Origin of the sequence: Fangia hongkongensis FSC776 = DSM 21703 (assembly GCF_000379445.1) — a bacterium.
Lineage (GTDB): Bacteria > Pseudomonadota > Gammaproteobacteria > Francisellales > Francisellaceae > Fangia > Fangia hongkongensis.
The window spans coordinates 57,672-114,811 of sequence record NZ_KB902239.1; the positions used below are offsets into that span (position 1 = coordinate 57,672).

Sequence of the window (57,140 nt, forward strand, 5' to 3'; positions counted from 1 at the left end):
AAATCATCAGCGCCTTATTTTACTGATATGACTAATATAATTCAGCTTCTACCAGGCGGCGGCACAATCACTGAAATGTTTAATGGTGGCTATTCACTTTTTAGGATACTAACAGGGCAAAGTGTATCGCCGTTTAATAGTATCGTGACAAACTTGACTAATAAAATTAATGAAATTCTCAATGAGCGAGATTTAGCAACACAAAAAGCGAATGTACAGGCAAGCATAAATGGTAATAGAACAAAGCTTGATGCCCTAGAACGAGCAAGCACTGATATGCAAAAAGTTCATTTTCTAGTTAATGATAATGGCTATCTGGATTTTCTGAGTAATCAGTTAGATTTGACAGTATCAGGGACTTTAGAGAATGCAAATTCTCAAATTATTAAACTATGGAGTACACCATGGAGTGAAGGCAGATATTTAAAATCTATTTTAAAAGCACAAATTGCACTCGTTGCGCAGAAGCTCTTTTTATACAAAATGAAGATATTAAATTTGGCCTACGTTTCTAAATATTATAAAGCACAACATGACAGTACAAATCTTGAAACATATAGCTGTGATTATAAGAGTGCCGTTGACTCTCTTGATAGCTATATTGATGATACAACAAGTGGTTTAGCGTCCGTTATCAACCGAGTTAATGCATATATTGGGCATAGAACAGCCAATGGCACAATTTATGTGAATAGTACAGATGGTGGAGGCGATTTTACCGTTTCTTATGTTGACTGGGGTGCGAGTATAAGAGGTGCTCAAACTTTCTGGCTGTTTGGTGATACGTGGAAGTTGTATGATGCAATGGATAATGATAAGAAATTCTGGTCTACTGATTACTTTGCAAGCTACTCTCTTGCAGATAAACAGCAAGATGTCAGAAATAGAATGTCCCGTTTTCGAAGTGATAATCAGCAATATTGGGTGAGTGAGTTGCAGGAAATGAAGCGACAGTTGGAAAGCTACAAGCAGCTTGCTCAAGAACTGATTGATAAAACACGAGATAATATCCGTGGGAATAGATATTGTGGTGTAACACCGGTTACCTATAGTTGTACCTTCAGTCCCGGTATTGGAATTATGGGTGTCTATCAGAATGTCAGTTGTACCCCAGTGTATAATGGACAGTCTCTCTTTACAGAAGGCTCCGGATGTTTTTTCCATGACTGGAGTGAAATTGGAGCTAGTGGAAAAGACTTAGTATGCTTATATGCCAATAGTGGGCCTCTATATAAAAAATATGGGCAAACATTACAGTCTAATCTAGTGAATTGTTCAACCGATAGCGGTGCGCCAGTTTGTACTGTTGAACTGTAGTGCTATAGCGTTAAATCTGCATCTATATACTCATAATAGACTTTGCATCTTTATACAGGCGTTGTGATTATGCAAAGTCTTCAGATTGATCACCATGATAGAAATGTTTGAGATAAATGAATCATGGTGGTCATCTAAATGGAAAAAGAATAAAAGAGGGATAATGAACTTTCATAAACTAAAATCTATATTCAAAGATCAATCCGGTGCATACACAATTATGACGGCATTGATGCTGCCGGTTATTTTGTTATTTATGGGGCTTGCTATGGGGATGCTATCTCTTTTAAATAGCAAATCTCGCCTGTCTGATGCCAGTGAAGCTGCTGCATTTGCCATGGCGAAGGAAAATCATAAAGCTGATGATGATAAAAATCATGCCATTACGCAATCTGTCTATCAGTTTTACTTTCCTCACTTAAGTAATATTGGCGTAGATGAAGATGATAATACCCATACATTTAAAACAACGCATGTGGAAAAAAATCATACGACTCCACCCAATAGCGCCATTATAAAATATCCAGATAAAAACTACAGCTGTACATTAACAGAAGGCTATTATCAAGGCAGTGTTCATCACTATCGTGCTTCAGCTACAGATTTTAAAATAGCTTCGTTTGCTGGGAATTTGTTTGGCAATATTGGATTTAAAGCAATAGAGACAGTGGTTGGTACCGCTTTGGCGAAAACAGGTGGAAGCTATATTTCAGCAAGTGAAAGCTGTGTGTGTGATGTGGGGTTTATAGGTGTGCCACCTAATTGTATTCAAAAACCACATCCAGCATTAAGTAGTATCTCAGTTTCATTTGTTTTGGATTCAAGTAGTTCGGTGAGAAAAAGTTTTCCCTATGAAATTGACATGATTAAAACACTTGCAAATAGGCTTAGAAATACAATTGATCGAAATGCACGAATTAATTTTCATGTGTTAAGTTTTAATACACGGTTTAAAGACAGTGAGGGCACAGCTTATAGAACCTTAATTAAGAATATACAAAAAGTCATTGATAAAGAGCACTATTTAGAAGATGGTATTTTTACTTCAATGGGAATTTTGTCATGGCTTTCGCCTATGCCAAAAGCAAGTAAGGTGCGTAATATTTTAGATGATGGCGAATATCAGCAGTTTCTATCCTCACTTGATAATATTACCTATCATGGTGGTGACACAGGTATGTCAGCGCCTTATTTATACTCAATTCAAAAGCTGTATTATACAAAAGACACTAACCACAAAACGGTGAATAATCTATCCATTATCATGACAGATGGCTACCCAACCATCAGAAGGCCAGAAGATCATGACTATCAAATTAATACGTTAGATAAAGCATGGTTTTGTAATACAATTAGCGATCAGTTTCGACAAGATGGTAGAGAGTTCACTTCAATGCTATTTTTGATTCCAGGACAAAATGGTGCCAATGATTTTCCAAATAAGGATTTCATGAAAAACTGCTTTAGCAGTGATAGACGTTTTTATAATGAAACACTCAATCCAGAAGATATTGAAAGCTTTGTGAAAAGCATGTATCAAAGTATTCAAAAAGTGCTACAAAGTGAGTCTGGGACCGGGTTAACTGGAGGTGGAAACAATAACAAGCCAATAATAACGGGTGGCGTGAGAACAGCCAATAGCACACCGCGATTGATCTATCGTTGGGATACAAGCGAAATTGACCTGCCAAATTAAGCTTTATGGTTGTTATTTATCGCTTAACTCTCTAAAATCAACGGTATAACAAGCGATTTGAAGTGAGCATTATGCCAAAGAATGTTATCAAAGAAATCAAAGATGTTTTACAAGCATCAGACAAGTTAAGTTATTCTCAAACAGAAAAACTCTTAGGGCTTTTAGATCAATTACAACAAGAATTAGAGAAGTTGCCTGAAGATCAAAAAGTGCAGGCACTCGAGATTGCCAAGCTGACAAAAAGTAAAATTGAGTTAAGTCGTTTGCAAGATCCGCAAGATACCGAGTTTAATGATTTGCAACAAGCGGTTGTTGAATATGAAGTGACTCATCCAAGGCTGACTCATACAGTACGTTCAATTTGTAATTTTCTTATGAGCATTGGTGTATAAATTGTCACAAAGTACAAATATATTAGAGGCGCTTGGCATTGATGTTTGGCAATTATCTACAGCGCTTAAAGACAAATATCCACTAGATGATAATGACAAAAAGCGGCTTATTCACGTTATTTTAGCAAAGAATGAGGATCAAAATTGTATCAATCCGATGCTAAATGCCCTTTTTTTTGCCAGCGAGAAAAAAATATATTCACAAATCAGTACACTTGCACAAATAAACGTAGCATCTTCGGATATAGTCCTTTATGATAATCGATTATCTTATGAAATAAACCATGACAAAAGTTATGCAATACCCGTGTCAGAACTTAACAAAGCTAAGATTAAAAAACAGGTGATGATGGATGTCTATGCCGTATCAGATTTTGCCATTAAGTGAACATAATTTATCTAAAATTATGGAGATAGAGCGGGAGGTCTTTGAGTATCCATGGTCAGCATCACAAATGAAAGACAGCATTTTATCGGCACATACTGAAGGCTGGGGATTGTTTGATCAAAATCAGAAATTGGTTGCTTTTATGGTTATTTCAGTGTTGTTTGATGAGGCTGAAATTATTAACTTTGCAGTGAGAAAGTCTCAGCAGCACCAAGGGTTTGGTCAAAAGCTTTTGGCGTATTTATTAAATCATCTATCTTATAAAGGTATTGAAAAGTTATTCTTGGAAGTAAGAATCACCAACACCCCTGCAGTATCAATTTACCAGAAATATGGATTTCAACAAATTTCAGTGCGCAAAAATTACTACCGCGTCGGTGATAGTTATGAAGATGCTTTAGTGTTGCAGGCAGAGCTTCAACGAAAAGAAAGCTAACTTTACACTCTTTTACATTATTTTCACAAAAGTTAATATTTGAATCTTATCTTTCGGTAATAATATGAATTATCCAAACAGCTCTACCAAGAGAGATCTCTGGAGATGTTTGAGTGAAGTAAGACAATCGTGGGGGAAGCAAGGCACCGGTATTTCGATATTGGTGCCTTTGCTGTTATAATTTTGTGATGACTTCCCTGTAGATAAAATAATAATGGATGCAATCAAGGCTGCGAGAAAAGTTGAGCTTTTGCCACATGATGGAAATTGGAAGACTCTATTTGATCAAGAAGAAATTAGATTAAAAAAGATATTAGCAGATAACTTAATGGATTGTTATCACATTGGCAGTACAGCAATTAATAACATATATGCCAAGCCAATTATTGATATTTTATGTGTTGTTAAAACAATTGCTCTCTTGGATAAAATGGATGAAGCGTTTATTAAACATGCGTATACCCCTATGGGGGAGTTTGGTATCACAGGGAGACGTTTTTATATTAAATCAAAAGAAAAAAGAACCCATCATCTGCATATTTTTCAGGAAGGAAACAGTGAGATTAAGCGCCATTTAGCATTTAGAGATTTTTTGAACCAACACCAAGAATATGCCAGAGGCTACTCACTGATAAAACTTAAACTGGCCAAGATTTTCCCAAATGATATTGAAGGCTATATAAAAGGAAAAAATGCCTTTATTGAGTACATTGATTATCAAACGGGGAATGCGAAAAAGAGGCAACTGCAAGCAAGTGACACTATTAGTATTCAAGCGTATGATCTGAAATGGCGTCAGTTAGCTAATGCTGAAATAGAGATAATAAAAAGTTACTGTCAGAGTTTAGATTATTATCGTATTCTGCACATTGGTAGCACCGCAGTGCCAGATTTAGCCAGTAAGCCGGTAATTGATATTTTTATTGTGCTTTATAATCTTAATGAAGGTAGCAAGTGGGTGAAAGCTTTGGCACATTTAGGCTATGTATTTTGGGAAGATAATCCAGATAAGTCACATCTAAGACTATTTAAAGGGATGCCACCATTTGGCTCTGGCAGGACGCATCACTTACACATTGTGACAAAAGATAACGCTACTTGGGAACATCGAGTTGCCTTTAGAGATATTTTACGTAAAGATAAGCTGCAAATGAAAGCCTATCAAAAGCTAAAGCACCAGTTGGCTAAGCGATATAAGCACGATCGAGAACAGTACACTGAAAAGAAAGGTGAGTTTATCAAAGCGGTTTTAGCCGCTAATGGCTATGATAAGCCGGTGAATAGGTAGAAGGCTTTATTTATCAATAGCAAGAGGGATGTATATGGATCAAATCATTGAAACAAAAAGACTGATACTCAAAACTTGGGAAGCGCATGATATTGATCAAATGAGTAAAATTAATGCAGATCTACAAGTGATGGAGTATTATCCAAAAGCGCTTACAAAAGATGAGACAGCAGCCATGATAGCGCGATTTCATCAATATTATTTGCAATTTGGCTACACCTTCTATCCGGTTATTTTAAAGGAGAGAAAGGAGTTAATTGGTTTTACTGGTTTGTTAAAAGTGGATTATTTTAAGGCGCATTTCACTCCTTCGATTGAAATTGGCTGGAGAATAGCTTCAAAACACTGGGGCAATGGATATGCTCCTGAGGCAGCAAGTGCAGTATTTGAGCATGCTAAAGAGATGTTGCATATGAAGGGGCAGGAGATTGTGTCATTTACAGCAAAGGTCAATAAGAAATCGATACGCGTGATGGAAAAAATTGGTATGGAGCAGGATCTTAGTGGTGGATTCAATCATCCTAATGTTGATAAGCGTTCTTTTCTATCAGAGCATGTACTATATCGAAAGCAGCTCTAACATAGCATTACTTCCCAATGCAAAAACTGCCAAAAATCTCGCCTAAAAGATCATCAGAGCTAAATTCACCAGTAATAGCGCTAAGTGCTTTTTGGGCAAGATTGAGCTCTTCTGCTAGGAGCTCACCTATTTTATGATCAAGGTGCGCTTGCGCAAGTTCAAGGTGAGAGGACGCAAGATGAAGTGCATCTAAGTGGCGCTTTCTTGCAGTAAAAGCACCTTCTGTTGTTTGCTTAAAGCCAACGGTGTTGAGTATATGCTCTTTTAACTTGTCGATACCAAAATTATGCTTGGCAGAGATATACAGCTGATTCTCTGTATTTTGCTGTGCCACTTTGTCTAATAAATCAATCTTATTGTGGATATAGCTAATAGGAATATGCTTTGGAATGTCATCAAAAAACTCAGGCAAAAGGCTAGTGATATCATTATTTTGTAGTGTGTTGACATCAGCGACCAGCAAAATATGATCGGCATTTTCAATGGCCTTTATCGCGCGTTTTACCCCTTCAGTCTCAACGACATCATCACTTTGTCTCAGTCCTGCTGTATCGATAATATGTACCGGTAATCCATTGATATCAATATATTCACGCAGGACATCGCGTGTGGTGCCTTCAATGTTGGTGACAATGGCACTATCTTTGCCAGCTAGTGCATTTAGGAGGCTTGATTTTCCTGCATTGGGTTTACCTGCGATCACAATTTCAATACCTTCTTGTAACAGCGCACCTTGTTTTGAGGCACTAAGAACTTCATCAAGTTGCGTGTTTACTCTAGTCAGTTGATTTTGAATGGCTTGATCTTCCAGAAAATCAATTTCTTCTTCTGGGAAGTCAATCGCTGCTTCAACATGCACGCGTAAATGAATTAGCTTTTCAATCAGGGTGTTAATGTGTTTGGAAAACTCACCTTGTAAAGAGCGCGAGGCTGATTTGGCGGCCTGCTCAGAGGAGGCATTAATAATATCAGAGATGGCCTCTGCTTGAGCAAGGTCTATTTTATCATTTAAATAAGCGCGTTCAGTAAACTCGCCAGGTTTGGCAATTCGTGCACCATATTGTACGCTCAAAGCTAAAAGCATATTGAGAATCACAGGTCCACCATGAGCTTGAAGCTCTACAACATCCTCACCTGTATATGAGTGTGGCGCTTTAAAATAAATGGCAATGCCTTGGTCGATAATTTCTCCTGACTCTGAAATAAACGGAAGATAGTGTGCATGACGTGGCTTGAGTGTATATTCGGTAATTTTGTTCGCAATCTGATAAGCATTGTCTCCAGAGATGCGAATAATCCCGACACCTGCACGGCCGGGAGCTGTGGCAATAGCGGATATGGTATCTTTTGCGTTCAGCATAATGGATGGATTTTATGTCTTTTAATATGTTGTATTGTACCTGAGTGTACTGTTTATAACTACAGAAAAAGTGCGTGCAAGTGGATGCAATAACTGGCTATTTGTTGACTTTTAATGACATTATGTCATAATTTTAATATCAAATATAACAAATAGGTAATTCGGATGAAAAAGCCAAGACATAATCCAGTTGCAAAAAATTTGATGAAGCTAAATTATAATGCAGGCGTTCATCAAAAAACAAATAAAGCAAAGCGAGCAAATGATAAAAGGCGGCTTCTTAAGTCACTTTCTCATAGTGTGGATAGTTATTTATTCAGTATATTTTGTAATGAAGTAGGTTGAATAAATGACTATCTATTCTAATAACAGCTGCGAATCTCAGCAGTGAAAGAGTTTGTAAGAGATTTGTTGTGGGTATTAAGCTACTTTGGTATTGGTATCTATGATTGTCATTAACAAGGGCGTAATAGAAAAATTTTGTAAGAAGCATGCAAGGGCAAAAAAGAGTTTTGCTTCGCTACTTAAAATTCTAGAAACTAATACGTTTAGTCACTTTTCTGAGTTGACAGAAACGTTTAAAAGCGCAGATTATGTATATCATGTATTTACGATTTTTGATGTAGCAGGGAATAATTATAGGATGGTTACTGTCATTGATTATATATTCTCAGTCATTGATATTCGCTATATCTGGACACATGAAGAATATAATAAAAAACAGTCAGTATTAAAACGTGAGGCAAAAAAGTATGATCGCAATTAATGAGATTAATAAGTCATGGTCTTTGTTGATGCCGTATATCGAAGCATATAAAACTAAAAAACAATACGAGATGTCAAAAAAGCTATTACAAGAGCTGATGAAGCTGAACAAAGAAGCTAAAACTGAAGAAATAATCTCTTTTGCCAAAGCGTTAGCAAAACAAATTGCAAATTACGAAAGACGCAAACTAGATATAGCAGATGACGCCGATGCTAAAGAGGTTTTAGGGTATCTTATCAAAGTGCATAATTTGGCGCAGAAGGATTTGCCGGAGATAGGATCGCAGTCACTTGTCTCAAAGATTTTAAAAGGGGAGCGGAGCTTAACAACAGATCATATAAAAGCACTTTCTGCACGTTTTAACGTATCGATTGAAACTTGGTTTTAGTGTTACTTTGAAAATGCTTTGCGGGTGGTATATAGCTAATTTAATTGATTTAAATTCCAGTTATAGCTTTGATAAGAGAGCGAATTATTGGCATTAAGTAGTTTTGCTTTTAAGGTAGCGCTTTTGACAAAAAAAGCGATAAACTGGCGCATTTGCTGTTCATTGCCAAAATCACTGCCATACCAGTCAAATATCTTGGATAGATAAATACTATTGCCTTTGAGCTTAACACCTTTTGCGCTATTAACAAATGTGCTAAAGACTTCATTGAGTTGATGGTTTATTTTATCTCCCTCAAAGGCAAATGCAGCAAGATTCGGGCAGCTGATAGAGGCGCAGTTGACAGCCGCATGAATACGGGGGTCATTCCAGATAGGGCGCAAAATTCGGTGTTCAATATCATTTAAGGTGATTTTGGTGTTATCAATAATAATAACCGTCTTATCCCAAACTTTAGACTGTCCAAGCCAGTTGGTATCAATGTCGGTAATACTTTTAACTGTAGGATGAGTGAGGATCTCCTCTACAGTTAAAAGGTTATAAAGGTTAATCCAATAAGCCATCTGCTCATTACGATTATAATCCTCTATCGTGAGCTGCGAAAGTGTGTTGGAAAATTGCTTTAAAAGCGCTTTATCTTTTTGTGTAACCTTATGATAGTTCACATAGCTTTGTCCGTTTTTAATGATCAGATATTTATCAAGAAATTGTTGCCATGGAGAAAAATCAATTTGTCTACTTGAGGTTGGGTTAAACACTGCCCATTTTCCCCAATAATCTTTGCTAGGGGCTGAAAGTGCTAATGCACATAAAATGAAAAATAAGCCGGTAATTTGAGAGAGCTTTTTCATGATTGAACATCCTTATTGGTGATTTCCATTTCTTTTACATAACCAGAGAATTCATAAACGCGATAAAGGGTGGTCCAAAGGACAAGTACCGTAAAAATGACGCCCAATGTGAAACTCAGTAGGGGAAATAAAATCATTAAAATGAAGAAAATAAAAGCCTCAGCGCGCTCCATCAGCCCAGGAGAGTAGTAAAAGCTTTTCTGAGAGGACTTCTGTTGCGCTTCAGAGAATATGCCAACAAGCAAAAAACTACTGACACAAACGAGCATTGACATCATCATCAAAAGTGCAATAAATGCAAGCTCGGGCTCACGGACAACAAGTGCAATAACAATAAAGGACTCAACCATGCGATCAGATAAGATATCAAATATAGTGCCCATTTGGGAGCTTTGATTGTTAAGCCTTGCAACTGAGCCATCTAAAATATCCAAATAACCTGATAGCAAAAGAAATATAACAGCAAGAAAATTGTGCTCTAAAGAGAGAAAAATAGCAGCAATGAGTCCTGTAATAAAAGAGAAGAGGGTAATTGCATTAGGATGGGTGAAATTCGCAGCAATATTGGCCACAGGATTAATGCAAGTGCGTTGGAAAAAAGGGCGTAAGGTTGATTCAAGCATCATTAAAACCATTTCAGTAAAAATTGAACAAGTTTGCGTGTTTTGTTGCCATAGAGTATTGGCGTAAAATAGCTCCCAGCAATGCGTTTATTGATTTCGCTTAATGTTGGGTAAGGGATGATTAAACTTGCCATCGTTTTGATTTTAAGTTTGTTGGCAATCATCATCGTCCAAGGTGTAATCAAATCAGCTGCATTTTTACCAACAATACACGCACAATAAACATAGCCTTTTTTATTGACAGCAACCTTGATGAGTCCTCTGGTTTCAAGGCTTGCAACTGCTCGGTCATTCTCTTTATAGGGAAAGCTTAGTACTGTTGCGCCCATTTGAATTGCTTTATCAAAGGAGATACCAACATGGGCAATTTCAGGTGTGGTATATATTGCCCATGGAAAGCTATTGTAATTGACTTTTGCAGGCAGTTTAAAGAGGATGTTTTGAATAACAATGCCCGCATGATAAGCTGCCATGTGAGTGAATTGAAATGCTGAGGCAATATCCCCAATAGCATAAATACGCTTTTGATTGGTTTGCAGCTTTGCATTTATATTAATACCCTTAGCATGATATTGTATTTTGGCATTCTCTAAGTGAAGTTTATCTAAATTAGCCGTTCGTCCTGTGGCAACAAGAAGGTGTGATGCGGTTAGTAACTGTTCACTATCATCTTGCTGATAATAGATATTAAGCGCCTGATCATTATCAGAGTTTATTGCAATCTCATCGATAGTAAGATTGGTTTTAATCTCTATTCCCGCGGCTTTCATGGCGCTTATTGCCACTTCTCTACATTCTTTTTCAACAGGTGCCAAGATATGCTTTGTGCTTTCAAGCAAAGTGACTTTTGTGCCTAAAAGCGCATAACTTTGAGCAATCTCACAACCAATAGGGCCGCCACCAATAACAGCAAGATGCTCAGGTTTTTCAGTTAAATCAAAGATACTCTCATTGGTGAGAAAAGGAACATCACTGAGTCCTTTAATTGGCGGAATAAACGCTGAAGAGCCTGTGGCAATAACAATATATTTGGCTTTTATCCGATAGCTTCCGGCTTGAATGGTCTTTTGATCGATAAAACTTGCATAGTTTGGTATAACCTTAACGCCCAGTGATTCAAAGCGTTCAATTGAGTCATGTGGCTCAATGGTTTCAATGACTTTTTGAATATGTTGATGTATTTGAGAGAAGTTAATCTCAAGCTGATTGGCATGAATGCCAAATTTTGCCGATTTTCTTAAATGATAGATATTGCGCGATGCTTCTATTAATGCTTTAGAAGGAACACAGCCGTAATTTAAGCAATCACCGCCCATTTTGCCACCTTCACATAAAATAACTTTTGCGCCCATTTGGCTCGCGCCAGCGGCAACAGACAGTCCACCAGAGCCGCCACCAATCACACAAATATCAGCTGTTAATATTTCCATATTAGCGCTCCTTTGAGGGGGATTTATTGGTATTTTTTGCTTTTAGTTTTTTATATACAATAGGAATAATAGATAAGATAGCAAGTCCAATAATAGGTAAGAGTATTTGAGGGGCAAAAATAATCTTCATATTGATAGACTCACCTTGAGATAGGGCAAATCCAAGTCCACTTCCGACCCAAGCATAGATAAAAGAGCCTGGAATAATGCCTAACAGTGTGCCGATAAAAAAAGCTCGTAAGCTAACACCTAACACACCTGCTGCAATGTTAATAATGAAAAAGGGGAAAATGGGGAGTAGGCGTAGGAAAATAAGATAATTAAACTCATTTTCCCTAAAACCATCACGCATTTTTTGAATGCTGCCGTGCGCTTTTTCTTTCAGCGCTTCGGCAAATGCGGTTTTAACAGCCAAGTAGGTAATTGTGGCGCCAATGGTTGCAGAGAGCACCACCCATATTCCGCCGAATATAACACCAAATAAAAAGCCTCCAAGGAGTGTCATCAAGGTTGCCCCTGGGATGGAAAACGCAACGATAAGAATATAGGCAAGCATAAAAATGACAACGCTTATAAAATAATGTTGTTGCGTAAACCCTTGCAAGTTTTGATAATTATCAGCCAGCATTTGAAAGGATAAATATTGCTGCCCCCCTAGGGAGAAAAATAGAATAAGCCCAATGATTAAAACAAGAATAAGCCAGTATTTTTTAAGTGCGCGCAATGATCTATTCCTTTCTCTTCCATAGTTTTCACTATATAAGATTGCATTTTAAATGCAAGGCAGGTCATACTTTATCAGGTACTGTTAAAACTTCTTTAAGATAATGCTCTCCCCAGCTTTCAAGGTGGTTTAATACCGGTTGCAAAGAAAAGCCAATGTCAGTTAATGTGTATTCAACCTTAGGTGGGATAACAGGAAAGACTTTGCGATGAATTATCTTTAATGCTTCAAGCTCTCTTAGCTGCATGGTAAGCATTCTTTGTGTAATATCAGGGATACATTTTTGCAATTCAGAAAATCGTTTTTTCCCAGTTGTGAGATGCGTTAATATGAGCAATTTCCACTTGCCACTTAAAATTGCTAGTGTGGCACCCATTGGGCAGTGAGGCTGAATATCTTTTGAATGCTTCATGCTGTAATGGTGTTTTAAGAGACTTTAGTATATAAATGTATAGTATACAACATTTTTGTGTGTACTTATAATCATTTTTCTATGTGCTATAATGTGCGTCTTGATCGAAATAATGGAATATTCCAAGAATGAAAAAATCATTGTTCTCTCTTTTGTTAGTTGTGTTTATTGATGCCGCAGGTATTGGTATTTTATTTCCAATACTCAACAGTATTATCATGGATCCAACGGTTAATTTCTTGCCGCATGGTTTATCCTCATATTACCGTCATCTCTATTATGGTGCCGTCATAGCGGTGTTTTTTCTTTGCTGGTTTGTCGGAGCAACCTTTATATCAAAAGCATCTGATGATCTGGGGAGAAAAAAGGCATTATTAATCTGCCTTTATGGCATATTTGTAGGTTATGCATTAACCATATTAGCAATTTATTTGAAAAGCATGAGTCTTTTAATTTTAGGGCGCGTTATTGGTGGGCTCACAGCCGCAAGTCAGCCTGTGGCTCAGGCAGCGATTATCGATATCAGTAGTGAAAAGGACAGAACAAAAAACTTAGGACTTATTATGTTTGCCTTTTCTTTGGGTTTGGTGGCAGGTCCCTTATTGGGAGGCATGTTATCTGATAACAGGATTAATATAAACTTTACCCCAGCAACGCCTTTTTATGTGATATTGATTATAACAATTGTCAATCTCTATTGCTTGATTCGCTATTTTAAAAACAAAGATGAGCGCGCATCTTCTTTTCAGTTTAAACCGTTGGAGTTAATCACTCAATTTCTCCCTGTTTTTCGTTTAAAGCAAGTTCGTAATTTAAGCTTAATCTTCTTTATCATGCAGTTTGCATTTAATACTTTTTATGTTTTTATTCCAGCTTTTTTATACCAAAAATATGGCTTTAAAACACTGGAAAATAGCATGGTGATGCTGGCGCTTGGCTTATCAATGGCAATTAGCTCAGGGTTTTTAGTCCCAAGAGTTCATAAGCACCTAAACAATAAACAAATGGTGAAAGTAGGCCTATTTGTAATGCTTGTTATGGTCGTTTTATTGCTTGCCATTAACAGTGCGATTGCGCCGTATATTTTGGCGATACCTTATATGCTGGCATTTGGTATTGCCTATACAAGTATGCTTGCACTTTTTTCACAAAGTGTTGATGAAGCTAAACAAGGTTGGGTAATGGGTATTACGGTTTCTTTGTTTACTTTGGGAGCAGCGCTTACTTCCTTTATTGGTGGCTGGCTGATGATGATAGATATTAACCTTCCTATGATTGTTGCAAGTGTTGGTTTTCTAATTAGCTTGATTCTAATGAGTGTTTTGAGAGTTAATATAAAAAACCCGAGCGCTTAGCATTAAGTGCAGGCTAACATAATGGTCTTTGTAAATTGAAATTATTCATAGGCATAAGCACCTTTAGATGGTTTAATGCTGGCTAGCTGGTATTACGAGGGTAGTTTGATGAGAAAAACTAATAAAATAATTGCGTTGGCACTAAGCTTAGCATCCATAAGTGCCTATGCATTGGAGAAGCCTTTAAAGGTGTGTACAACAGGGGATTATCCTCCGCTTACGTATTACAATGCCAATACGAATCAATATCAAGGCTTTGCGATAACAGCGATTGAGCATTTCGCTTATTCTCAGGGAAGAAAAGTTGAGTTTATTAAAACGACTTGGCCAGATCTAAATCACGATTTGGTCAATAAATGTGATATTGCGGTTGGTGGAATTACAAAAAATGCAAAACGGGCAAAGCTGTTTGTATTTTCTCAAGCATTGGAGCAAAATCAAAAGGCGCCCATTGTTTCCAAAGTGAATGAGAAGTACTTTAAAAGCTTTAATGATATCGATCAAAAAAATGTGACAGTGATTGAAAATAAAGGTGGCACCAATGAGCCATTTGCCAAATCTCATATTCATCAAGCAGAAATTATGATTGTTCCGTCAAATGAAGCGGCCTATGCATGTCTTAATAAATATCCGAATAAAAAACTTGTGATGTTTACAGATAAGATAGAAATTCAGTATCGATCTTTAATGAAAGGGAGTATATTGTCGCAATTCGGTATTGATTTTACCATCACCAATAACCCTGTTACCGAGAAGGTATTTATGGCGAATAAAGGCGCAGTTGGGAAGAAGCTAATCACTGAGTTTGATCAATACTATCAACAGCATAAAAGTGAGTTTAAGCTTTGGTATAATAAAGCGCTAGAGCTGTCATATCCTGAAGTTAAAGCGAGCTGTCCTTTTTAACCTTATCCATAAAGCCAGTAGATAGATCACGATTGATCAGAATATCACTCAGCGTGTAATTGGCCAATTCACGCATAAAACTTGATAGAGCCTTATTCAGCACATTTTTCAGCTTACACTGTGGGGTGATAATGCAGTTGTTCTTAAGGCTATTAAAGCACTCGGCAATATTAAAATTGGGCTCGAGCGCTTTGATAATGGTTGCTAAATCAAGCGACTTTACATCTTCTTGTAATAGAAGCCCGCCATTTTTCCCTTTAATGCTTACAATGAAGTTACATTTGCTTAGGTGATGCACGACTTTAATCATATGGTTATGTGAAATGTTGAAAAATGAGGAAATTTCTTTGGCTGTGCAGCGTCTGTCTTGATGCTGAGCAAGGTAAATAAGTGTTCGTAATGCGTAGTCTGTGAATTGTGTTAACTGCATAAATTGGCGCTACCCTAAATAAAATAATTGATCATTGCTATCAGAAATTTATGTCAGTTTAAAAGAAATATCTCAGAGATACAAATAACATCGTAATGTTGCAACATGTATGTAGTGTTATATACGTTGATTTGCTTTAAGGGATTTTTTAAGTTGTTTAGAGTTGTTAAGAGAATCAACAAATCCATGATTAACATCTCTATGCTCGGCTTCATCAGCACGAATGACTAAAATCACATCACGTAGGGTCGCAGTTTCAGGCAGCTGCCAATACTGAATGGCAATGTCTGGTGCAGGGACATTTTGATGTCTTCCAGCATCTACCTCCTGCAAGTATTTGGTATAGCTAATAACGGCTTCTTCTTCAAAGTAACCAACCACACGGTGTGCTGTTTTAGACGAAATGAGATAAAGAAGGAAATAAAAGTGATAAAATACAAACTGTACAATAATGATAAGAAAGCGCTCGACAAAATTAGGTTTTGCAATCTCAATAAAAGTCATTAAGTGCATTCTTTCATTTTCGGCCTCATCAAGCAAGACTCGAATCCAGCCCTGATCATCTTTAATTTTTCTAAGTGCATGTAAGTGTTGTAATAAACCTCCGACCATTCCGGGAACAGCTGCAACGGTTTCTAGCACGACAGCTCTGTGACCATAACGTTTTGCAAAAAACAAATCTGCAAAAAAACGAAGTAGTTTAACAAAGCTATAAGCAACTTTATCACTCAATGTTCTTGGTTTGACATGTGTATCGATATCAATGTTAAGATCAGTATTTTTGGTAGCCTTAAATGAATAGCGCTTCATATTATCGTCCTTTTCTAATAATTTGCATTTAGAATACATATTATGATATGCTTTTGTCAAGCATTGCGAAAGCATGTTAAATTAAAAAGCTATTAAGGAGAAAAAATACAATGAAAGACCCTTTAGATCGATTGATGCATTACAAAAGCATATCCATTCAAAATAAAGAAAAAGCAAGCTACTTTTTGAATTCGCATAGCACAAAAGAGGGGAGTTGGGCAGAGTTTAGATTAATACAAGGCAAGGTTGAATTTCTTTTTATCGACGCTGAAGGAAGTATACTTTCTTCACATGTGCTTAAAAAAGAAGGGGATAAAGTCATAGTGCCGCCAAGTGCATTACATCAGCTTAAATTGCTAGATGAGGACTTTAGTGCTGAGATTTCTTTTTTCTGTCAAAGCCATCGTTACTTTAGCAAAAAATACGCGCTTGGGAATGTTCACAGTGATCTTTTGTATGCCTATGATCATTATCTTGCTGATAGGGTGAATATGAAGGTTTTGGATGTGGGATGCGGTCAGGGAAGAAATTTGTTGTTTCTTGCAAAAGAAGGGCATCATCTAACAGGCATTGATTACAATGAACAGGCACTGGATAAGATTGCCCTAATTGCTCAAAAAGAAAGCTTAGAAAATATCCAGTTGATAAAATCAGATTTAAATAATCCGCTGCCAGATGAATTGGGTGGTGATTATGATCTTATTATTAGTACGGTTAGTTTGCAGTTTCTAGATCCAGATAGGATAGAGGGTTTGCTCACTCATTTACGTGCAATCACTAAAGCTGGGGGCATGCATATTCTTGTTTTTCCGATTGCAAAGTCGCCATTTGTCTTTCCAGCGCATTTTAGCTATTTGGCTCAAGAAAAAGAGCTATATGATCAATACCAACAAGCTGGGTGGTCGTTATTGGAATATAAAGAGCAAGTAGGAAGGCTTCACCGAGAGGATGAAAATGGCTTTCCCATTCAAGGGATATTTGCGCTATTAGTCGCACAAAGACATCTATGATATTAAGTGGCGGTTTATTTTAACTCGATGATTAAAGCACGATAGCCATTGGCGGGGAATACAAGTTTTTCAGGTGTGTGCAAAGAGGATAATGTAAAACTGTCTGTCTGTTTAAATAGCTCATACATGGCAATTTTAAGTTGTATACGTGCAAGCTGAATGCCCATACACTCATGTGTTCCATAACCATACATTAAATGCTCTGAGTGATCACGTCCCCATTGAAACTGATCAGGGTTATCAAATACATCACCATCGCGATTAGCCGAACACCAGTTCACATGCACAAACTGCCCTTTTTTAATGTGGATGCCATTAAACTCTACATCTTCGGTTGCAACGCGTTTAGATTGAACAAGACTGCCATGTAATCTTGTGATTTCATCTAATGCTTCATCAAGTAGTGATAGCTCATTGCGGATTTGCTGCTGAATGTCAGGGTGTGTTGCCAAAAAATGGATACAGTTAGTAATATTACAAGCCATCGAGCTGACAAGTCCCATATTCAGATTACGAATAAGGCTGGATATCTCTGCATCAGGCATTGGTTTACCGTCAATCTGAATGTTTAATAAATCATCGGTCAAATCAGAGGTTTGATTGATGGCTTGAGCATTTTGAGCACGCCTTGCATTAAGTTGCGTGTAAATTAAGTGATTCCACTCATTGGCATTGGCAATATTTTGTTTCTTATCATCATGCAATGTTGCGCGTAAATTGTTAAGTGTCCAATCAATTAATATCTTATCTAAAGAGAGATCCCAATTAAGGAGGGCGAGCTCAACTCTGGCAGTGAAATAAAAAGCAAATCTTGCTGCATCAAAGACTGAGGGCGTGTTTTTTGCCTCTTTTAATAATTCAACTGCAATTTGTTCATATTTAGCGAGTAGAGGCAGCATTTTTTCATTTGTAAAGGCTTTGCCGATTGCGCGCCTGTACTTTGAGTGATCTGGCTCATCTAACCCATGAGGGACAAAAAGGTGCTTTGAAGCTTGGGCGCTAAAGATCCGGTCATTTTCTAGAATTCTCTTAACATCGCGATGTTTAAAAAACATATAGCTATTGGCATCTTTATTTTTAACTACGGGAAAGTGTTTTAACATCTGATCATAGGCTTTGTTTTGATCTTCAGTAACCTCAGTGGCGCGGATATCAAAAAGTTGATCTTGGAAGTTAATAGGGCTTGATGATTTATCTGTGGGTTTTATCATTACATTCTCCTTTTATAATAAGTATATAAATTACATATTATAATAATATGTATGTCAAATGAATATTTACAATTTTTATCTTTATGCCCCTATTCATCGAATATTTGAGCTAAGAGTACTGTAAAATGGTTTGCGGGTGGTATAAATCTAAGGAATCTTAGAAAAACGCCGGAATTTCCTTTTGTAATTGCCTGTATCATCATAGAATTAACGGCAAAAGAAGTCAGAGTGTGAGTAGATTGTGGCAAATAATTTGTCGTTTTGGCATCTCATTGCAAATGCCGATATTGTTGTTCAGTTGATTATGTTAATTTTGGTTGTTGGTTCTGTGTGGTCATGGGCTATTATGATTCAACGCTATCAAGTGACAAAGCAAGCAAAACTAGAGGCAAAACGCTTTGCCAGAGAGTTTTGGTCAAGTGGGAATATTTCAAAGATATATCAAAAACTCTCAGCGAATAAAACTCAAGTCAAAGGCATGTCATATCTTTTTAGTTGTGGCTTTCGTGAGTTTTTGCGTTTAAGAAAGCAAGGAAACTTACATGGTGATGTGGTTTTAGAAGGGGTCGAAAGATCGATGCGTGTTGCTATGATGCAGGAATCTGAAAAGCTTGAGCATCAAATCTCTCTTCTTGGCACCATTGGCTCTATTGCCCCTTATGTTGGTCTGTTGGGAACTGTATGGGGAATTATGGCTTCTTTTACTGCTTTAGGTGGTGTGGAACAAGCCACTTTATCCATGGTCGCACCACATATTGCAGAGGCACTTATTGCAACCGCACTTGGGCTTTTTGTTGCGATTCCTGCGGTGGTTGGCTATAACCGTTTTTCAAAATCAGTTGATGCGGTTTTGCTTGAATATGAGAATTTTCAAGATGAGCTCTGTACGCTTTTATATCGTGAGGCATATAAACCGCAAAGTGAGAGCACAAATGCGTAGACGTGCCTCAAGACGGACTAAGCGAAAGGCCATGGTTGAGATTAATGTTGTGCCGTATATCGATGTGATGCTGGTACTTTTGATTATCTTTATGATTACCGCACCGATGTTGACACAAGGCGTAAAGGTGAGTCTACCTGAGGCAAGTGCCAAAAAGATTCCTCCAACAGAAACAAAGCCACTGATTGTAACAGTAAATCAACAGGGGCAGTATTTTTTAAACCAAGGGAATGATCAAAATGCTATTTCTGCGGATAATTTAAAACAAGCAGTCGCAAGCATGTTATCACAGAACCCTAAAAAAGAAGTTTATGTTCGTGGAGATAAATCGGCTAGTTATGGAGAGGTTGTCTCTGCCATGGTGTTATTGCAAAAATCAGGTGTGAAAAGCGTCGGGCTTGTCACTGATGATAAACTGGCAAGTAGTTAAGTATTAAAATGTCGCAAAGAAGTTTTGTAGAGAACATCAAAGATCTGATTAAAAAGGCGACTGATACCTTTGAAAAACGAAGTGTCTGTTACTCTATAGCACTACATATTTTACTGGTCGCCTTATTAATCTTTTTATCTTGGTATGTATCTTCTCATGAGAACAAAGTGACATTAAACCTTGCCCCTAAAGCTTCGTCAAACACGCCGATTGTCAATGCCAGTATTGTGAATGAAAGCACGCTTTCGCCAGCGGTTGTGCCTGTACAAAAGGCACAAGTCTCAGAGCCAGAAATACAAAAACCAATCACTTCTGATAAAAACACATTAGCACTTGAAGCGTTGGAGAAAAAGTTGGCCGAGGCAAAGCAAGTCGCATTTGAAAAAGCAAAAGAGCAAGCAAGAGAAAAAGCGCAAAAAGAACGTGAACAAAAGGCATTAGAAGCAAAAGCGCGCATAGAGAAAGCACAAAAAGAGCAAGAGGAAAAAAAGCGTGAGGCAGCTAAACAAGCAAAAGAGTTAGCAGCAAAAAGACTGGAAAAAGCGGCAAAAGAAGCCAAAGAAGCAAAAGAAAAAGAGGCAAAACGTCAGCAGGCAGCCCTTGATGCACTTAGAGTCTCTGCACTTAATGATCTGGCAAGCGAGCATGCACAAGCTGAGCAAGCAAGCTTGACTGAAAGGGCGCTTCAAAATTATGCCAGTGAATATAAAAGGCGTATTGAGTCTGTATGGGTAATGGATGGGTGTCGTAAAATTGATAACTATAAATTGCCAACAGTACTTGTGATGGCAAATTCTGCTCCTAAAATAGTGGTATCAAGTGGTGATAGTAATTGTGATCGCTCATTACTTTTGGCGTTTAGCAATACACAAGCGCCACCACTGCCAGCGGATAAAAAAGCGCGTGAGCTAATTGCTGAGGGCATTAATTTTCAATTTGGTCAAAAAGGATAAAAAATGGGCAAAAAACAGATAAATAGTATTATTCTCTTTTTGGTAGGATTTATAGTTTGCATGTCAGCGGCCAATGCTAGGTTAACTATTCAGATTACCCAAGGCGTGAGTAAGCAAACACCGATTGCAATTTTGCCATTTTCCGGCGCAAGCACTGATACAAATATGACACAAGGTGGATTAAGTGCAGTGATTCAGGCAGATTTAACCAACTCTGGGCGCTTTGATGTACAAAATAGTAACTTTCCAGAGCGTATCAGCCATATTGGTGCCATTCAGTGGCAAAAATGGCATGTGAATTATATTGTGATGGGCAGTGTGTCTAAAGATGAAAATGGCCACTATACAGTGAAATATACCTTGGTTAGTCGCTTAAATAATCAGGTGTTTAGCTCGCGCGAGTTTAATCATATTACAAAGGCACAATTTAGAGTGCTGGCTCATACAATTAGTAATTATATTTATCAGGCGGTGACAGGCAATAAAGGGTATTTTACTTCGAAAATCTCGTATGTGGATGTTGAGCATCCTTATGATAGAAAAAATGCGCGCTATCAGCTTGTGGTCTCTGATTATGATGGATTCAATCCGCATGTGCTACTTTCTCAACCCAAAGAGCCCATTATGTCACCGGCTTGGTCAAAAGATGGGAAGTATATCGCCTATGTCAGTTATTACAAAGGTGGTATGGCTATTTACACTATTAATGTCTACACAGGGGTGAGAAAGCTTGTTGCAAATTATGAGGGGATTAACAGCTCACCGAGTTTCTCGCCAAGTGGTAACACATTAGCGATGGCGCTATCTCAAGGCTATTCTGAGAATACCAACATTTATCTGATGAATTTAAAGAACGACAAATTATATAAAAAGCTCTCTATTAATGGGATTAATACTGCACCTAGCTTTTCTCCCTCTGGAGATGAGATAGCCTTTGTTTCTAATCGTGGGGGCAATCCACAGATCTACACCACTCCAGTAGATGCAAAATATCCAAGTGCCGAGCGAGCCACCTTTGGTATTCATCAAGCATTTGATCCTATATACACACCAAATGGTCAATATATCGTATTTATGTACCAAAAAACGCGAAATAGTGGCACACAGATTGCCAAGCTGGATATCAAAACAAATAAAATTACCGTGTTGACACATGGCAAGGCGGATGCCTCTCCAAGTATTTCGCCTGATGGCAATATGGTGTTATATGTCAAAACAGATGCTAAAGGAAATTCAAGCCTTGCAATGGTATCTATTGACGCAAAAGTGCAAATTACATTACCATCAAATACAAATGGTGCGATTCAATCACCTGCGTGGTCACAGGCAGTATAAATATAAAGCAAAAATATTAATTATATTAACTTTAATAGGAGTATATCGGTGAAAAACTTACACAATGTAAAACGAATTACATTTTTGGCGTCGGCTTTAGGCGCGTTATTTCTAGCAGGGTGTGCTTCGCAGTCTCAGGCGCCCATTGAAGGCATAGGGCCGACTTCAAGTACAGGAGCTGAAGGGGTGAAAACAAGTGGCCTTGGGCAATCTAGTGCGCTAGATAGCCAAAGCTTAAGTGAGCTTCAGTCTCAAATCTATAATTCAGATAGTTATACAGCCGAACAAAGACAGCAAATGATGCAAGCATTAAGCCAGATGAATTGTAAAGTAGTCCATTTTGGCTTTGATAGTACAGTGATTGATGCTGATACCAAAACCTGCCTTAATAATGTGGCAAATTATTTAGTTAAGTACAAGCAGCCTATTCGCCTTGCAGGTCATACAGATCCAAGAGGGAGCGAGAAATATAATTTGAACTTAGGCCAAAGACGTGCAGATAGTGTTTCTCAGTACTTAATGCAGCAAGGTGTGCCACAAAGTCAAATTTGTACCGTAAGTTATGGTAAATCACAGCCGGCAGCAAACTTAGCCGAAATGACATCGCAAATGTGTAGTCATTCAAATGATCAATCTTGCCTTGCCAATGTCAAATCAAAAGCATATTACCTTGATCGACGTGTAGAGATTGGATTTGGTCAAAAATGCGGTTAAATGGAAAAAGGTTGCGCCAATGTAAATATGCATTAATAGCACTTGGTGCGATGAGTATAAATTCACTTTATGCGGCGAATGTCGACGATTTATCATTAGAAGTCACAAAGCTTCAAAATCAGGTGAGCTATTTGATTGCACAGCAGAACCAAGCCAAAAGTAATCAGTTTGCTCAAACGCTTGACCAGCTTCGTGGGCAAATTGAGATGAATAGCTATAAGCTTGCACAGCTTAATCAAACGGTGAGTCAAACACTGGTGGATTTCTCTAAACGCTTAGATGCGTTAGAGAAAAAAGTGAATAAACCCTCAGCAAGAGAGCTTAGATTACAAAGAGACAATGCTGCGTTTGAAAAGGCAAAATCAGCACTGCTTGCAAAAAATTATAATACGGCAAAGCGCCTTTTTAATAATTATACGCGAGATTATTATAATGGCGAGAATTACTCTGAGAGTTTGTATTTATTAGGGCAGATTTATCTGATACAAGGCGATACAAAAGCGGCCTATCAGAAGTTTAATACCATTGTTACGCGCTACCCAAAGAGTGTTAAAATTATTGATGCCACCTATTCATTAGCCGTTTTGGAGCTCGCAAATGGCAATAAGGCAAAGGCAAAGCGCTATTTTCAGCAAATTGTCAGCAAATACCCCTCTTCAAGTTATGCCAAGAAGGCTGATATGCAGTTGAAGAAGCTAAATTAACTGTGAGTTGTTATGCATATTTGATATGAGGCATTTTCCCAATAATAGCCGCCTAACTGTTACTAAATATACATCTCATGATTACCTCTTGCATAGCGTAGTGATAAGAATATAATCTTATATACCACTCGCGAATCATTTTACGGTGTTTAATGTTGAAGAAGTTTTTGATAGTTTTGAGTCATTGGATTGCAGGCAATAGCTGGGACTATTAGCAATATCTAATGACTCAAAAGAACAAGAAATTCAATGGCAGAAATAGGGTAAAATGGTTTGCGGGTGGTATATACTTATTATTGTTCATTAATAATGTGAGAAACGTATGAAAAAAGTCATTGTGATTGGTGCAACAGGCACGATTGGAAAAGCCGTTGTTGCTGCATTAGATTCAAGCTATGAAGTGATTCAAGCGACAAGAAACTCTGCTGAGTATCCGATTGATATCTCAGATGAAGCCTCTATTAAAGCGCTTTATGAAAAGGTAGGGAGCTTTGATGCACTTATTGTCACAGCCGGTGCTGTTCACTTTGGGCTTTTAAAGGAAATGACCGAGGCAGATTGGCAAATTGGGCTTCAAAACAAACTGATGGGACAAGTGAATTTGGTAACACATGCTCTTGATTATATTAACCCAAAAGGCTCATTTACCTTAACTTCCGGGATTTTAAATACCGATCCTATTTTATATGGTGTTCAGGCGGCGATGATTAACTCAGCCGTTGAAGGCTTTGTCACTGGCGCTGCAATCGAGCTTGAAAATAATGTTCGCATTAATTGTGTTAGTCCAACGGTATTAAGTGAATCAATGGATAAATATGAGGCGTATTTTAAAGGTTACTTGCCACGAGATGCTAAAGATGTTGCTAAGGCCTATATCAAAAGTGTAGAAGGACTGCAAACAGGGAAAGTGTACAAAGTGCAATAAAAGGGCGAAAAAAGTACGCTGAGCGCTACTGTAAAATATACCAGAGCCCTAATATACCACTCGCGAATCATTTTGCGGTGTTTAATGTTGAAGAAGTTTTTGATAGTTTTGAGTCATTGGGTTGCAGGTAATAGCTCGGACTATTAGCAATATCTGATGACTCAAAAGAACAAGAAATTCAATGGCAGAAATAGGGTAAAATGATTTGCGGGTGGTATATACTTAATGATGTTATAGCATCATTAAGGAGATAATATGACCTATCCGCGTAGTTTTTCACATATTGGTATTTCTGTTCCCGATTTAGATAGAGCTGTTGAGTTTTATACTGAAGTAATGGGATGGTATATTATTATGGAGCCAACCACTATTGTTGAAGATGAGAGTGCCATTGGTCTTATGTGTACGGATGTTTTTGGGGCAAAATGGGGTTCTTTTCGCATTGCACATTTATCAACTTCCGATAAAGTTGGCATTGAGATTTTTGAGTTTCCTAATCAAGAAAATCCAAAGGATAACTTTGAATATTGGAAAACGGGCATTTTTCACTTTTGTGTACAAGATCCAGATGTTGAAGGTCTTGCAGATAAAATTGTGGCTTATGGCGGCAAAAGGCGTATGGAGAAACCACGTTACTATTACCCCGGTGAGAAACCTTATCGGATGATTTATATGGAAGATCCATTTGGGAATATTCTTGAAATATACAGTCATAGTTATGAGCTGACCTACTCAAAATCAGCGTATTGACAATGGGCTATTCACTTTCCTCAGGCGTCTCAATGAGCTGATAGCCATTTGTATAGGCAGATTGAATCAGATCAGAGGGTTTTGATAAGCATTCATTGATTTTCTTTCGAAGGCGATAGACAAGCGAGTTAACACTATTATCAAATAGATCAAATTCTTTATTATAGAGCGTTTTCATAAGAAACTCTTTTTGCAAGGGAATGCCGATGTTTTGAATAAGAAGCACTAGTAAATCACGCTCTTTGACACCAAGCTTAACGAAATTCTGTTTATTTTTCTTGTTTGTTAGCGTGCGCGTATATGGGTTAAAGATCAGCTCATTAAAATAATAGTTTTTGCCGGTGGTAATTTCAATATTCGCCTTTGGTTCATTACTATTTTTATCTACATCACTAGCGCTTTGAAAAAGCTCGGTTAATTCCAGTGCTTTTTTAATTTTGGTGATAAGAAGTCTTGTGCTAAAGGGTTTGGTAACATAATAAAGTCCACCCACTTCAAGGGCAAGAATTTGCTCTATCTCATCAGTGAGTGCGCTGATAAATATGACAGGAGTGTTATGTTCCTTGCGAAGCCTTTTACAAAAAGTAATGCCATCTTCCTCTGGCATCATGACATCAAGCAAGATTAAATGAATGGGCTGTGCTTCAATGGCTTTCATTGCCTCAAGGGTATTTTGAGCTTCAACAACCGTAAACCCACGTTCAATAAGAGAGCTTGAGAGGATTTCACGAAAGGAGCGATCATCATCGACAATCAGTATGGTTGCCATATCAATTAAACTCAGCGCTTTTTCTTGAAGTATATACGCCTGTTGGCTAGTTGAATAGTGATTTTGCATAATTAACCTCTGTTATGCTGATCTGTTTACAAATTTTTATTTTATGCTTTAAGGACACTTAAGTTTGTCACTTTGAATTAATGTTTTAATGGGCTTGTTATGGGTTGTCAGCCAGCCATTTGCCCATAAATTTGGGCTGAGTAGAGTTGACTCTTTATTTTTAATTTGACAAGCAGCACCATAGTTATAAGTGTTGGGTGTTATTTTAGGTGCGTTTTTAATGAGGAATATAAAAGTATAAGCAGCAGCTCCAAGGGTGATTAAGCTGATTAGGTAAGTGTATAGTTTACCATCGCGAGCTATATGCTTTTGATTTTCTTGTCTCACGCTTAAAATCACAGATAATAAAATGCCAATAATGACAGCAAAAAGCATCTGACTTGCTGGCATAACAATGATACCGCTGACAAGCCCTTTGACAAGAAGGCCAATAAGTGCAAATAGGCTTGCCATTGCATAGAGGTTATTTTGTAGCGCTTTTCGATATTGAAAGAGCTTAAGGCCAAGTGCGATAAAAAGTGCAACAACACACAAAATGCCTATTATTCCCCATTCAGCAAGTAACATCACCCACATATTATGTGGATGTGCAGCGGTGATGTTATGAGAGAGATAAGCATAATGTGCGTACATGCCAGATCCAGCACCAAAAATGGGGTGTGCTTTCCATATATTGATCGATAGCTCAATAAGTGGTGCCCTATCATTATATCGTAAAAACTCCCCCTGTCTTTCTAATGCAGAGATAATCTCGGCTCCCGTTAAATATTGAATAGCAAGGTAGGCGAAAAAAGCAATAACAAATGCCAGCAGCATATAAATAAAGTAGCGCAAAAAGAGCCTTCTAAAAAAGAGACTGCCAAAGATGAAGATTGCGAAGATAATCACCAAGTTAGCGCGTGAACCTGTAATAATCGTTAAGTAAAATCCTGCACTGATGCCGATTAGTGTAAGGAGCTTTAATAACGGATTTTTGCTGAGCAAAATAAGTGCACCAGATAAAGGCAAAAGCCCTGCTAACAGCTGATCTAAAAAGCGCGGGTTTAAAAACTGTGGGTGAACGATTAGCGCTGAGCGCTTGCTTAGCATCGATTGATTTTGAGTCAAGTCATCTAAGTTGATATAACCATATGCAATATAACTACAAATGATGATAAAAAATACAATGCCAAGCAGCATAAAATAACGGATATTATTTTGATTCTCTAAACAAAGGTAGCAGCAAGCAAGGGCAAATATGCCAAGGAGTATCCATTGGCTTAAGTATAAAAACGAGATGGTTGGGTAGTAGGCATTTAGGCTGCTAATCACCAAGCTTAACAATAAGAGCGCTACGATTAAAGCTATTTTGTAATTATTGCTGAAACAGCTGACAATAAATGCTCGAAGTGGACTGTGCAGTAAGGCAATTATTGCAGTGGCAGATAAAAGCACTAATTGAATCATGCGCCTTTGATCATAGTAAAAGATCTTCTCTAACGAAAAAGGTGCGATAAAAAGGATGACTAATCCAAGTATTAAAAATCCTAAAAGGATATGGTTTGTGGTTTTCATGTTATTCCCCAGTTTGTTTATTGCGGTATAAGCTATCGCATGAGTGCCCTTTGATCAAATAAGCAAAAATAACATCAAGAATGCAAGGTGATTTTTGGTGATTTTTTATCATCCTTTGTCACTAACGGATTTCTATGGGTTGTCTGTATTATGTGCTGTATCGGAAAATTAAAAACGTATCAAAAACGGGCGAATCATGAAGAAGATATTAAGTTTTTTTAGTTTATGTATGTTGATGCTCTCGGCACATGCACAGCTTGATCCAGGACCAATGTTGCTGGAGTGGGATAATGATGATCAGGAGATTACACGTACGATTAAAAATACAGGGGGCACGACTCAATATGTCAAAATTGAGGCTTTTAAAATACTTGATCCATTTGGAGAGAATAAAGAGATAAAGCTTGAGCTTAAAGACATGGTGAGTGATCTTTTGGTTTCACCATTAAAGATGGTTATTCCGCCCAATTATGAAAAGCTCCTTCGCATGAGTTTGCCTAAAGGTAGAGAATCGATTACAGAGGATCAATATTACCGCATCCGTATTATTCCTGTTGAGCCGTCATTAGATAATGGTTTTTTTAATGTACAAGAAGGTAAGGTGAAAAGTGGCGTTACTTTATCTATTGCCTATGGAACCTTGCTAATTGTCACGCCATTACAGAAAAATATTCGCTATAACACAACACATGGCATAAGTGATGGTGTTTTAAAGGTAGAAAATAAAGGCAACAGCTTTGTTAAGCTCAAAATCCAAGGGCCGTGCCGCGATGATGAGGTGAAAGGCTGTGAAAATGGGAAAAAAGTAGAGAATCGCATTGTTTATGCCAAGCAAAGTAAAAGTTTTAGTTTAACCGATTATAACCATAAGGAGACAGAGTATGTGATTACTGAAGGCAATGAAAGAGAAACCTATGAAATTTAATAGATAAATTAACTTAACAACAAACTATGTAAATACTATATTTAGGAGAAATACAATGAAAACAATGACAAAAAAACTAGCAGGCTGTGTTTTCTTAGCAGTATCCATTACTGGTGTAGCAAGTGCGAATGTACAGGACTTGACGATGGCCTTGTCTGCAACTGTTCCAGATACTAGCCTTCCTTACTTCACAGTAACTTCGAATAAAAGTTCACTTCAGTTCAATTATGATGCAGTGTCAGATGATTTTAAGGTCGAATCAGCAACAGTTACGGTAAGTGTAGGTTCTGGTACAATCATCGGGATAACTGCCTCTACTACTTCACCAACCCATATGACAAGTGATAGTACGACGGGCGAACAAATTGAATATGATGTGACATTTGGGGATACAGAACTTACTCATGGAGGTGTAGATGTCTTCGGTGAGCTTGCTAACCCAACAGGTGACTCTACCGTAACACTTTTTGTTGACCCTGAAAAATATGATGAGGATAAGCATTCAGCAGGAACCTTTAGCGGTAGCCTGCATGTTCAATTTGATGGCACCTTAACATAAAATAGTTGCTAGAATAAGTGAGGTACACGCAATGAACCGTCTAAAGACGTTCTGTTTAGTGGCTGTTTTATTAAGCTCAGGCTTCGTTAGTCAGCTTTACTCAAACAATCATATCCCAAAAGAGTTTATTGATTTTGCCTCACAGCAAGGAGTTGATGTTAATGTTCAGGTTTCAGGGGTTCAGCTTGGCTATTATACGGCATATGTGCAAGATACTAAACTTGAGGGAATTGATCTTAATGAGATTTTCTCTTCTGTAAAGTTGAAACCTGCCGCTAAAGCGATTATTTTAGGTGAGTGGCGTGCAGGGATTCCTTTTGAAGATACCATTTACTGTCGCACTGAATATGAAGCTCAAGGCATCTGTAAAGCTGGATCTATTCTAGCAAGAAGTCATTTTTCGAGCAAGAAATCTGAGCTGGATATTGCAATTAATAAGAGCGCTGTATCTTATCAGAATCATCAAGATCAGGGCTATCTTAATTTACATGAAAACACACGTTATGGCAGCATTTTTAACTACAATGTCTACTTTGATGTCTCGAATGATTCGTCAAGCTATAATTTAAATTTAGAGAATATCAGTAGTGTCAATAACACTTCTGTTCACAGTGGTATCATCGCCACAGGTAGTGAAAATAGCTCAAGTGAAACGCTAACGCAGCTTTATGTGCAGCAGGAGTTTCAAGATAAGCTGTTAATTGCAGGTTTTATGGGTAGTTATGAGGCGCCATTTAATGCTGTGACGCAAATGGATTACATGCCATCTGTGGATAGTTTACTCATTGGACTTGCAAGTTCAAATAATATGAAAAAGAATAAAAAGGCAAGCTCTCAGGTGCCAATTTTAATTTATGCACAAAGCAATACCAAAGTAAAAATATACAAAGAAAACAACCTCTTAAGTGTGCAAAGTTTTGCCGCGGGAACGCATGAGGTTGACACCTCCGCTTTTCCTTATGGCATTTATTCAGTAAGAGTTGAGATTTATCAAGGCAATACCTTGATTGAAACCAGAACAAGCACGGTTGTGAAACCAACTTCAGCGGCAGATTTTGGTGATAGAAGCTCACATTACAGGCTATGGGTTGGGATGGCAAAAGAGACAAGTTACAAAGAACAGTTTTTTCCTGATCGCTTTAATAAAGTGTATTTGGGCGCTGCATATGCCTTTATGCCGATTACTAATACAGTGACAAACCTCTCAGCTTATGTGCTTGGTAGCACGGTAACAGGGGAGGTTGGTGTTGATTATCTACTCTCTGAGAGCGTCTCATTTAATGCTGCAGGCGCGGTTGATAACTACCACGGCTATGGTTTTAATATTAATGCACAAATGCAGCCATTTAGTCTATTGTCGATGAATTTGTGGTATCAAAATGAAGATAACCAAAGAAATAATTATCAAAGTGAGCAGACTTTTAGTGCCTTTGCAAAAGATTACAACAGCATCGGCATAAGCTCTAGCATTAATTTAAATGAGATCGGACTTGGCTCTTTATCGGGAAGCTACATGTATAATTTAAAAACAAATAATTTTCAGTCCAACTTGTCACATTATAAAACATGGATTAGTACAAGGGACTATCAAATTTATTCAAATATTAACTATGGCTATAGTAAGTATGTAGGGGGGCAATATAAAGACTTCTCAATTATGCTCAACTTCAGTTACTTCTTTGATAATGGCTCGAACCTTCATAGTTCTCTTGGTCATCAAAGTAATAACAATGTTAATAGTGGCACGCTTGGCTACTCACCAAACTTTGACAGTAATTACATTGATGATGTGTCGCTTGAAATAGATTATGGTGATGTCAGTGAATCGCAAGGTATTTCGGTGGCTTTAGGTTCTGATAGCGTGAGTGGATTTATTGATGCCGCTCACCAGTCAACCAATGGGCAATCAACTTCCTCAATTTATGGCTCTCTCTCAGGCAGCTTTGCTTTGGTTGACTTTGTCCCTTCTTTTAGTGCAGATCAGTATAATCAGGCGGGCGTTATGATTGACATGGATATGCCAGAGGATGCAAGTGTTGATGCTGAGCTTGATGGCAGGCGCTATAGCTTAAGTGCAGGGCAAAATCTCATTATGTTGCCTGCATATCAAGAATACACGCTTCAGCTTTTAGAGGATAGAAATGACAAATCAAATCTTCAATACTCTGAAAAAGAGAAAAGCTTTAGCCTTATGCCTGGAAATATTGTTCAGATTGATGAGTCAGCCATTGCGACAATACATGTATTAGGTCGTGCATTAGTCGATGGCAAGCCTAAGAAAAATGTGATGGTTAAAAACCATATCAATCAGACAGTAACCGATGAAGATGGTTATTTTATGGTGTATATCGATAAGCGTAACCCAACTTTGCAAATTAACGGTAGTTGTAAATATGAATTCCAGGATCCTAGGATTTTGCAATCAGGGCAGTGGATAGGAGTGATTGAGTGTTGATTTTGAATAAATTGCCGTATGTACTTTTATTGTCCGTAATTCAATATGCAGAAGCAAGTTCGATTACTATCACAGAAGATGATAAAGGGTATGGGAGCAGAAACTATGCCTCAGTTGTTTGTTCTGGTGCTCAAGATCCATGTAATAATTATCCATATGCTTTGTTGGCGGAGAAAGGTTATATTGTTACAGACGCAGATGGTGCGAATGCCACAATAAAAGTAAATAAACGGGACAGTACTCCTAGTGGGGTAGGGACGGTGTATAATCGAATAAAATTCAAGTTATATAATATGTCTTTCCCGGGGCATGAGGTTGAGGCGTTTCTTAGAGCCTCTAGAACAGTACATGGCAATACCTCTGGTCATGATTATTCTAAAACATACATAAATAATATACATTTGTTTTCATCTAATACCGACCCTCATAGAGCTAGAGACTTTAGTTTTATATTGGAGAAAATAGAGGCTCCTGCTGGAAGTTATCGAGCAAAATTACCGTTCTTAATAAAAGATACAGAGAATAATCAAATATTAGATCTAATGGTGATAACAATTGCACTTGATATTCCATTTGAAATCATTTTTCAAGCAGCTCCCAATATCAAGTTAGTTATGCAAGACGCTAGTGATCCTATGGGGTCAGAGTATACGGCACAAACGTATATTAACTATAAAGCTAACTCGCCTGTGCCCCTGGACTATAAAGTGACTTTGCAGTGTGACTCCCCTTCAGATAATGATGGTGGTAACTGCCAGTTAGAAAACACAGATACTGCCGACCGTTGGGCTTATGAGGTTTATATCAATAATGAAAAGATCACCACAAATGTAGCAAACACAACAGCATTGCAACAGCTTCCAAATAACTATAATATTCCGCTAAATATTGTGGCTAAAAATCCGCCTGACTCTGGGCAGCATGAAGGGCAAATGACATTAAATTTTAATGCCATGTGGTAGGTATCCACTGGTTGATGGGAGGTCTAAGATGAGAAAAGTGCAAAAGTATACTCTTATGGCCATCACTTTACTAAAGGGCTTTTTGTTTTCAGCTTTAGTATATGCTGAAACGGAGATAGTTAACATAACAGCCTTTGACACAGAAAAGCAGAGTCAAGACTGGCAGTACATAATAGAAGCTGAGACAGGATACATTGGGGGGAGGACATTCGTTAATAGCACTTTCAAATAATGTATTGTCTAGTACAATGCAAAATAGATATGATGATGCTTGGGATTACCATAAAAAATGGGGCAATGGAGCAATAGGGAGAGCTACGATACGTTTGGAGGATAGGCAAAGAGGGAGTACAGAAGAGTTTGAAGTGCAGTTTATGAAGACGCTATTTGCTCAGAATACAACAAAGTATACAAAACCTAATAATGGTGATAAGTTTCATAGTGCAGAGTAGGGAGATGAAACTCGGTATTATTTTAGAGTGCTAAGCTCTGAAAACCAAGATAAAGTAGCGGGGCTATATCTTGGCAATATATCAATGCCAGTAATTGCTAATGGAGGAAACACCCAAACTGCGGGTTACATTCTCGTCAATTTTAAATTGGCTGTGCCATTAATAATGAGTTTTTCAGCGCAGAATATGCATTGCAGTTGAATGAATCTAATGAGCATTATCGTGCCAGTACAAGGGTTGACTTTTTATCTAATTCACCGGTGCCTTTGGAGATTACAGCACAATTACAATGTGGGTATTTGGTTAATAACAGGTGTGCATTAACCCATGACAGTAATTTGGATTATTGGCAATACTTGGTTGATATTATTGGTCAAGCTATTTTCCCTGATGATAAGCTAAAAATAACTTTAAACCCGCAGGATAGTTTTAACCTTGGCGTGAATGCAAAAATGCCTTATGGAAAAGAGTCAGGGAGTTATTCTGGCCAGTTTACTGTTGTGTTTGATGCTGATTGGGATTAAATTTGGATTTTATTAGTAAGTCATTTATTGAGGTTAATGCTAAGCAGCTGTAAAATTATGGTATCAATGATCCATGCGTTGGAGTGTGAGTGATATCGGTCACATATTTTTCATTTGCACTTGATGCGCTAAATCTCTGCTGACACAAGTTGGCATTGCTGACAAAAGGCAAAGACAAAAGCATTATTGCCATACTGCATTAAATGTAAGGGTGAACTGTCCATGATATTCACCTGCATGGGGGGCGTTATCTGTTGTTATTTGTAAGGGGATGTTAAATTGGTTTGGTATAGCCTTTAGCGTTACTGGGGTATTACTTACAGCTAATTCTTCATTATTCACAAACACATGGTAAGTCCACCGGGTTTGACTGATTCGTTCTTCTAGCTGACAGTTATTATTTTGTTCATCTACATTAGGGCACTGTAGAGTCACTTCATAGTCAATGGCTATGGGCGCATTGGATGTGTGTTGAATGTAGGTTTTAGCAGCATAAGGTTCAGTGAGTGGTTTTGATGGGTTAGTCGGCTTTAGCTGTAAGTCTGATGAGGCAACTGTGAAACTATACTCAAGCGGGACAGTAAAATCAAAATTTAAGCTTAATGTGTCTATGTGAGAGCCATCAATAGTTTTATGGGTAGAAAAATGAAATGAGCCAGAGTAGCTGCCGGCAAATTTCTCTATACCAGTGATTTCTGTGGGAGCAAGTAAAAACTTTGGCGAATTAGGAGTAGCATTCCAGCCGTTTGTATTATTTGCGTAGGTTGTTCCATACCCCCAGCAATCACCACATTGTCTGCTTGCGGACATTTGCAGATATATAGGTAATCTAGCATTGGTGTCTTCATCTATAAGCTCAAGCTTCATCCTCCTAAAGACACTGCCGACATTATTGTAGTCCTCGTGATGTGTATCTGCAGAGCTTGATGCTATAGCGCTAGTCATGGTGTCATCATTAAGGACTTGACCTGTGCTGGCGTTAGTATACATGGCATATACGGAGCCTGATGAAATGTTACTGCTATAAGAGACCCCATATGCAGCATTCGGGTCATAGTAACGAGTAAAGGTTACTGACTTTGCATAAGCATTTCCAAGAAGCGTAATGCAAACCATGAGTGGCATTAGTTTTTTAATCATTTGTGTAAACATGGATAGACTCTTGAATATGTTTGTTTATTATTTAAAGTTGATTGTACCAGTGAGTAATAAGTGATCAAAATAGATAAAAATGAAGGAAGATAAGTAAAAATAACAAATAATAACAATGGCGTTTTTATTTCAGTGATTTCAAAATCACGAAAACATACTGTACCATTAACAGTTGTCAGCACTTTGATTGCAGTTGTATGTCTGTGTTGAATCCCTCTAATGGATGAGTGCTGGCAATGGTAGCTGTTAGCATGTCAAAACATGCTGGTAGAGCTTGATTCATTATATTGAAGGAACATAATGGAGTTAATTTATTTTACTAAATGTTGAAATATAACAAGGAGGAGGTTTGTGAGAACATTACTGCAAGGGTTTGGTGTTGGACTGTTGGGTGCGATCGTCATGACCCCGCATTTTGCAAATGCACTTGAAGGAGAGGATAGTTATATTCCGGGCTATAATTTGCAATCAAAAGTGGGAAACATGCTATTAGCCTCAGAGATAGAGCAAAACTACAGCGTTATTGACTATGATTATCAGGGGGTTTTAACTGCAAGCAATCAACTCTTGGAAAGCTACTTTACAAAACACCATCGAGATCTTGCTACAAGCATTCAGTTCTTTGAGCAGTTAAATGCGCCGTATATCTATAGTGGCGCTATTGGTGAGGGACGCTGTCAATCAGCACATTGCACTAAAATACAGCAAGATTTGCCTTATCGTTTAGATGGACTTGATTGTGTGACGTTGGTGCAAGATTTGTTAGCATTGAACCAGTCAGGTAATATCGCTGAATTTAAACAAAACTTGCGTCAGATCAGCTATGGTGCTTATGATCAAAGTGATACTATGAGCTTTTTGAATCGCAATAATTTCACTAGCAGTGATTTTAATCGTGTGAATCAAGCATCAAGAGTGTTAAAAGATGTAACGAGCTTCGGCCCCTTTTCAAATTATGTGGCTCATTTGCCACAAAAAGTTATCGATCACAAAAGCTGGTTTGAGATTAAGGTGGAGCCTCAGAATCTAAAAAGTAATATCAGAGTGTTACCGCAAAATGAAAAAAGTGCGCCAAGCATTATCGCAAAATTTACAAATGGTTATGCTGATGGCTTTGATCCTATCACCATCAATAATTTCCCCTTTATCCCCAAAGAGGCGTTAGTAAAGAAAACAGCAGACGGTTATCAGGCAAATGAGGTTCTTATCAACAAATTGATTACCCCATCGGTTGTTGAGTTTGTGCGAGAGGATAGTAAATGGATGATTGGTGATAAGCCAATTAATGAGATTATTGGCTCGAATATCCTTATCTCACATATGGGTGTGTTGTATAAAAAGCGCTTTAAAAAAGGTGAGATTATCTATCAAGCAATCAACTGTGATTATAATCAATTAGGTGAAAAAATATGTACAGTCAAACCGGTTAAATGTAACAAGGGTAGTTGTGAAAAAGTGATGCTGCTGGCGGCAAGTAATGCTTACCCAAATGATTACATCTATTCAAAAAAAGTAGGTGAAGAGCGCTATGCTTGCACTGATAACACTAAGGTACCAAGCGGTTTTATTCCTGTTAAAAATAAGCTATCTGGTAAGCCTACTACATGTAATAGGACATTCTCTATGCCACTTGAGGATTATCTTGCTTCAAAGCAATATGGGAAATATCCATATATGGAAAGCGCCTCTTTAGTTGGCATTCATGTGGAGAAGATTGTATAAATTTCTTTCACACATGAGAAAAATCATTTTCTGTCAAGACATTGATAATTTCGCATTAAGTGTTATCATATAAGATAACTTTCCAAGTTAAAGACAAGATGTAATGAATTGGACTGTCGAGTTTTATAAAGGTGTTGAAAGTGACATTTTAAACCTTCCAAATAAGCTACAAGCAAAAATGTTGAGGTTATTTGATTTAGTTGAAATACACGGAACCAATTTGAGAGAACCTCATACCAAGGCTTTGCAAGATGGTCTTTTTGAGTTAAGGGCAAAAGCTTTAGAAGGCATTGCTAGAGGGATCTTTTGCTATGCTAATGGTAGGAAAATAGTTGTTTTAAATGTATTCATTAAGAAAACACAAAAAACACCACAAAAAGAAATTGATTTAGCATTAAAACGTATGAAGGATATTGAGCATGAATCTTAAACAATTGAAAGCTAAGGCTTTTGAAAACAAATCAGTTAAACAAGAGTATGATCATCTTGAGAGTGAGTTTGAATTAATTAATAAGCTGATAAATATCAGGAAAAAATCAGGCCTGACTCAAGAGCAAATAGCAGTAAAAATGGGAACAACTAAAAGCAATGTGTGTAGAATGGAGAAGCTGGGGACGCATCCAAAAGTGAGCACGGTAGATAAATACGCCAAGGCCTGTGGCTTTAAGCTGGATTTCCAATTTAAAACTTTGTAGTGATGTTATGAGTAACAGTTATCGCAAAACACCTATTATTGGACACACTATGTGTGAAAGTGAAAAGCAAGATAAAAAGCTTTGGCACAAAAAGTGGCGTGCAAAAGAAAAAATCAATATTAATATGGCATGCAAAGTTGATGTTGATTCATACTTGTCAATACAGGCTAACCAAGTTAGTAGTGTTTGGCTAATGGGGAAAGATGGCAAGCAATATTTGAGTTAATCAAATCGTATACACAAATATATGTCTAAGTAAACTGATTGAAAATATGTTAGATCTTTAAATACTGCTATGAAAAATTATGGGAAACCTTTATGGCGGAATGGACGGGATTCGAACCCGCGACCCCCTGCGTGACAGGCAGGTATTCTAACCAGCTGAACTACCACTCCGCTTTATGGTGCCGACACCAGGACTTGAACCCGGAACCTGCCGATTACAAGTCGGCTGCTCTACCAGTTGAGCCATGTCGGCGACAGAAATGAATTCTATAGATTTCGAGATATAAGTCAACTCTTAAGACCTAAAAAAATGAAAAAATGTGCACTATTTTTTGCTGCCAAGCTGACTTGATCTTTTATTGATCTGGATGGAGCTCGTGGCAATAGGGGAAGTTGTAAATATAGTGACTCATAAGCTTTCTATTTTGAGTTGTTTTTGTTATCTTGCTTTAGGGGAGCGACAATTCAATCTACTTGACTCTATGGGGTTTCAATTTAACCAAAAATTAAGAGGGCAATAGAATGAAAAAATTATTACCGAGGATAATTCTAGTAACAACAATATGTAGTGGCGTTGTTTTTGCCTCTAGTTCAAATGTGGAGAAATTTGTTATTACCACAACTAATAATTATGAAATAATGTCTTTTACGTTAGATAATCCTAATTATGGAGACATTTATAAAGATTGGATGTATCTTGGATTTAATCCGGTCATTAAAATTTGTGCAGTATATAAAGATCATGGGCTTCTTGAGGATGATATGTACACGTTTTCATTTGACTTAGGAGACTTTAATCGCGACAGTAAAATGTGGGATTCAGGTATATTAACAATCACTCAAGAGAAACCATGCGTAGAAGGTACCTATAAAATACAAAATCATGGGACAAATGATCGCTTTCGGTTGAACTCAGTGGAAAGATGGTCCGCAAAAGAGATTTATCGCTTTAATGCATTATCAAATACCAACGCTGTGAGACAAGGAGAGCCGAATGGGAGACAGGGAGAGCGAAATGCGAGGCCGAGTAGTAGCGAGTAGTTTTGTCTTGAATATGTCAAGCGCCGTGATGTTAGCGCCAAAGTGTAGGTCATACCCGAAGGCGTACATAGAGTCAAAAGCATATAGTGGAGAAGAATACAAAAGTTAAGTCGCTGTATTCTGTAGTAGATGAAGTGAGTCAGAGCTTTTATTTCTTGAGATCTGGAAGGCCTCTTTGCTTATTTCATCGTTTTAGGCGACGTTAACTCCAAATTGTAACCATCTATTAATGTGTAAGGGTTGAATCGCTCATTTCTCAACATGGCTGATCAAATATTGATCTTTTTTAAGATTTATAGTACTATGCATAAAATTTTTTTAGTATGTTGAATCAAACTAATTAGATTGAGTACGGTGCTTTGCCATATTGGTATGAGGCACCTGATAATAAAATAAGGTATACTACGCTGAGGGGCGGATTGAAAAGATGCAAATGTTGACAATGCGATATAGATTATTTAGCACAGTTTTGTGTGTGGTGCTGTCTATTCAAATGATTTTTGCTTCGTTTTCTACTGTCAATGCAGATGATAAAGACGCTTCACCACTTATTATGACCCCTGTTTTATTCTCTGTCCAAAAAGATGACTATCTATCAAATACTGCGCTGATGTTAGCACCAACTAATAAAAATAATGAGAGCCTGATCAGCAGAACATTACAAAAGCCCTCAAGTGCACCAGAGACAGGATTTGGCGTGAGTGTTGGTAAAGCGGCTAATTATGAACCACAGGTCATTAACACTTCCTATAACCATATGAATAAAAGTCAGACGGAAGTTGATTTGTATAGTGCGCCAGTTTATTTCTCTGGCGTTTATAAGAATGATGCTGGAGTTTTTTATGGTGCGCATGTGGTGGCAAATATTGTGAAATCAAATCTCTCAAAGTCAGGTATGTTGCAAAAAACAGGTGATCCGAATATTACGATTGCGCCACGTTTAGGTTTGGTGTTTGGTTATCAGCCATCGAAAAACTACAAATGGGTCACATCATTAGATTATTTAGCATATAAAGGCTCTCCTGTGATACAGCAGTATGGTGTTGAAGATCAGGATGCTTTAGGTGTCAATGTTACCTATTCATGGCTGTTTTAGTTCTAATCTAAAGAGAGACTATACCACTCTCGAATCATTTTACGGTGTTTAATGTTGAAGAAGTTTTTGATAGTTTTGAGTCATTGGATTGCAGGTAATAGCTGGGACTATTAGCAATATCTAATGACTCAAAAGAACAAGAAATTCAATGGCAGAAATAGGGTAAAATGGTTTGCGGGTGGTATAAAAAGCAAGGGTAATTTTTAATGCAGATTAAACTAAAGCAGGATATACTTAACTATTAGTATCAAAAAGCATTTATATGACTTTGGAAAATAAACTTACCAAGATATATCAGCTGCAAAAACAAGCCTTTGAGATAGCGCCTTACCCGACACTCAGAGAAAGGAAAAGTGCATTATTCGCTCTGCGCGTGCAGATACTGAAACATAAAGATGATATTATTCAGGCAATTAGCCAAGATTTTGGTTATCGCTCAGCCAATGAGACGATGTTGGCTGAGATTTTCCAAGTGATCAAAACCATTGATTATGTTCTTAAAAATGCAAAAAAGTGGCTTAAAAAGGAAAAAAGAAAACGAAGCTTTATTTTTTGGCCAGCTAAAAACTATGTCTTTTATCAACCACTTGGTGTGATTGGTATTATGGTGCCATGGAATTATCCTTTTTTACTGGCGATTTCACCTATGATCTATGCCTTAATTGCTGGGAACCGTGTGATGATTAAAAGCTCAGAGTATACTCCCTGCACCTCTAAGCTTATCACAAAGATCACTCAAAGCATTTACCCATTATCAAAGGTGGCTGTTTTAAATGGCGATGCTCAATTTGCACGTGATTTTTCTGCGCTTCCTTTTAATCATTTATTGTTTACTGGGTCAACTGAAGTAGGCAAAAAGGTGATGCGTGAGGCAGCCAATAATCTCACGCCTGTTACTTTGGAGTTAGGCGGAAAATCCCCCCTTGTAATTGATCAGGGCTACCCAATTTCAAAATTAGCAAAAACGATTGTATTTAATAAGTGTTTAAATGCAGGGCAAACCTGTATAGCGCCAGATTATCTCATGGTACATGAATCACAATTAGAAGAGCTGGTTAATAAGCTGATAAGTGCCTTTCAATTAATGTATCAAGAGGGTGAAAAAACGGTGACAAGCTTGCTGTCTCCGCGCTATTTTAATGATTTGTGTGAAGAGCTTTTACTTCTGAAAAAGAAAAATATACAGGTGTATTCAGGCGAGAGCTTTAGTCGCGCTTCAGAGGTAAAAAGGCTGCCATTGACCTTGGTCGTTAACCCTCCTGAAGATTCGATGTTCATGCAAAGGGAAATCTTTGCGCCTATTTTGCCGATTATTAGCTATCAAAATCAGGCAGATGTGTTAGCAAAGATCAAATCATACCCCGCACCATTGGCATTATATCTTTACAGTAATAATTATGAAGTGCAACAATACTTCTTAATGAATGCACAAAGTGGTGGAATGTGTATTAATGATGTGATGGTGCATATTGCGCAAAATGATTTGCCATTTGGTGGCATCGGGAGCTCAGGGATGGGGCGCTATCATGCTAAAGAAGGATTTAAATGTTTTTCAAATGCAAAAAGTGTCTGTCAGCGAGGGAGGGTTAATCCAGCTAAAATGCTTTATCCTCCTTATGGGAAACTCTATCGGCTTTTCAGCGCTTTATTTATCCGTTGAGCAGGTTTTTGCAAATTAATATGCAATCGGTTAAGATATTCTCGTTTTAAACCAAGTTAAAATATGTACTTGTTGAGTCAATAAATAGTGAGAATAGATGAGATTATGGCAAAGTTGGAAATATTAAAATACCCACATCCATTTTTAAAAAAAGTGGCAGATCCTGTGGCAAAAGAGAAAATTGATGATGCATTAAGACAGACAATCGAAGATATGTTTGAGACAATGTATGATGATCATGGTGGTGGTTTGGCAGCAACGCAAGTTGGGCTTAATATGCGTCTTTTTATTATGGATGGCTCGGAAGAAAAAGATCAGCGCATCATTGCAATTAACCCTGAGATTATTGAGAAAAAAGGGGAGATTATTGAAGAGGAAGGCTGCCTATCTTTCCCGGGTGTTTCAGCCAAGGTGAAACGTGCCAAGTGGGTGAAAATGCGCGCTTTAGATGAGTTTGGTAATGAGTATGAGCTTGAGTCTGATGGCTATCTTGGTCGCTGTATTCAGCATGAGTTGGATCATTTAAATGGCATTACTTATTTTGACCATTTATCACCGCTTAAGCGTGGGATGATCGAGAAGAAATACAAAAAGTTAATGAAAGAGAACGAATAATCTAGCTGAAATCAAAACCTACCTATTAAGTAATAATCCCACCACCTAAACATATTTCATCCTGATAAAAGACAACAGATTGCCCAGGTGTGATTGCGCGTTGTGGCGTATCAAACTCAACCTGTGCATTACCTTCATCATCTATTTGTACAAAGCAAGCTTGATCTGCTTGGCGATAGCGCGTTTTTGCATTGCAATGAAATGCCTGATTTGGCGCTTTGCCACTAATCCAGTTGAGGTTAATGGCATAGAGTGATTGCTTTAAAAGTAGAGGGTGATCATGTCCTTGAACTGCAATAAGCACATTGTTTTGAAGATCTTTCTCTGCCGCAAACCAAGGAATTTCAGGGCGATTTTTAACGCCACCTATGCCTAAGCCTTGACGCTGGCCAATAGTGTAGTACATAAGCCCATCATGCATGCCAATTTTAATGCCATTTTCATCGTGAATTTCACCTCTTTTTGCCGGTAAATATTGTGATAGAAAGGATTTGAACTTGCGCTCACCAATAAAACAAATGCCTGTGCTGTCTTTTTTACTGTGTGTGCTAAGGTTATGTGCTTTTGCAATTTCCCTAACAGTGGGTTTGGCTAGTTCACCTAGAGGAAAAAGGGCAAAACGAAGCTGATCTTGTGTGAGGGCATGCAAAAAGTAGGATTGATCTTTGTTATGATCTTTGCCTTTGAGTAATTGACACTCTCCACTATCCAAAGTGCGCTTTCTAGCATAATGCCCTGTGGCAATATACTCACCACCAAGCCATTTGGCATAGTCTAAAAATGCTTTGAATTTGATTTCTTTATTGCAAAGAATATCTGGGTTAGGCGTGCGCCCAGCCTTATATTCCTCCAAGAAATATTCAAATACATAGTCCCAATACTCAGCGGCAAAGTTAATCTTTTGAAAAGGGATGCCAATTTGTTCACAAATGTGGCTTGCATCTTTTATATCTTCTTCACTCGAGCAATATTCATCACTATCATCTTCTTCCCAGTTTTTCATAAACACGCCAGTGACGTCAAAACCTTGTTGTTGTAATAGTAATGCAGATACTGAAGAGTCAACGCCGCCAGAGACGCCGACAATGATTTTTGTACTCATATTATTTAGGGTTATATTCATTTACTGATGAGTATTGTGGCGAGATTTAGTGGAATTTGCAAATTGTTTGTTTTACGTTCATACGCAAAGTTGCAAAATAAAAAAGCAGCCAAAAGGCTGCTTAGAAATGGGTGAGCAGCCCGCGCTACATGTTTGCGCTTAGTCATTTAAGGGGGGGAGGGTGGTAAAACGCAAACACCACGGACTGTTCGAGGGAAACGCTTAAATGCGTTGGTCTTAAGCTACAGGTAGTCTACAACTTTAGCTTGTAGCTTGCAAAATTCACGATATTCAACCACCATTTTTTTCCATGTGCTATTTTTTGCTTTTTTCATAATCATCTCCTTTTGGTTGGATGAGATTGTTTCGACACTTGTAATTGTATAATTCTTTAACAGAAAAAGCTGTTTCAAGTGTGTATCAGTATGTAACAATTCTGATACATAGAAAATTAACCTTGCAAAACCATTACCTAGAGCAGCTTTGCAAGGAAGGACGTAAGCATGCAGATTTCCCAATCAGGAGTGTAGAGGTTATATAAGGATCACTGCGACACATACGCTAAGAAGGAGGCTTAGAAGAGAGACTCGGTAAATAACCGCATTTTGATTATCAGTTATTACCCTTGCCTGAGCACGTTGTTTTTGTTGTAAGTTTTGCATAATGCCTCCATATTCATTCATTCTCAAGGAGAGTGTTTTGTAAGATTAGTTGTGAGAAAGAAATTGCGGTATAGATAAATGATATTTCAGCTATCGCAAAAATCGGATAAAAATGCATACTTTGAGAAAGCACGATGGCATATCTCCATGATCTATTAAGAAAAGCGATCGTCCTTATGCAAAAGGTGTATATTTCTAGTACTATAATTCACAGAGCTTAAGTGTGTTTCTGTAGAAGATAGATTGAATTTCATTTGCAGGCTTTTTGAGAATATCTGCAAGAAGTTGGCAGGTTGGGATAATAGACAGGGGTGTATTTAGTTTTGTGTCCCAATTCGGTGGCGCCATATCAGGGCTGTCTGTTTCAAGCACAAGTGAGTCTAGATCTAAGGTGTGAATGATCTTTCTAAGTGTTGAGCTTGGATGGTATAAAATACTTCCGATACCCAGTTTAAATCCAAGGTCAGTATAAGTGTTAGCGATGGTTTCATTGGCATTAAATGCATGAATGATGCCACCGTGTTTAAAGTTCTCTTTTTTTATTATGCCAATAATATCATGGTGTGATTTCACGGCATGAATGATAACAGGTTTCTTCAGCTTATTGGCAATTTTAATTTGCGCCTCAAAGAACAATAACTGACTTTCATAGTTATCTTTATAGCGTTTATCAAGACCTATTTCACCAACAAATTTGATGTTGTTTGCAGTTACCCACTTTGAGAGTTCAGGTAGGTGATCCAAAGTATGCTCACTACAAAATACAGGATGTAGTCCAAGGGCTGGGATAATAAAAGGAAAAGCTTGTGATAATTCAATTACCTTATGCCAATTAGCAAAGCTGACAGCAGGGTTAATAAAATGGGTGATATTCGCCGCTAAAGCCGTTTGAATAAGTGCCTTTCTTGAGGGGGTGAATACATCAAAATCTAAGTGGCAATGGCTGTCGATATACATAGGTTTTTCATTAACTCAAGTTAGATGTTACTTTTTCTCTTTTTTTACTTTTTGATAATCGGTAGAATAATCACTCAATAAGAGTGTACAAAGAAAAATAAAATGTCACAAACTGAAAATTTACTATTCGAACTAGGAACAGAAGAGCTTCCCCCAAAAGCACTAAAAACACTTGCTGAGAGCTTGATCAATTCAGTGAAAAAAGCGCTTGATGAGAATGAGGTTTCTTACGGTGATGGGAAGATGATTGCTGCGCCAAGGCGAATTGGTTTTATTTTAAACAACGTGGCAGTAGAGCAAAAAGATAAGCTAATTGACAGAGAAGGTCCATTTATAGACAAAGCATATGATGCTGATGGAAATCCCACAAAAGCAGCAATTGGGTTTGCAAATGCATGTGGGGTGGATTTTGAGAAATTGCAAGTTATTGAGCATAAAAAAGGCAAGCGTCTTTTTTACCAAATTGATCAAAAAGGGCAAAAAACACGTGAGTTATTACCTGAGATTATTCTAGCTGCGCTTAAAAAATTGCCTGTGCCTAAAATGATGCGTTGGGGGAGTCATGACTTTCAGTTTGTGCGCCCAGTCCACTGGATCATGTGTTTATTTGGCGATAAGGTGCTTGATATTGAAGCATATGGCCGTAAAAGTAATAATTTTAGTTATGGGCATCGCTTTCATAGTCCAGAGAAGGTTGAGATTTCCTCAGCCGATCAATACTTTGATGTGTTAAAAACAAAAGGACATGTGTTAGCTGATTGGGATGAGCGAAAGGAAAAAATGCTTGAGCAAATTAAGGCAATTTCAACTGACAAAAGATTAAATGTAGTTTTAGATGCGTCGCTTGTTGATGAGGTCAATGCTATTATAGAGTGGCCAATGGCACTTTGCTGTCAATTTGATGCGCGTTTTTTACGCGTACCACAAGAGGCATTAATCTCCGCGATGCAAGAGCATCAAAAGTGCTTTGCAATGACAGATGAAAAGGGCAAATTAACCCATCAATTTATTACAGTCAGTAATATCAACAGTAAGCATCCGCAAACAGTAATAAGTGGTAATAATAAAGTGATGGCAGCAAGGTTATCTGATGCCGCTTTCTTTTATGACAATGATATAAAAAACCCACTTGAGTACTATGTTGAGAAATTAAAATCTGTGACGTTTCAAAAAGCCCTTGGCAGTATGTATGAGCGATCTGTCAGAATTGCTGAAAATGCAAAGGCCCTCTCAGCATATACGCTTGTCGATGAAAATATGGCGTATGAGGCAGGCTTTTTATCTAAAGCAGATTTGATGAGTGATATGGTCTTTGAATTTACTGATTTACAGGGTGTTATTGGGAAGTATTATGCAAGATCACATGGTAAAGATGATCTTATCTGTGAGAGTATTGAACAGCAATATTGGCCAAAGTTTGCAGGAGATGCTTTGCCTGAGAGCCCGCTTGCTAAGACAGTTGCTTTGGCGGAGAAGTTAGATACGTTGGTTGGGATATTTGGGATTGGTCAAAAGCCTACAGGTGATAAGGACCCTTTTGCATTAAGGCGTGCAGCAATTGGCGTGTTAAGAATTTTGAAAGAGGGTAAAATCCATCTTCCATTAAAGAATCTATTTGATATCGGATCTCATGCCTATAAAGACAGTGCGCTAAATGCGCCTGTTATCTCACCCTTGACACAGTTTTTAATGGATCGCTTGAAGTATATCTATAAAGATGAAGGCGTGAGTTCAGAGGTTTTTGAATCTGTGGCCAGTGTTGATTATGCTGATATTGCCGATTTTGATCAGCGAATAAGCGCTGTGGAGGTGTTTGCAAAATCTAAACCTGCCGCTGCACTGATTCAAAGCAATAAGCGTGTTGCGAACATCTTGGCCAAAGCGGACAACCTTGAAGCGTTATCAATTGATAAGCGCTTATTGAAGCAAGATGAAGAGCTTGAGCTGTATCAGAGTATGCTTGAGGTTGAAAGAAAGCTTGAAATCTCACTGAAAGCACAAGATTATGTGAAAGCGCTTGATAGCTTAAGTACGCTTGATCAGCCGGTGAGCGATTTTTTTGATGCGGTGATGGTGTTCTCTGAGGATGACACATTGAAAAACAATCGTCTGGCGCTGTTGTACAAGCTTGAGCAGCTTTTTTCACAAGTGGCAAATATCTCTAAATTGTCTTAATGAAGATGGTATTAATCCTCTGTTAATAGTGGAACTTAAAACGACTTAAACTGATTGGAGAGCGTAAAATGATTAAATCTAGAGCAGCCGTTGCATGGGGTGCTGGCAAGCCTCTTAGCATTGAAACAGTGGATGTTGCGCCACCAAAAGAAGGTGAAGTTTTGGTAAGAATGGTTGCAACAGGCGTTTGCCATACTGATGCATTTACGTTATCTGGTGAAGATCCAGAAGGGATATTCCCTGCAATATTAGGCCATGAAGGTGCTGGTGTTGTTGAAGCTATTGGCAGTGGCGTGAGATCAGTATCTGTTGGTGATCATGTCATTCCACTTTACACGCCAGAGTGTAAAAAGTGTAAATTTTGTCTTTCAGGCAAAACAAACCTGTGCCAAGCCATTCGTCAAACACAAGGTAAAGGGCTTATGCCAGATGGCACAAGTCGCTTTTCAATAGAAGGAAAACCTATTTATCATTACATGGGGACGTCAACTTTTTCAGAGTATAGCGTGCTGCCAGAAATTGCATTGACTAAAATCAATAAGGCTGCACCTTTGGATAAAGTGTGTCTTTTAGGTTGTGGCATTACCACTGGAATTGGTGCGGTTTTAAACACGGCCAAAGTTGAACCAGATTCAAGTGTCGCAGTATTTGGCCTTGGAGGCATTGGGCTTTCGGTGATACAGGGGGCTGTAATGGCAAAGGCCAAAGAGATTATCGCCATTGATATTAATGAAGATAAGTTTGAAATGGCAAAAGCATTAGGTGCGACTCGATGCATTAACCCCAGGGACTATGATGATGCCATTCAGGATGTTATTGTCGATCTAACAGATGGTGGGGTGGACTACTCTTTTGAATGTATTGGTAATACCTCAACAATGCGATCAGCATTAGAATGTTGTCATAAAGGTTGGGGTGAATCGGTGATTATTGGCGTTGCAGGTGCGGGACAAGAAATATCTACCAGACCTTTTCAGTTAGTGACTGGACGCGTATGGAGAGGAAGTGCATTTGGTGGTGTCAAGGGAAGAAGTGAGCTTCCAGAGTATGTTGAGCAATACTTAAAGGGTAAAATTAAAATTGATGAGATGGTCACCAATACGCTTCCACTTGAGAAGATCAACGAGGCGTTTGATTTGATGCATCAAGGAAAAGCCATTCGCTCTGTGATTGTCTATAAGAGCTAAGGTTAATTAAGATTTTCTTGATTTTTTACTTTCGTTTAATGTCTAAAGTTTGTTTGCCATCTTTGACTTGTAAAGTGACTATGTAATTCTTGTTCTGATTCATGTAGGTACTCAATACGGGCGTTTTAACCTTTCCCATCGGCTATAATAGAAAAAGATCGCTAAAAAAGGCACATGGGTAATGGCAGCAAATAGTTTTAAACAAACCCTTCGGTTTTTTGCAATTCGCAAAAGCACTTATTTTGTTATTTTTATTTATACGGCCTTTATTAGCCTTTTAATGCTGGCTGTGCCGGTGATAACACAAACGGTGATTAATGTTGTTGCCTATGGTGTTGTCTTGCCAGTTATTATTCTCGCTGTGATATTGTTTGTACTTTTAAGTGTGGCGGTACTCTTGACGCTGTTAAATCGAGTTGTAGTTGAAAATTTGCAGCAACGATTAGTGTTTAATATGAGTATCTCATTTGTTAATTATCTAAAAACACCATTGGTTTTGGTGAGAAATCGTGGAAAGCATCTAGATTATGCCAATCATTTTTTCGAAGTAATTACCCTACAAAAGATGTTGGTTGTTATTTTTGTGATTTTGCTTGAGACTATTATTCAGTCCCTCTTAAGCATGATTCTTTTGGCATTTTATCATCCATTTTTACTTATTTTTGATATTATTTTATTGTTATGCATGGTACTGGTTATTTACCTGCCTTATAAAAATGCTAAGAAAGCTTCAGCAAAAGAGTGCACAGCAAAACATGAGATTGCTCAGTCGCTAGAGAGTATTATCGCCTCACCCATGTTATCTGTGAGTTATGTGAGTGATCAATATATAAAAGATCAGATTGATACGAAACTTGGGCACTATATCCAGATGCGCCAAAAGAGCTTTACTGCATTAATGAAACATTATTTTGGCATTGGTCTTATTTATGTTCTTGCCAATGCTTTTTTGTTGGGTCTTGGCGGGTATCTTGTCATTCAAAATCAGTTATCTTTAGGTCAGCTGGTGGCCGCTGAATTATTGGTGAATGGTATTTTACTTGGGTTTATTAAACTTGGTAATTACTTACGAGATTACTATGACACTTTGGCAGCAAGCTCGAAAGTCTCCCAAGTAATGCCGCATGAACTGACAATGAATAAAGCGACAGAGCGAAACAATATGCCATTGAAAACATTAAATTGCACGCTGTCATCTGTCTCATCACAAAATGCAGGCTTTGCGCTTAGGGAAAATAAACCACTAGTTGTCTATGATCAAACTAAGATGATTTTATCAGAGTTTCTAACAGGGTTGTTGGACTCAGCGCATAAGAGCAATATGTTTAGCATTGAGGCAAACGGAGTGTGTGTTCCCAAAAAAGATTATGAGCACTTTTTTAGCGCGAGGATTTTGGTGGTAAACAAAAGTGAAATATTGCCTGAAAGTCTGTTGCATAATTTGCTATTAAATAACCCAAATAATGTATCTCATGAAGAGCTGATGGATTATTGTAAAGCTTTTTTATTAGATGGCTTTATTGGTTCGTTGGAGAATGCGTTAGAGACAAACCTGACAAGTGTTTTGCCATTAGAGGAAACTGTTGCAATTAAAATCACCTTGCTTCGTGCGCTCTTGGCTACCCCTGATGTACTGTGGATTGATCACATTTTGGATGATATTGATGATGCTGAGCGCAAAAAAATATTTGATTTGATTGGTGAAAAGGCAAGGCTATGCATCGTCACAACCACATGTCATAAGCTTGTATCTGTGTTTACTCGAGAAGTGGAGTAAAAAATCATGATAACCAATGAATTTAAATCAAAAAAGCTGCTAAAGAAAACGCCGAATGTTATTAAAGTTGCGGTGATTTCACTTCTGTGTATTGTGTTTTTTGTCGTTGGAATGCTATTTGTCCCTTGGCAGCAAAGTGTCTATGGGATAGGGCAAGTTGTTGCCTATTCACCAACTGATCGCGCTCAGCTTATAACAGCACCGATTGAAGGGGTATTAAATCAATGGAAGGTGGAAGAGGGAAGTTATGTTAAAAAGGGGCAAACTTTGGTGACAGTTGAGAATATTACACCGGGTTATTTGAAGCTGTTACAGGAGAAAAAGGCGGCTTTAACACTTCAGGTTGATGCTATGCAAAAAAGTGCTCAACTTGCTAAAAAGCAAATAGATCGCGATAAGGTGCTATTAGAGAAAGGTGTTGGTGCAAGGCGTGCTTATGAAATCTCTGAGCAAGCTTACTTTGAAAAGTTAAAGGAAATGGGTAAAGCGCAAAAGGAGCTTGCAACTGTTGAGATTAATATTGCCAAACAGCAATCAAGGGAAATTAAAGCACCGATGTCTGGGACGATTTTAAATCGAAGAACAGGCTCTGGGGATGTTTATGTTAAATCTGGAGATGTTATTGCGAGTTTAATCCCAGCAACGGCTTCACGTTCGGTTGAGCTTTATCTTTCAGGAAATGATATTCCACTTGTTCGGGTGGGTGATAAGGTGCGTTTGCAATTTGAAGGCTGGCCGGCAATACAATTTAGTGGTTGGCCACAATTAGCGATTGGTACATTTGATGGTATTGTTAAATTTGTCGCTCCAGCAAATGATGCACGAGGAGATTTGTTTAAGATTATTGTTTCACCAGAGAAAGGTCAGATGTGGCCATCAAGTAGATTTTTGCGCCAAGGTGTGCCTGCTAGAGGTTGGGTGCTATTAAATCAGGTCTCTCTTGGATATGAGCTGTGGCGTCGATATAATGGCTTTCCTATTCATACCTCAAATCGTGATCGTTTATTTTCTAATGCTGAAGTCGCGACGACTTTTCCATCAAATCAATAATCATCAACAACCAAAAGAGCTTTCTGATTACTAAAAACCTAATGAACTCTGTGCTAAAAAATGGTATAAATTAGGCGTCTATTAGCGAACATAAAGAAGAGCGTAATGCAGCATAAGCTATCAAGTGGTATTATTGTTATTTTTGGCGCATCGGGGGATTTAACGGCGCGTAAGTTGCTTCCAGCGATATTCAGTTTGTATTTACAAAATAGTTTAACTGAAAAAAACCTTATTTTAGGGGTGGCAAGATCAAAGCTCTCAGATGATGATTTTCGGGCCAAAATGAAAGAATCGCTACTTATTGAATATCCTGAAAATGGCAGCAAGATAGATGAGTTCTTATCTCAGGTGTTTTATCAGGCGATCGATATTTATAAAGATAAAGGCTATGCGATTTTAAATGATAGAATTGATGCGATTAAAAAAGCCTATGACCTTCAAAGTAATCTTTTGTTTTATCTATCAACACCTCCGAGTTTATATTATGAGATTCCTTCTCATTTGGCCAAGCTGGGTTTAAATGAGCAGTCAGATGGCTACAAGCGACTTATTATTGAAAAGCCCTTTGGTGTTGATGAGACAAGTGCCTGTAAGTTAAACAAACATTTATTACAGTATTTTGATGAATCTCAGTTGTTTCGTATTGATCATTATCTTGGTAAAGAAACAGTACAAAACCTTCTGGTATTTCGTTTTGCGAATGCTATTTTTGAGCCACTTTGGAATGCATCACATATTGAAAATGTGCAAATTTATGCCAATGAGGCAATTGGTCTTGAATCGCGTGCAGGCTATTATGATCAAAATGGCGCGATTCGTGATATGATTCAAAATCACTTATTGCAGCTTCTAGGGATTGTTGCGATGGAAGCACCGGCTAAAATGGATGCCTACTCTATTCGTAACGAAACACTAAAAGTCTTTCAATCAATTCGCCGCTTTAAAACAGCCAAAGACATTAAAGAGAATGTGGTGGTTGCACAGTATGAGGCAGGATGCATTCAAGGGGAGATTAAAGGGAGTTATAAAGATGAAGAGGGTGTTGCCGCGAATTCAACAACAGAAACCTATGCCGCTATTCGCTTTTTTATCGATAACTGGCGTTGGCATGATGTCCCTTTTTATGTCAGAACGGGGAAGCGTTTGAAGCAAAGAGCGACTGAAGTGGTGATTAACTTTAAAGCAACGCCACATCCATTTTTCTCTCAAATTCAAAAAATAACCAAATTTAAAAATCAGTTGGTTATTCGTATTCAACCAGATGAAGGGATAAAGCTTAGCTTTGCCGTTAAAGAGCCGGGTGCTGGGTTTAAAACACATGAAGTAGATATGGGTTTTTACTACTCTGATTTTGCCCAAAAGACGATGCCAGCAGCGTATGAGCGTTTGATTTTAGATGCGCTTCAAGGAGATAATACACTCTTTGCCAGAAATGATGCTGTTGAGGCGTGCTGGAATATTATTGATCCGATTGTCCAATATTTAAGCAAACATGGTAAAGAGATGATTCATACCTACCCAAGTGGCTCAAACGGACCAAAAGAGGCTGATAATATGCTAAGTGAGCGAGGCCATCAGTGGCGCAATCCCACCTCACAGTTTAAAAATAATTAAGGAGTATCGTTTGTTATATACTGTTTATCCAAATAAAGAGGCCATCGCAAATACAATTACAGCAAAGTTAATGATGTATACTTGTGCGAATAAAGAAAGTGTTCATATTGCGCTTTCTGGTGGCAGTACACCAAAGGATATTTTCAAACGTATTTTGCAACTAAATAGTCATTATCATATCAACTGGTCAAAACTTCACTTTTGGTGGGTTGATGAGCGTCTGGTTGAAGTTGAAAGTAGTGAGAGTAATTTTGGTGAAGCAAAAAGGCTCTTGTTTGATCATATTGATATTCCAGAGGAAAATTTGCATCCAATGGTGATGGAAGGCAGCTCAGAGCAAAGCGCAATCTCATATGTGCAAAAGATTAAAAGAGTTGTTCCTTGCGAGGATGGTTTGCCAGTATTTGATTGGATCTGGCTTGGCATGGGGGCTGATGGTCACACAGCCTCTTTGTTTGTCAATGAACAGACATTAAGCTCACAAAAGTGGGTGGATGTGGCAAAGCATCCTGTGACGGGTCAGCTTCGCATCACCTTGACGCTGAATGTCCTTAATAATGCCAAAGAGGTGGACTTTCTGGTTACCGGTGAAGATAAGGCAAAGATGGTGCATAACGTGCTTGGAAAGGTGAGCACGTCAAGTGACTATCCAGCAAAACTAATTAAGCTAACTTCAGGTAGACTAATGTGGCATTTAGATACCTTAGCAGCAAAAGATATGGGGAATATATGAGTATTATTGACGCATCGGCACTTAAACAATTACTAGAGAACAAATACCGTGATATCACAATGCGTGATTTATTCTTGTCAGATCCAGAGCGTTTTAATCGCTATCAACTGCAAGTTGAAAATCTATTTTTAGATTTTTCAAAAAATAGGATAAATGACGAGATTCTAAGCGCCCTTATCCAATTAGCAAAAGATGCCAATGTGGAGGCAATGCGAGAAGCGATGTTTGCTGGAGAGAAAATTAATACCAGTGAGAATCGTGCTGTACTGCACACTGCGCTTCGAGATTTTTCTAAGAAGGAAGTTGTTGTTGATGGTGTGAATGTCAAAAATGAAATCACCCATGAGCGCAAGCGAGTACAAAAGCTTGTTGAGTCTGTGCATAGTGGAAAATGGCGCGGCTTTTCTGGCAAAGTGATAACGGATGTTGTCAATATTGGTATTGGTGGTTCAGACCTTGGTCCAAAAATGGTGTGTGAGGCGTTAAAGCCATATCATCAAGAGCATACAAAAGTACACTTTGTCTCGAATGTTGATGCAGATTCAATTTTATCTGCATTAAGTGTAGTGAACCCAGAGACAACGCTCTTTATTATTGCCTCTAAATCTTTTACCACACAAGAGACATTGATGAATGCCAATACGGCCAGAGAATGGCTTATTGATTATTATAAGGATGAAAGCGCTGTCGCCAATCACTTTGTCGCAGTGTCAAGTGCACTTGATAAAGTGGCGGCATTTGGGATTGATCTTGATAATTGCTTTGCCATGTGGGATTGGGTTGGCGGGCGCTATTCTCTTTGGTCGTCAATTGGTATGCCGATTGCTTTTGCTGTTGGTTTTGATCATTTTATGTCGCTTTTACAAGGGGCATACAAGATGGATCAGCACTTTACAGAAGCACCGCTTGATCAAAATATGCCAGTGATTTTGGCATTGTTAGCAATCTTATATTCAAATTATCATCATACAGAGTCTCAAGCTATTTTAGCCTATGATGATAGGCTTTGTTATTTGGTGGATTATCTCCAGCAAGCAGATATGGAAAGTAACGGCAAAACAACACTTAAAAACGGCCAATTTTCAAAAGATCAAACAGGTGTTGTATTATGGGGAGGTGTTGGAACCAATGGACAGCATGCTTTTCATCAGTTACTACATCAAGGCACCGTGATGATTCCATCTGATTTTATTATTGCTAAGAAAAGCTATCATCAGCTTCAAGATCATCATCAAGCATTGTTGGCTAATTGTTTTGCACAATCTCAAGCATTGATGCAAGGCAAAACTGAAAAGGAAGTCCGCCTTGAGCTTGCAAAAGAAGGTTATGAACAAGCGCTCATTGATAAGCTTGCCCCTCAAAAGGTGATTCAAGGCAATAAACCAAGTAATACAATTTTATTGGATGAATTGACTCCTTCAGCACTTGGCAGTCTAATAGCGCTTTATGAGCATAAGATATTTACACAAGGGGTTATTTGGGGGATTAATAGCTTTGATCAATGGGGTGTTGAGCTAGGTAAGGAGCTAGGAAAACCGATCTTAAAGAGCATTCAATCAGATAAAAAGGAAGCCACTTACGATTCATCAACAAGTGGTCTGATTGCTAAAGTTACTTCAAATTAAATCTATTTATTACCACCAGCTGTCAGAGGGAATATTACAGTTTCTTAATTGTGATGCATAGCGATAAGCAGTTTGTTGGGCTTCTTTTGCATAGTTCATTAAAAAGGAGTTGTTCTTATAACTACCCCGTTTGTATCCCCCGATGCCTTGATGATAGGCAAGATAAAGTGCATAAGTGTTTGATTTGGAAATGCCTGCCTCGCGATGCGCCCTTTCGCCATACCAGCCAATAAAATCAACCGCATCAGCAAAGTTACTTCTGCTTGCCCAGCTGTGTCCGGTATCTTTAATATAATGATCCCAAGTGCCATCAAGTGCTTGCGCGTAGCCATAGGCTGTGGATTGTCTTCCAGTGGGAATAAATCCAAGAGCGTATTGCATTGGTGTTTTTGCATCTGAGCGAAAGCTTGACTCTTTTTGAATAATTGCCCACTGAACGCTGATGGGAACGCCCCATTTTTTATAGGAATCTAAGGAATCATAATACCAGCTTGGATATTGCTGTGCGATGGCACAGGCATTGGTTGGATTGCTAGGGGGCGTTGTTGCACAGCCCGCTATAAGTAAAATGGGTGAGAGATAAAATAACTTCCTAATCATAGTACTGTTATCTGTATAAAGGTATCTTACAGGTTAGCTATAATCGCTGAAATTGGCTAGTAGTGTTTAGCTAAAGTTAACCCGCTTACTCGGTTAGCCTGTTTGCTTGAGGTGCATTGGCAAGATGATCGTCCTTATTAAAAAGTTGACATTTATCAAGCGAAAGACAGCCACAGCCAATACAGCTATCAAGGGTGTTTTTGAGTGCAGTTAAACGATCAATTCGTTTTTGTAATTCTTTTTGCCAGCTATATGAAAGCCTTTCCCAATCTTTGATGCTTGGCGTTTTATTTTGGGGCAGTGTTGACAGTGCCATTTTAATGGTTTTAAGCGGAATACCTAAATTCCTTGCGGCACTAATGATGGCAAGGCGCCTTAATACATCACGAGAGAAGCGCCGCTGATTTGCATTATTTCTGATGCTGTGAATTAATCCTTCAGCTTCATAGTAATGAATGGCTGATACGGCAAGCTGTGCGCGTTTGGCCACCTCGCCTACTGAGAGCATTTTATTTAACATTATATGTGCCTTCTCTCTTAATATGACTAGGATATTTAAGTGTATCGCAATACATTTTTAAATACATCGCTTTATAATAATTTGCTTTCATTACTGCAATAACGTTTATGATGAGTATATAATCACTGAAACATAAAAAGTTTAACCATGATATGGCAAAATTACATTTCTATTATTCAACGATGAATGCAGGGAAAAGCACAACACTTTTACAGTCTGATTATAACTACCGTGAGCGTGGCATGAACACGCTTTTATTGGCACCGAAATTTGATGACAGATTTGGAGTTGGTAAAATCAGCTCTCGCATAGGACTCAGTGCAGAGGCCACACTTTATGATGATAAGACAAATTTAAAGCACGTTATTGAACGTGAATTAGCAAAAAGAGCTATTCACTGTGTATTGGTCGACGAGTCACAGTTCTTAACCAAAAAACAAGTGTTGGAGTTAAGTGATGTCGTTGATTATTTAAATATCCCTGTACTTGCTTATGGGCTTAGAAATGACTTTCAGTCAGAGCCGTTTGAGGGCAGCAAGTACCTTTTAACATGGGCAGATCAGCTGATAGAAATTAAGACAATTTGTCATTGTGGTAAAAAGGCAACACATGTTGTGCGGGTAGATGAAAAAGGAGAGGTCATTAAATCTGGAGAACAATTGGAAATCGGTGGGAATGATAGATATGTAGCTGTTTGTCGAAAGCATTTTAAAGAGGCTGTTATTTAAATAAGAATTAGTTATTGAAAACAAAAGAATAATATATTTAACTTTGAAAAAAGAGTGCGCTATAGTAACATCATCACAGAGAAACTGACTGTGAAATAGTTTCAATTAAACATAAACATAGGAGAAACACATGTTTAAAAATCTAGAAGGTCAAATGGTCCCTCAGGTTGTTTTTAAAGTTATTGAAGATGGAAAGTGGAAAGATGTTTCAACTGATGATGTTTTCAAGGGTAAAAATGTTATTTTGTTTTCATTGCCAGGTGCATTTACACCAACTTGTTCATCATCGCACGTTCCAAGATATAACGAGCTTTTCCCAGTATTTAAAAAGCATGGCATTGATAGCATTGTTTGTATGTCTGTCAATGACACATTTGTGATGAATGCGTGGAAAAAAGATCAAAAAGCAGAGAATATTGATTTCATTCCTGATGGAAATGGTGAATTCAATGAAAAAATGGGTCTTTTAGTTGATAAGGAAGATTTAGGGTTTGGCAAGCGTTCATGGCGTTACTCAATGCTTGTGAAAGATGGCAAAATTGATAAAATGTTTATCGAGCCAAACGAGCCGGGCGATCCGTTTAAAGTATCTGACGCTGATACCATGTTAAATCATATTGCGCCTTCTGCTGAGTTACCAAAAGAAGTAACAATCTTTACAAAACCAGGTTGTCCACACTGTGCACGTGCGAAGAAGCTTTTGGTTGAGAAAGACATTTCTTTTGAAGAGATTGTGCTTGGTGAAAATGCATCTGTTCGCTCACTTCGTGCAGTAACAGGTCAGCAAAGTGTTCCTCAAATTTATATTGAA

Annotated in this window: 61 protein-coding genes and 2 tRNA genes (2 of these 63 cut by a window edge); 44 read left to right on the top strand and 19 right to left on the bottom strand. The window is 38.0% G+C overall.

Annotated features, from left to right (window positions below; genetic code table 11):
* From A37Q_RS0100250 to A37Q_RS0100280, 7 genes are all read left to right on the top strand, one after another.
* Positions 1 to 1,317 carry the 3' portion of a hypothetical protein gene (locus tag A37Q_RS0100250; protein ID WP_018298252.1) on the top strand. The gene continues 822 nt to the left of window position 1, outside the view, so 1,317 of the gene's 2,139 nt are visible here — the last part of the coding sequence; its start codon lies beyond the left edge, outside the window; its stop codon occupies positions 1,315 to 1,317.
* A gap of 163 nt (positions 1,318 to 1,480) precedes the next feature.
* Positions 1,481 to 3,013: a TadE/TadG family type IV pilus assembly protein gene (locus A37Q_RS0100255; RefSeq protein ID WP_018298253.1), complete on the top strand. Its 1,533-nt coding sequence runs from the start codon at positions 1,481 to 1,483 to the stop codon at positions 3,011 to 3,013.
* A 71-nt stretch (positions 3,014 to 3,084) separates the two neighbouring features.
* On the top strand, positions 3,085 to 3,405 hold the full coding sequence (locus tag A37Q_RS0100260; RefSeq protein ID WP_018298254.1) for a DUF4404 family protein: 321 nt from the start codon (positions 3,085 to 3,087) through the stop codon (positions 3,403 to 3,405).
* Between the two features lies 1 nt (position 3,406).
* Positions 3,407 to 3,793, top strand: a complete 387-nt coding sequence (locus A37Q_RS0100265) for a hypothetical protein (protein ID WP_154648588.1) — start codon at positions 3,407 to 3,409, stop codon at positions 3,791 to 3,793.
* Positions 3,759 to 4,229 carry a ribosomal protein S18-alanine N-acetyltransferase gene (rimI, locus tag A37Q_RS0100270; RefSeq protein ID WP_018298256.1) on the top strand — a complete coding sequence of 157 codons (471 nt, stop codon included), beginning with the start codon at positions 3,759 to 3,761 and terminating at the stop codon, positions 4,227 to 4,229. The genes A37Q_RS0100265 and rimI overlap by 35 nt, the downstream gene beginning before the upstream one ends.
* A 214-nt stretch (positions 4,230 to 4,443) precedes the next feature.
* The gene (locus tag A37Q_RS16345; RefSeq protein WP_018298257.1) at positions 4,444 to 5,517 is read left to right on the top strand and encodes a GrpB family protein; all 1,074 of its coding nucleotides are present in this window, start codon (positions 4,444 to 4,446) and stop codon (positions 5,515 to 5,517) included.
* A 34-nt stretch (positions 5,518 to 5,551) separates the two neighbouring features.
* Entirely contained in the window at positions 5,552 to 6,097 is a 546-nt protein-coding gene (locus tag A37Q_RS0100280) for a GNAT family N-acetyltransferase (RefSeq protein ID WP_018298258.1), read from the top strand.
* 7 nt (positions 6,098 to 6,104) lie between these two features.
* On the opposite strand, the gene mnmE is transcribed toward A37Q_RS0100280, so the two are convergent.
* A complete protein-coding gene (gene mnmE / locus A37Q_RS0100285; RefSeq protein ID WP_026196413.1) occupies positions 6,105 to 7,454 on the bottom strand; it encodes a tRNA uridine-5-carboxymethylaminomethyl(34) synthesis GTPase MnmE in 1,350 nt (449 codons plus the stop codon).
* 168 nt (positions 7,455 to 7,622) lie between these two features.
* Here mnmE and A37Q_RS0100290 point away from each other — a divergent pair, with 168 nt between their 5' ends.
* The 3 genes from A37Q_RS0100290 (at position 7,623) to A37Q_RS15690 (ending at position 8,611) form a co-directional block, all read left to right on the top strand.
* A complete protein-coding gene (locus A37Q_RS0100290) occupies positions 7,623 to 7,802 on the top strand; it encodes a hypothetical protein (protein WP_018298260.1) in 180 nt (59 codons plus the stop codon).
* 100 nt (positions 7,803 to 7,902) lie between these two features.
* The gene (locus A37Q_RS14225; RefSeq protein WP_018298261.1) at positions 7,903 to 8,223 is read left to right on the top strand and encodes a type II toxin-antitoxin system HigB family toxin; all 321 of its coding nucleotides are present in this window, start codon (positions 7,903 to 7,905) and stop codon (positions 8,221 to 8,223) included.
* Entirely contained in the window at positions 8,210 to 8,611 is a 402-nt protein-coding gene (locus tag A37Q_RS15690; RefSeq protein ID WP_018298262.1) for a helix-turn-helix domain-containing protein, read from the top strand. Before A37Q_RS14225 ends, A37Q_RS15690 begins: the two co-directional genes overlap by 14 nt.
* Positions 8,612 to 8,646: 35 nt before the next feature.
* Here the strand turns inward: A37Q_RS15690 and A37Q_RS0100305 are convergent, their stop codons facing one another.
* From A37Q_RS0100305 to A37Q_RS0100325, 5 genes are all read right to left on the bottom strand, one after another.
* Entirely contained in the window at positions 8,647 to 9,462 is an 816-nt protein-coding gene (locus A37Q_RS0100305; protein WP_018298263.1) for a DUF547 domain-containing protein, read from the bottom strand.
* Positions 9,459 to 10,085, bottom strand: a complete 627-nt coding sequence (locus tag A37Q_RS0100310; RefSeq protein ID WP_026196415.1) for a CDP-alcohol phosphatidyltransferase family protein — start codon at positions 10,083 to 10,085, stop codon at positions 9,459 to 9,461. The genes A37Q_RS0100305 and A37Q_RS0100310 overlap by 4 nt, the downstream gene beginning before the upstream one ends.
* 2 nt (positions 10,086 to 10,087) lie before the next feature.
* Positions 10,088 to 11,509 carry a dihydrolipoyl dehydrogenase family protein gene (locus tag A37Q_RS0100315; protein ID WP_026196416.1) on the bottom strand — a complete coding sequence of 474 codons (1,422 nt, stop codon included), beginning with the start codon at positions 11,507 to 11,509 and terminating at the stop codon, positions 10,088 to 10,090.
* Positions 11,510 to 11,516: 7 nt separating this feature from the next.
* The gene (locus A37Q_RS0100320) at positions 11,517 to 12,239 is read right to left on the bottom strand and encodes a TVP38/TMEM64 family protein (protein WP_018298266.1); all 723 of its coding nucleotides are present in this window, start codon (positions 12,237 to 12,239) and stop codon (positions 11,517 to 11,519) included.
* 64 nt (positions 12,240 to 12,303) lie between these two features.
* Positions 12,304 to 12,651 (bottom strand): winged helix-turn-helix transcriptional regulator, encoded by a 348-nt coding sequence (locus A37Q_RS0100325; RefSeq protein WP_026196417.1) that lies wholly within the window; start codon positions 12,649 to 12,651, stop codon positions 12,304 to 12,306.
* Positions 12,652 to 12,779: 128 nt separating this feature from the next.
* Here A37Q_RS0100325 and A37Q_RS0100330 point away from each other — a divergent pair, with 128 nt between their 5' ends.
* Positions 12,780 to 14,006: an MFS transporter gene (locus A37Q_RS0100330; protein WP_018298268.1), complete on the top strand. Its 1,227-nt coding sequence runs from the start codon at positions 12,780 to 12,782 to the stop codon at positions 14,004 to 14,006.
* Between the two features lie 108 nt (positions 14,007 to 14,114).
* A complete protein-coding gene (locus tag A37Q_RS15695) occupies positions 14,115 to 14,912 on the top strand; it encodes a transporter substrate-binding domain-containing protein (protein WP_018298269.1) in 798 nt (265 codons plus the stop codon).
* Here A37Q_RS15695 and A37Q_RS0100340 read toward each other — a convergent pair.
* Together A37Q_RS0100340 and A37Q_RS0100345 are read right to left on the bottom strand one after the other, a co-directional pair.
* The gene (locus A37Q_RS0100340) at positions 14,890 to 15,342 is read right to left on the bottom strand and encodes an Rrf2 family transcriptional regulator (protein WP_018298270.1); all 453 of its coding nucleotides are present in this window, start codon (positions 15,340 to 15,342) and stop codon (positions 14,890 to 14,892) included. The genes A37Q_RS15695 and A37Q_RS0100340 overlap by 23 nt on opposite strands.
* Before the next feature lie 117 nt (positions 15,343 to 15,459).
* Positions 15,460 to 16,152 (bottom strand): alternative oxidase, encoded by a 693-nt coding sequence (locus A37Q_RS0100345; protein WP_018298271.1) that lies wholly within the window; start codon positions 16,150 to 16,152, stop codon positions 15,460 to 15,462.
* Between the two features lie 110 nt (positions 16,153 to 16,262).
* Between A37Q_RS0100345 and A37Q_RS0100350 the strand changes: the two genes are divergently transcribed.
* Positions 16,263 to 17,162: a methyltransferase domain-containing protein gene (locus A37Q_RS0100350; RefSeq protein ID WP_018298272.1), complete on the top strand. Its 900-nt coding sequence runs from the start codon at positions 16,263 to 16,265 to the stop codon at positions 17,160 to 17,162.
* 14 nt (positions 17,163 to 17,176) lie between these two features.
* On the opposite strand, the gene A37Q_RS0100355 is transcribed toward A37Q_RS0100350, so the two are convergent.
* The gene (locus A37Q_RS0100355) at positions 17,177 to 18,373 is read right to left on the bottom strand and encodes a cytochrome P450 (RefSeq protein ID WP_018298273.1); all 1,197 of its coding nucleotides are present in this window, start codon (positions 18,371 to 18,373) and stop codon (positions 17,177 to 17,179) included.
* Between the two features lie 241 nt (positions 18,374 to 18,614).
* On the opposite strand from A37Q_RS0100355, the gene tolQ reads away from it, so the two are divergent.
* From tolQ to A37Q_RS0100395, 8 genes are all read left to right on the top strand, one after another.
* A complete protein-coding gene (gene tolQ, locus A37Q_RS0100360) occupies positions 18,615 to 19,313 on the top strand; it encodes a protein TolQ (protein ID WP_018298274.1) in 699 nt (232 codons plus the stop codon).
* Positions 19,306 to 19,743: a protein TolR gene (gene tolR, locus A37Q_RS0100365; protein WP_026196419.1), complete on the top strand. Its 438-nt coding sequence runs from the start codon at positions 19,306 to 19,308 to the stop codon at positions 19,741 to 19,743. Before tolQ ends, tolR begins: the two co-directional genes overlap by 8 nt.
* 8 nt (positions 19,744 to 19,751) lie before the next feature.
* Positions 19,752 to 20,696 carry a cell envelope integrity TolA family protein gene (locus tag A37Q_RS0100370; protein WP_018298276.1) on the top strand — a complete coding sequence of 315 codons (945 nt, stop codon included), beginning with the start codon at positions 19,752 to 19,754 and terminating at the stop codon, positions 20,694 to 20,696.
* Between the two features lie 60 nt (positions 20,697 to 20,756).
* Positions 20,757 to 22,031, top strand: coding sequence for a Tol-Pal system beta propeller repeat protein TolB (gene tolB / locus A37Q_RS0100375; protein WP_169710217.1), 1,275 nt, complete (start codon positions 20,757 to 20,759; stop codon positions 22,029 to 22,031).
* Between the two features lie 48 nt (positions 22,032 to 22,079).
* The gene (locus tag A37Q_RS0100380; RefSeq protein ID WP_018298278.1) at positions 22,080 to 22,745 is read left to right on the top strand and encodes an OmpA family protein; all 666 of its coding nucleotides are present in this window, start codon (positions 22,080 to 22,082) and stop codon (positions 22,743 to 22,745) included.
* Positions 22,736 to 23,449, top strand: a complete 714-nt coding sequence (locus A37Q_RS0100385; protein ID WP_018298279.1) for a tetratricopeptide repeat protein — start codon at positions 22,736 to 22,738, stop codon at positions 23,447 to 23,449. Before A37Q_RS0100380 ends, A37Q_RS0100385 begins: the two co-directional genes overlap by 10 nt.
* 322 nt (positions 23,450 to 23,771) lie before the next feature.
* Positions 23,772 to 24,374, top strand: a complete 603-nt coding sequence (locus tag A37Q_RS0100390; RefSeq protein WP_018298280.1) for a short chain dehydrogenase — start codon at positions 23,772 to 23,774, stop codon at positions 24,372 to 24,374.
* Positions 24,375 to 24,629: 255 nt separating this feature from the next.
* On the top strand, positions 24,630 to 25,124 hold the full coding sequence (locus A37Q_RS0100395; RefSeq protein ID WP_018298281.1) for a lactoylglutathione lyase family protein: 495 nt from the start codon (positions 24,630 to 24,632) through the stop codon (positions 25,122 to 25,124).
* Between the two features lie 7 nt (positions 25,125 to 25,131).
* On the opposite strand, the gene A37Q_RS0100400 is transcribed toward A37Q_RS0100395, so the two are convergent.
* Both A37Q_RS0100400 and A37Q_RS0100405 read right to left on the bottom strand, forming a co-directional pair.
* The gene (locus tag A37Q_RS0100400) at positions 25,132 to 25,962 is read right to left on the bottom strand and encodes a response regulator transcription factor (RefSeq protein WP_018298282.1); all 831 of its coding nucleotides are present in this window, start codon (positions 25,960 to 25,962) and stop codon (positions 25,132 to 25,134) included.
* Between the two features lie 48 nt (positions 25,963 to 26,010).
* Complete coding sequence (locus tag A37Q_RS0100405; protein WP_018298283.1) at positions 26,011 to 27,516, bottom strand: O-antigen ligase family protein; 1,506 nt, start codon at positions 27,514 to 27,516, stop codon at positions 26,011 to 26,013.
* A gap of 196 nt (positions 27,517 to 27,712) precedes the next feature.
* Between A37Q_RS0100405 and A37Q_RS0100410 the strand changes: the two genes are divergently transcribed.
* From A37Q_RS0100410 to A37Q_RS0100445, 6 genes are all read left to right on the top strand, one after another.
* Positions 27,713 to 28,441: a fimbrial biogenesis chaperone gene (locus A37Q_RS0100410; RefSeq protein WP_026196422.1), complete on the top strand. Its 729-nt coding sequence runs from the start codon at positions 27,713 to 27,715 to the stop codon at positions 28,439 to 28,441.
* A gap of 55 nt (positions 28,442 to 28,496) precedes the next feature.
* Positions 28,497 to 29,000 carry a hypothetical protein gene (locus A37Q_RS0100415; RefSeq protein WP_018298285.1) on the top strand — a complete coding sequence of 168 codons (504 nt, stop codon included), beginning with the start codon at positions 28,497 to 28,499 and terminating at the stop codon, positions 28,998 to 29,000.
* 31 nt (positions 29,001 to 29,031) lie between these two features.
* Positions 29,032 to 31,455, top strand: coding sequence for a TcfC E-set like domain-containing protein (locus A37Q_RS0100420; RefSeq protein ID WP_083906936.1), 2,424 nt, complete (start codon positions 29,032 to 29,034; stop codon positions 31,453 to 31,455).
* Positions 31,449 to 32,417, top strand: coding sequence for a hypothetical protein (locus A37Q_RS0100425; protein ID WP_018298287.1), 969 nt, complete (start codon positions 31,449 to 31,451; stop codon positions 32,415 to 32,417). Before A37Q_RS0100420 ends, A37Q_RS0100425 begins: the two co-directional genes overlap by 7 nt.
* Before the next feature lie 248 nt (positions 32,418 to 32,665).
* On the top strand, positions 32,666 to 32,869 hold the full coding sequence (locus A37Q_RS0100435; RefSeq protein ID WP_018298289.1) for a hypothetical protein: 204 nt from the start codon (positions 32,666 to 32,668) through the stop codon (positions 32,867 to 32,869).
* A gap of 191 nt (positions 32,870 to 33,060) precedes the next feature.
* Positions 33,061 to 33,393, top strand: a complete 333-nt coding sequence (locus A37Q_RS0100445; RefSeq protein ID WP_154648589.1) for a hypothetical protein — start codon at positions 33,061 to 33,063, stop codon at positions 33,391 to 33,393.
* Positions 33,394 to 33,576: 183 nt separating this feature from the next.
* On the opposite strand, the gene A37Q_RS0100450 is transcribed toward A37Q_RS0100445, so the two are convergent.
* On the bottom strand, positions 33,577 to 34,545 hold the full coding sequence (locus A37Q_RS0100450) for a hypothetical protein (protein WP_018298292.1): 969 nt from the start codon (positions 34,543 to 34,545) through the stop codon (positions 33,577 to 33,579).
* 351 nt (positions 34,546 to 34,896) lie between these two features.
* Between A37Q_RS0100450 and A37Q_RS0100455 the strand changes: the two genes are divergently transcribed.
* The 4 genes from A37Q_RS0100455 (at position 34,897) to A37Q_RS14240 (ending at position 37,188) form a co-directional block, all read left to right on the top strand.
* Positions 34,897 to 36,267, top strand: coding sequence for an N-acetylmuramoyl-L-alanine amidase-like domain-containing protein (locus A37Q_RS0100455; protein WP_018298293.1), 1,371 nt, complete (start codon positions 34,897 to 34,899; stop codon positions 36,265 to 36,267).
* A gap of 103 nt (positions 36,268 to 36,370) precedes the next feature.
* Positions 36,371 to 36,697 (top strand): type II toxin-antitoxin system RelE/ParE family toxin, encoded by a 327-nt coding sequence (locus A37Q_RS0100460; RefSeq protein ID WP_018298294.1) that lies wholly within the window; start codon positions 36,371 to 36,373, stop codon positions 36,695 to 36,697.
* Complete coding sequence (locus tag A37Q_RS0100465) at positions 36,687 to 36,962, top strand: helix-turn-helix domain-containing protein (protein ID WP_018298295.1); 276 nt, start codon at positions 36,687 to 36,689, stop codon at positions 36,960 to 36,962. The genes A37Q_RS0100460 and A37Q_RS0100465 overlap by 11 nt, the downstream gene beginning before the upstream one ends.
* 7 nt (positions 36,963 to 36,969) lie before the next feature.
* Entirely contained in the window at positions 36,970 to 37,188 is a 219-nt protein-coding gene (locus A37Q_RS14240) for a hypothetical protein (protein ID WP_018298296.1), read from the top strand.
* A gap of 93 nt (positions 37,189 to 37,281) precedes the next feature.
* Here the strand turns inward: A37Q_RS14240 and A37Q_RS0100475 are convergent.
* Positions 37,282 to 37,358 (bottom strand) — tRNA-Asp (locus A37Q_RS0100475).
* Positions 37,359 to 37,364: 6 nt separating this feature from the next.
* A tRNA-Thr gene (locus tag A37Q_RS0100480) sits at positions 37,365 to 37,440 on the bottom strand.
* A gap of 386 nt (positions 37,441 to 37,826) precedes the next feature.
* Here A37Q_RS0100480 and A37Q_RS0100485 point away from each other — a divergent pair.
* The 4 genes from A37Q_RS0100485 (at position 37,827) to def (ending at position 41,599) form a co-directional block, all read left to right on the top strand.
* Positions 37,827 to 38,228: a hypothetical protein gene (locus tag A37Q_RS0100485; protein WP_154648590.1), complete on the top strand. Its 402-nt coding sequence runs from the start codon at positions 37,827 to 37,829 to the stop codon at positions 38,226 to 38,228.
* A gap of 427 nt (positions 38,229 to 38,655) precedes the next feature.
* Entirely contained in the window at positions 38,656 to 39,324 is a 669-nt protein-coding gene (locus tag A37Q_RS0100490; protein WP_018298298.1) for a hypothetical protein, read from the top strand.
* 262 nt (positions 39,325 to 39,586) lie between these two features.
* Positions 39,587 to 40,984, top strand: a complete 1,398-nt coding sequence (locus tag A37Q_RS0100495; protein WP_018298299.1) for an aldehyde dehydrogenase family protein — start codon at positions 39,587 to 39,589, stop codon at positions 40,982 to 40,984.
* 105 nt (positions 40,985 to 41,089) lie between these two features.
* On the top strand, positions 41,090 to 41,599 hold the full coding sequence (gene def / locus A37Q_RS0100500) for a peptide deformylase (RefSeq protein WP_018298300.1): 510 nt from the start codon (positions 41,090 to 41,092) through the stop codon (positions 41,597 to 41,599).
* 25 nt (positions 41,600 to 41,624) lie between these two features.
* Here the strand turns inward: def and mnmA are convergent, their stop codons facing one another.
* The 3 genes from mnmA to A37Q_RS0100520 form a co-directional block, all read right to left on the bottom strand.
* The gene (mnmA, locus tag A37Q_RS0100505) at positions 41,625 to 42,701 is read right to left on the bottom strand and encodes a tRNA 2-thiouridine(34) synthase MnmA (protein WP_018298301.1); all 1,077 of its coding nucleotides are present in this window, start codon (positions 42,699 to 42,701) and stop codon (positions 41,625 to 41,627) included.
* Between the two features lie 533 nt (positions 42,702 to 43,234).
* Positions 43,235 to 43,363 carry a hypothetical protein gene (locus A37Q_RS16500; RefSeq protein WP_267910352.1) on the bottom strand — a complete coding sequence of 43 codons (129 nt, stop codon included), beginning with the start codon at positions 43,361 to 43,363 and terminating at the stop codon, positions 43,235 to 43,237.
* A gap of 201 nt (positions 43,364 to 43,564) precedes the next feature.
* Positions 43,565 to 44,320, bottom strand: coding sequence for a TatD family hydrolase (locus A37Q_RS0100520; RefSeq protein ID WP_018298303.1), 756 nt, complete (start codon positions 44,318 to 44,320; stop codon positions 43,565 to 43,567).
* A 102-nt stretch (positions 44,321 to 44,422) separates the two neighbouring features.
* On the opposite strand from A37Q_RS0100520, the gene glyS reads away from it, so the two are divergent.
* From glyS to pgi, 7 genes are all read left to right on the top strand, one after another.
* The gene (glyS, locus tag A37Q_RS0100525) at positions 44,423 to 46,495 is read left to right on the top strand and encodes a glycine--tRNA ligase subunit beta (RefSeq protein ID WP_018298304.1); all 2,073 of its coding nucleotides are present in this window, start codon (positions 44,423 to 44,425) and stop codon (positions 46,493 to 46,495) included.
* Between the two features lie 68 nt (positions 46,496 to 46,563).
* Positions 46,564 to 47,682, top strand: a complete 1,119-nt coding sequence (locus A37Q_RS0100530) for an S-(hydroxymethyl)glutathione dehydrogenase/class III alcohol dehydrogenase (protein ID WP_018298305.1) — start codon at positions 46,564 to 46,566, stop codon at positions 47,680 to 47,682.
* Between the two features lie 181 nt (positions 47,683 to 47,863).
* A complete protein-coding gene (locus A37Q_RS0100535) occupies positions 47,864 to 49,459 on the top strand; it encodes an ATP-binding cassette domain-containing protein (protein WP_018298306.1) in 1,596 nt (531 codons plus the stop codon).
* A gap of 6 nt (positions 49,460 to 49,465) precedes the next feature.
* Positions 49,466 to 50,509 carry an HlyD family secretion protein gene (locus tag A37Q_RS14245; protein ID WP_018298307.1) on the top strand — a complete coding sequence of 348 codons (1,044 nt, stop codon included), beginning with the start codon at positions 49,466 to 49,468 and terminating at the stop codon, positions 50,507 to 50,509.
* Between the two features lie 105 nt (positions 50,510 to 50,614).
* A complete protein-coding gene (gene zwf / locus A37Q_RS0100545; protein ID WP_018298308.1) occupies positions 50,615 to 52,123 on the top strand; it encodes a glucose-6-phosphate dehydrogenase in 1,509 nt (502 codons plus the stop codon).
* 10 nt (positions 52,124 to 52,133) lie between these two features.
* A complete protein-coding gene (pgl, locus tag A37Q_RS0100550) occupies positions 52,134 to 52,856 on the top strand; it encodes a 6-phosphogluconolactonase (protein WP_018298309.1) in 723 nt (240 codons plus the stop codon).
* Complete coding sequence (gene pgi, locus A37Q_RS0100555) at positions 52,853 to 54,481, top strand: glucose-6-phosphate isomerase (RefSeq protein ID WP_018298310.1); 1,629 nt, start codon at positions 52,853 to 52,855, stop codon at positions 54,479 to 54,481. Before pgl ends, pgi begins: the two co-directional genes overlap by 4 nt.
* Before the next feature lie 9 nt (positions 54,482 to 54,490).
* Here the strand turns inward: pgi and A37Q_RS0100560 are convergent, their stop codons facing one another.
* Together A37Q_RS0100560 and soxR are read right to left on the bottom strand one after the other, a co-directional pair.
* A complete protein-coding gene (locus A37Q_RS0100560) occupies positions 54,491 to 55,078 on the bottom strand; it encodes a transglycosylase SLT domain-containing protein (RefSeq protein ID WP_026196425.1) in 588 nt (195 codons plus the stop codon).
* An 88-nt stretch (positions 55,079 to 55,166) separates the two neighbouring features.
* Positions 55,167 to 55,601: a redox-sensitive transcriptional activator SoxR gene (soxR, locus tag A37Q_RS0100565; RefSeq protein WP_018298312.1), complete on the bottom strand. Its 435-nt coding sequence runs from the start codon at positions 55,599 to 55,601 to the stop codon at positions 55,167 to 55,169.
* A gap of 152 nt (positions 55,602 to 55,753) precedes the next feature.
* On the opposite strand from soxR, the gene A37Q_RS0100570 reads away from it, so the two are divergent.
* Positions 55,754 to 56,329 (top strand): thymidine kinase, encoded by a 576-nt coding sequence (locus tag A37Q_RS0100570; RefSeq protein ID WP_018298313.1) that lies wholly within the window; start codon positions 55,754 to 55,756, stop codon positions 56,327 to 56,329.
* A gap of 130 nt (positions 56,330 to 56,459) precedes the next feature.
* Positions 56,460 to 57,140: the 5' portion of a glutathione peroxidase gene (locus tag A37Q_RS0100575; RefSeq protein ID WP_018298314.1), read on the top strand. 48 nt of this gene lie beyond the right edge of the window; 681 of the gene's 729 nt are visible here — the first part of the coding sequence; its start codon is at positions 56,460 to 56,462; its stop codon lies beyond the right edge, outside the window.

Excerpts from the sequence above, each read along its gene's own strand:
- A37Q_RS0100255 (WP_018298253.1), top strand. The coding sequence starts at position 1,481 with ATGAACTTTCATAAACTAAAATCTATATTCAAAGATCAATCCGGTGCA.
- A37Q_RS0100260 (WP_018298254.1), top strand. The coding sequence starts at position 3,085 with ATGCCAAAGAATGTTATCAAAGAAATCAAAGATGTTTTACAAGCATCA.
- rimI (WP_018298256.1), top strand. The coding sequence starts at position 3,759 with ATGTCTATGCCGTATCAGATTTTGCCATTAAGTGAACATAATTTATCT.
- A37Q_RS16345 (WP_018298257.1), top strand. The coding sequence starts at position 4,444 with ATGGATGCAATCAAGGCTGCGAGAAAAGTTGAGCTTTTGCCACATGAT.
- A37Q_RS0100280 (WP_018298258.1), top strand. The coding sequence starts at position 5,552 with ATGGATCAAATCATTGAAACAAAAAGACTGATACTCAAAACTTGGGAA.
- A37Q_RS0100290 (WP_018298260.1), top strand. The coding sequence starts at position 7,623 with ATGAAAAAGCCAAGACATAATCCAGTTGCAAAAAATTTGATGAAGCTA.
- A37Q_RS14225 (WP_018298261.1), top strand. The coding sequence starts at position 7,903 with ATGATTGTCATTAACAAGGGCGTAATAGAAAAATTTTGTAAGAAGCAT.
- A37Q_RS15690 (WP_018298262.1), top strand. The coding sequence starts at position 8,210 with ATGATCGCAATTAATGAGATTAATAAGTCATGGTCTTTGTTGATGCCG.
- A37Q_RS0100305 (WP_018298263.1), bottom strand. The coding sequence starts at position 9,462 with ATGAAAAAGCTCTCTCAAATTACCGGCTTATTTTTCATTTTATGTGCA.
- A37Q_RS0100310 (WP_026196415.1), bottom strand. The coding sequence starts at position 10,085 with ATGCTTGAATCAACCTTACGCCCTTTTTTCCAACGCACTTGCATTAAT.
- A37Q_RS0100325 (WP_026196417.1), bottom strand. The coding sequence starts at position 12,651 with ATGAAGCATTCAAAAGATATTCAGCCTCACTGCCCAATGGGTGCCACA.
- A37Q_RS0100330 (WP_018298268.1), top strand. The coding sequence starts at position 12,780 with ATGAAAAAATCATTGTTCTCTCTTTTGTTAGTTGTGTTTATTGATGCC.
- A37Q_RS15695 (WP_018298269.1), top strand. The coding sequence starts at position 14,115 with ATGAGAAAAACTAATAAAATAATTGCGTTGGCACTAAGCTTAGCATCC.
- A37Q_RS0100340 (WP_018298270.1), bottom strand. The coding sequence starts at position 15,342 with ATGCAGTTAACACAATTCACAGACTACGCATTACGAACACTTATTTAC.
- A37Q_RS0100345 (WP_018298271.1), bottom strand. The coding sequence starts at position 16,152 with ATGAAGCGCTATTCATTTAAGGCTACCAAAAATACTGATCTTAACATT.
- A37Q_RS0100350 (WP_018298272.1), top strand. The coding sequence starts at position 16,263 with ATGAAAGACCCTTTAGATCGATTGATGCATTACAAAAGCATATCCATT.
- A37Q_RS0100355 (WP_018298273.1), bottom strand. The coding sequence starts at position 18,373 with ATGATAAAACCCACAGATAAATCATCAAGCCCTATTAACTTCCAAGAT.
- tolR (WP_026196419.1), top strand. The coding sequence starts at position 19,306 with ATGCGTAGACGTGCCTCAAGACGGACTAAGCGAAAGGCCATGGTTGAG.
- A37Q_RS0100370 (WP_018298276.1), top strand. The coding sequence starts at position 19,752 with ATGTCGCAAAGAAGTTTTGTAGAGAACATCAAAGATCTGATTAAAAAG.
- tolB (WP_169710217.1), top strand. The coding sequence starts at position 20,757 with ATGTCAGCGGCCAATGCTAGGTTAACTATTCAGATTACCCAAGGCGTG.
- A37Q_RS0100385 (WP_018298279.1), top strand. The coding sequence starts at position 22,736 with ATGCGGTTAAATGGAAAAAGGTTGCGCCAATGTAAATATGCATTAATA.
- A37Q_RS0100390 (WP_018298280.1), top strand. The coding sequence starts at position 23,772 with ATGAAAAAAGTCATTGTGATTGGTGCAACAGGCACGATTGGAAAAGCC.
- A37Q_RS0100395 (WP_018298281.1), top strand. The coding sequence starts at position 24,630 with ATGACCTATCCGCGTAGTTTTTCACATATTGGTATTTCTGTTCCCGAT.
- A37Q_RS0100400 (WP_018298282.1), bottom strand. The coding sequence starts at position 25,962 with ATGCAAAATCACTATTCAACTAGCCAACAGGCGTATATACTTCAAGAA.
- A37Q_RS0100405 (WP_018298283.1), bottom strand. The coding sequence starts at position 27,516 with ATGAAAACCACAAACCATATCCTTTTAGGATTTTTAATACTTGGATTA.
- A37Q_RS0100410 (WP_026196422.1), top strand. The coding sequence starts at position 27,713 with ATGAAGAAGATATTAAGTTTTTTTAGTTTATGTATGTTGATGCTCTCG.
- A37Q_RS0100415 (WP_018298285.1), top strand. The coding sequence starts at position 28,497 with ATGAAAACAATGACAAAAAAACTAGCAGGCTGTGTTTTCTTAGCAGTA.
- A37Q_RS0100420 (WP_083906936.1), top strand. The coding sequence starts at position 29,032 with ATGAACCGTCTAAAGACGTTCTGTTTAGTGGCTGTTTTATTAAGCTCA.
- A37Q_RS0100435 (WP_018298289.1), top strand. The coding sequence starts at position 32,666 with ATGCAAAATAGATATGATGATGCTTGGGATTACCATAAAAAATGGGGC.
- A37Q_RS0100450 (WP_018298292.1), bottom strand. The coding sequence starts at position 34,545 with ATGTTTACACAAATGATTAAAAAACTAATGCCACTCATGGTTTGCATT.
- A37Q_RS0100460 (WP_018298294.1), top strand. The coding sequence starts at position 36,371 with ATGAATTGGACTGTCGAGTTTTATAAAGGTGTTGAAAGTGACATTTTA.
- A37Q_RS0100465 (WP_018298295.1), top strand. The coding sequence starts at position 36,687 with ATGAATCTTAAACAATTGAAAGCTAAGGCTTTTGAAAACAAATCAGTT.
- A37Q_RS14240 (WP_018298296.1), top strand. The coding sequence starts at position 36,970 with ATGAGTAACAGTTATCGCAAAACACCTATTATTGGACACACTATGTGT.
- A37Q_RS0100485 (WP_154648590.1), top strand. The coding sequence starts at position 37,827 with ATGTCTTTTACGTTAGATAATCCTAATTATGGAGACATTTATAAAGAT.
- A37Q_RS0100490 (WP_018298298.1), top strand. The coding sequence starts at position 38,656 with ATGCAAATGTTGACAATGCGATATAGATTATTTAGCACAGTTTTGTGT.
- A37Q_RS0100495 (WP_018298299.1), top strand. The coding sequence starts at position 39,587 with ATGACTTTGGAAAATAAACTTACCAAGATATATCAGCTGCAAAAACAA.
- def (WP_018298300.1), top strand. The coding sequence starts at position 41,090 with ATGGCAAAGTTGGAAATATTAAAATACCCACATCCATTTTTAAAAAAA.
- mnmA (WP_018298301.1), bottom strand. The coding sequence starts at position 42,701 with ATGAGTACAAAAATCATTGTCGGCGTCTCTGGCGGCGTTGACTCTTCA.
- A37Q_RS16500 (WP_267910352.1), bottom strand. The coding sequence starts at position 43,363 with ATGCAAAACTTACAACAAAAACAACGTGCTCAGGCAAGGGTAATAACT.
- A37Q_RS0100520 (WP_018298303.1), bottom strand. The coding sequence starts at position 44,320 with ATGTATATCGACAGCCATTGCCACTTAGATTTTGATGTATTCACCCCC.
- glyS (WP_018298304.1), top strand. The coding sequence starts at position 44,423 with ATGTCACAAACTGAAAATTTACTATTCGAACTAGGAACAGAAGAGCTT.
- A37Q_RS0100530 (WP_018298305.1), top strand. The coding sequence starts at position 46,564 with ATGATTAAATCTAGAGCAGCCGTTGCATGGGGTGCTGGCAAGCCTCTT.
- A37Q_RS0100535 (WP_018298306.1), top strand. The coding sequence starts at position 47,864 with ATGGCAGCAAATAGTTTTAAACAAACCCTTCGGTTTTTTGCAATTCGC.
- A37Q_RS14245 (WP_018298307.1), top strand. The coding sequence starts at position 49,466 with ATGATAACCAATGAATTTAAATCAAAAAAGCTGCTAAAGAAAACGCCG.
- zwf (WP_018298308.1), top strand. The coding sequence starts at position 50,615 with ATGCAGCATAAGCTATCAAGTGGTATTATTGTTATTTTTGGCGCATCG.
- pgi (WP_018298310.1), top strand. The coding sequence starts at position 52,853 with ATGAGTATTATTGACGCATCGGCACTTAAACAATTACTAGAGAACAAA.
- soxR (WP_018298312.1), bottom strand. The coding sequence starts at position 55,601 with ATGTTAAATAAAATGCTCTCAGTAGGCGAGGTGGCCAAACGCGCACAG.
- A37Q_RS0100570 (WP_018298313.1), top strand. The coding sequence starts at position 55,754 with ATGGCAAAATTACATTTCTATTATTCAACGATGAATGCAGGGAAAAGC.